The organism is Mesobacterium hydrothermale, assembly GCF_035818635.1.
GTDB classification, from domain to species: domain Bacteria; phylum Pseudomonadota; class Alphaproteobacteria; order Rhodobacterales; family Rhodobacteraceae; genus Mesobacterium_A; species Mesobacterium_A hydrothermale.
On record NZ_JAYLLH010000015.1, the window covers coordinates 1 to 47,835 of the forward strand.

The 47,835-nt window shown below is 65.1% G+C and carries 41 protein-coding genes; 13 read left to right on the plus strand and 28 right to left on the minus strand.

What is annotated here, in order from left to right; genetic code table 11:
* Positions 1–71 precede the first annotated feature (71 nt).
* The gene (locus VK792_RS11605; RefSeq protein ID WP_326297657.1) at positions 72–1,865 is read left to right on the plus strand and encodes an aminopeptidase P family protein; all 1,794 of its coding nucleotides are present in this window, start codon (positions 72–74) and stop codon (positions 1,863–1,865) included.
* 42 nt (positions 1,866–1,907) lie between these two features.
* Positions 1,908–2,252 (plus strand): DUF427 domain-containing protein, encoded by a 345-nt coding sequence (locus tag VK792_RS11610; RefSeq protein WP_326297658.1) that lies wholly within the window; start codon positions 1,908–1,910, stop codon positions 2,250–2,252.
* A 162-nt stretch (positions 2,253–2,414) separates the two neighbouring features.
* On the opposite strand, the gene trxC is transcribed toward VK792_RS11610, so the two are convergent.
* From trxC to parA, 5 genes are all read right to left on the minus strand, one after another.
* On the minus strand, positions 2,415–2,843 hold the full coding sequence (trxC, locus tag VK792_RS11615; RefSeq protein WP_326297659.1) for a thioredoxin TrxC: 429 nt from the start codon (positions 2,841–2,843) through the stop codon (positions 2,415–2,417).
* A 96-nt stretch (positions 2,844–2,939) separates the two neighbouring features.
* On the minus strand, positions 2,940–3,347 hold the full coding sequence (locus tag VK792_RS11620; protein ID WP_326297660.1) for a universal stress protein: 408 nt from the start codon (positions 3,345–3,347) through the stop codon (positions 2,940–2,942).
* 75 nt (positions 3,348–3,422) lie between these two features.
* A complete protein-coding gene (locus VK792_RS11625) occupies positions 3,423–3,740 on the minus strand; it encodes an antibiotic biosynthesis monooxygenase family protein (RefSeq protein WP_326297661.1) in 318 nt (105 codons plus the stop codon).
* 98 nt (positions 3,741–3,838) lie between these two features.
* Entirely contained in the window at positions 3,839–4,681 is an 843-nt protein-coding gene (locus VK792_RS11630) for a DUF6206 family protein (RefSeq protein WP_326297662.1), read from the minus strand.
* 21 nt (positions 4,682–4,702) lie between these two features.
* On the minus strand, positions 4,703–5,344 hold the full coding sequence (gene parA, locus VK792_RS11635) for a ParA family partition ATPase (RefSeq protein ID WP_326297663.1): 642 nt from the start codon (positions 5,342–5,344) through the stop codon (positions 4,703–4,705).
* Positions 5,345–5,495: 151 nt separating this feature from the next.
* Here parA and VK792_RS11640 point away from each other — a divergent pair, with 151 nt between their 5' ends.
* Together VK792_RS11640 and VK792_RS11645 are read left to right on the plus strand one after the other, a co-directional pair.
* Positions 5,496–6,152 (plus strand): hypothetical protein, encoded by a 657-nt coding sequence (locus VK792_RS11640; RefSeq protein ID WP_326297664.1) that lies wholly within the window; start codon positions 5,496–5,498, stop codon positions 6,150–6,152.
* A gap of 9 nt (positions 6,153–6,161) precedes the next feature.
* Entirely contained in the window at positions 6,162–6,644 is a 483-nt protein-coding gene (locus tag VK792_RS11645) for a HugZ family pyridoxamine 5'-phosphate oxidase (RefSeq protein WP_326297665.1), read from the plus strand.
* A 39-nt stretch (positions 6,645–6,683) separates the two neighbouring features.
* On the opposite strand, the gene VK792_RS11650 is transcribed toward VK792_RS11645, so the two are convergent.
* Together VK792_RS11650 and VK792_RS11655 are read right to left on the minus strand one after the other, a co-directional pair.
* On the minus strand, positions 6,684–8,969 hold the full coding sequence (locus VK792_RS11650) for a glycosyl hydrolase family 28-related protein (protein ID WP_326297666.1): 2,286 nt from the start codon (positions 8,967–8,969) through the stop codon (positions 6,684–6,686).
* A 144-nt stretch (positions 8,970–9,113) separates the two neighbouring features.
* Positions 9,114–9,515, minus strand: a complete 402-nt coding sequence (locus VK792_RS11655) for a DUF4864 domain-containing protein (protein WP_326297667.1) — start codon at positions 9,513–9,515, stop codon at positions 9,114–9,116.
* A 488-nt stretch (positions 9,516–10,003) separates the two neighbouring features.
* Between VK792_RS11655 and ettA the strand changes: the two genes are divergently transcribed.
* Entirely contained in the window at positions 10,004–11,659 is a 1,656-nt protein-coding gene (gene ettA / locus VK792_RS11660; protein WP_326297668.1) for an energy-dependent translational throttle protein EttA, read from the plus strand.
* Between the two features lie 80 nt (positions 11,660–11,739).
* On the opposite strand, the gene VK792_RS11665 is transcribed toward ettA, so the two are convergent.
* Entirely contained in the window at positions 11,740–12,213 is a 474-nt protein-coding gene (locus VK792_RS11665; protein WP_326297669.1) for a DUF2938 domain-containing protein, read from the minus strand.
* A gap of 205 nt (positions 12,214–12,418) precedes the next feature.
* Here VK792_RS11665 and VK792_RS11670 point away from each other — a divergent pair, with 205 nt between their 5' ends.
* Positions 12,419–12,625 (plus strand): cold-shock protein, encoded by a 207-nt coding sequence (locus tag VK792_RS11670; protein WP_326297670.1) that lies wholly within the window; start codon positions 12,419–12,421, stop codon positions 12,623–12,625.
* A gap of 71 nt (positions 12,626–12,696) precedes the next feature.
* Here VK792_RS11670 and VK792_RS11675 read toward each other — a convergent pair whose 3' ends face one another.
* Positions 12,697–12,900 carry a YgaP family membrane protein gene (locus tag VK792_RS11675; RefSeq protein ID WP_326297671.1) on the minus strand — a complete coding sequence of 68 codons (204 nt, stop codon included), beginning with the start codon at positions 12,898–12,900 and terminating at the stop codon, positions 12,697–12,699.
* Between the two features lie 147 nt (positions 12,901–13,047).
* Here VK792_RS11675 and VK792_RS11680 point away from each other — a divergent pair, with 147 nt between their 5' ends.
* On the plus strand, positions 13,048–14,001 hold the full coding sequence (locus VK792_RS11680) for a 1-phosphofructokinase family hexose kinase (RefSeq protein ID WP_326297672.1): 954 nt from the start codon (positions 13,048–13,050) through the stop codon (positions 13,999–14,001).
* Between the two features lie 6 nt (positions 14,002–14,007).
* Here VK792_RS11680 and VK792_RS11685 read toward each other — a convergent pair whose 3' ends face one another.
* Together VK792_RS11685 and VK792_RS11690 are read right to left on the minus strand one after the other, a co-directional pair.
* A complete protein-coding gene (locus tag VK792_RS11685; RefSeq protein ID WP_326297674.1) occupies positions 14,008–15,540 on the minus strand; it encodes a hypothetical protein in 1,533 nt (510 codons plus the stop codon).
* A 48-nt stretch (positions 15,541–15,588) separates the two neighbouring features.
* Complete coding sequence (locus tag VK792_RS11690) at positions 15,589–17,277, minus strand: chloride channel protein (protein ID WP_435404844.1); 1,689 nt, start codon at positions 17,275–17,277, stop codon at positions 15,589–15,591.
* Between the two features lie 79 nt (positions 17,278–17,356).
* Here VK792_RS11690 and VK792_RS11695 point away from each other — a divergent pair, with 79 nt between their 5' ends.
* Positions 17,357–18,730, plus strand: a complete 1,374-nt coding sequence (locus VK792_RS11695; protein WP_326297676.1) for an FAD-binding oxidoreductase — start codon at positions 17,357–17,359, stop codon at positions 18,728–18,730.
* 126 nt (positions 18,731–18,856) lie between these two features.
* On the opposite strand, the gene recN is transcribed toward VK792_RS11695, so the two are convergent.
* The 11 genes from recN to ftsY form a co-directional block, all read right to left on the minus strand.
* Complete coding sequence (gene recN, locus VK792_RS11700; protein WP_326297677.1) at positions 18,857–20,515, minus strand: DNA repair protein RecN; 1,659 nt, start codon at positions 20,513–20,515, stop codon at positions 18,857–18,859.
* A 39-nt stretch (positions 20,516–20,554) separates the two neighbouring features.
* On the minus strand, positions 20,555–21,415 hold the full coding sequence (locus VK792_RS11705; RefSeq protein ID WP_326297678.1) for an outer membrane protein assembly factor BamD: 861 nt from the start codon (positions 21,413–21,415) through the stop codon (positions 20,555–20,557).
* Between the two features lie 119 nt (positions 21,416–21,534).
* The gene (gene lpxC / locus VK792_RS11710; protein ID WP_326297679.1) at positions 21,535–22,458 is read right to left on the minus strand and encodes a UDP-3-O-acyl-N-acetylglucosamine deacetylase; all 924 of its coding nucleotides are present in this window, start codon (positions 22,456–22,458) and stop codon (positions 21,535–21,537) included.
* A gap of 225 nt (positions 22,459–22,683) precedes the next feature.
* On the minus strand, positions 22,684–24,273 hold the full coding sequence (gene ftsZ / locus VK792_RS11715) for a cell division protein FtsZ (RefSeq protein ID WP_326297680.1): 1,590 nt from the start codon (positions 24,271–24,273) through the stop codon (positions 22,684–22,686).
* A gap of 176 nt (positions 24,274–24,449) precedes the next feature.
* On the minus strand, positions 24,450–25,781 hold the full coding sequence (ftsA, locus tag VK792_RS11720) for a cell division protein FtsA (RefSeq protein ID WP_326297681.1): 1,332 nt from the start codon (positions 25,779–25,781) through the stop codon (positions 24,450–24,452).
* Positions 25,778–26,770, minus strand: coding sequence for a cell division protein FtsQ/DivIB (locus tag VK792_RS11725; RefSeq protein WP_326297702.1), 993 nt, complete (start codon positions 26,768–26,770; stop codon positions 25,778–25,780). The genes ftsA and VK792_RS11725 overlap by 4 nt, the downstream gene beginning before the upstream one ends.
* Positions 26,767–27,645, minus strand: a complete 879-nt coding sequence (locus tag VK792_RS11730; RefSeq protein ID WP_435404845.1) for a D-alanine--D-alanine ligase — start codon at positions 27,643–27,645, stop codon at positions 26,767–26,769. The genes VK792_RS11725 and VK792_RS11730 overlap by 4 nt, the downstream gene beginning before the upstream one ends.
* 124 nt (positions 27,646–27,769) lie before the next feature.
* Positions 27,770–28,693 carry a UDP-N-acetylmuramate dehydrogenase gene (gene murB, locus VK792_RS11735; protein WP_326297683.1) on the minus strand — a complete coding sequence of 308 codons (924 nt, stop codon included), beginning with the start codon at positions 28,691–28,693 and terminating at the stop codon, positions 27,770–27,772.
* Between the two features lie 132 nt (positions 28,694–28,825).
* The gene (locus VK792_RS11740; RefSeq protein WP_326297684.1) at positions 28,826–29,428 is read right to left on the minus strand and encodes an inner membrane-spanning protein YciB; all 603 of its coding nucleotides are present in this window, start codon (positions 29,426–29,428) and stop codon (positions 28,826–28,828) included.
* A gap of 28 nt (positions 29,429–29,456) precedes the next feature.
* A complete protein-coding gene (locus tag VK792_RS11745) occupies positions 29,457–30,362 on the minus strand; it encodes an EamA family transporter (protein ID WP_326297685.1) in 906 nt (301 codons plus the stop codon).
* An 18-nt stretch (positions 30,363–30,380) separates the two neighbouring features.
* Entirely contained in the window at positions 30,381–31,544 is a 1,164-nt protein-coding gene (gene ftsY / locus VK792_RS11750; RefSeq protein WP_326297686.1) for a signal recognition particle-docking protein FtsY, read from the minus strand.
* Positions 31,545–31,642: 98 nt separating this feature from the next.
* Here ftsY and VK792_RS11755 point away from each other — a divergent pair, with 98 nt between their 5' ends.
* Positions 31,643–32,542 carry a lytic transglycosylase domain-containing protein gene (locus VK792_RS11755; protein ID WP_326297688.1) on the plus strand — a complete coding sequence of 300 codons (900 nt, stop codon included), beginning with the start codon at positions 31,643–31,645 and terminating at the stop codon, positions 32,540–32,542.
* A gap of 6 nt (positions 32,543–32,548) precedes the next feature.
* On the opposite strand, the gene VK792_RS11760 is transcribed toward VK792_RS11755, so the two are convergent.
* On the minus strand, positions 32,549–33,622 hold the full coding sequence (locus VK792_RS11760) for an Mrp/NBP35 family ATP-binding protein (RefSeq protein WP_326297689.1): 1,074 nt from the start codon (positions 33,620–33,622) through the stop codon (positions 32,549–32,551).
* Positions 33,623–33,850: 228 nt separating this feature from the next.
* On the opposite strand from VK792_RS11760, the gene VK792_RS11765 reads away from it, so the two are divergent.
* The gene (locus VK792_RS11765; protein WP_326297690.1) at positions 33,851–34,066 is read left to right on the plus strand and encodes a DUF1127 domain-containing protein; all 216 of its coding nucleotides are present in this window, start codon (positions 33,851–33,853) and stop codon (positions 34,064–34,066) included.
* A 422-nt stretch (positions 34,067–34,488) separates the two neighbouring features.
* On the plus strand, positions 34,489–37,650 hold the full coding sequence (locus VK792_RS11770) for a valine--tRNA ligase (RefSeq protein WP_326297691.1): 3,162 nt from the start codon (positions 34,489–34,491) through the stop codon (positions 37,648–37,650).
* An 85-nt stretch (positions 37,651–37,735) separates the two neighbouring features.
* Here the strand turns inward: VK792_RS11770 and VK792_RS11775 are convergent, their stop codons facing one another.
* The 4 genes from VK792_RS11775 to metZ all read right to left on the minus strand — a co-directional run bounded on the left by VK792_RS11775 (position 37,736) and on the right by metZ (position 43,296).
* Complete coding sequence (locus tag VK792_RS11775) at positions 37,736–39,331, minus strand: 5-guanidino-2-oxopentanoate decarboxylase (RefSeq protein WP_326297692.1); 1,596 nt, start codon at positions 39,329–39,331, stop codon at positions 37,736–37,738.
* Between the two features lies 1 nt (position 39,332).
* Positions 39,333–40,781, minus strand: coding sequence for a TrkH family potassium uptake protein (locus VK792_RS11780; RefSeq protein ID WP_326297693.1), 1,449 nt, complete (start codon positions 40,779–40,781; stop codon positions 39,333–39,335).
* Between the two features lie 121 nt (positions 40,782–40,902).
* Positions 40,903–41,994 carry a GTP cyclohydrolase FolE2 gene (gene folE2, locus VK792_RS11785; RefSeq protein ID WP_326297695.1) on the minus strand — a complete coding sequence of 364 codons (1,092 nt, stop codon included), beginning with the start codon at positions 41,992–41,994 and terminating at the stop codon, positions 40,903–40,905.
* Between the two features lie 123 nt (positions 41,995–42,117).
* Positions 42,118–43,296, minus strand: a complete 1,179-nt coding sequence (gene metZ, locus VK792_RS11790; RefSeq protein ID WP_326297697.1) for an O-succinylhomoserine sulfhydrylase — start codon at positions 43,294–43,296, stop codon at positions 42,118–42,120.
* 271 nt (positions 43,297–43,567) lie between these two features.
* Between metZ and VK792_RS11795 the strand changes: the two genes are divergently transcribed.
* The gene (locus VK792_RS11795) at positions 43,568–44,491 is read left to right on the plus strand and encodes an alpha/beta fold hydrolase (RefSeq protein WP_326297698.1); all 924 of its coding nucleotides are present in this window, start codon (positions 43,568–43,570) and stop codon (positions 44,489–44,491) included.
* Positions 44,492–44,520: 29 nt separating this feature from the next.
* Complete coding sequence (locus tag VK792_RS11800; RefSeq protein WP_326297699.1) at positions 44,521–45,195, plus strand: glutathione S-transferase N-terminal domain-containing protein; 675 nt, start codon at positions 44,521–44,523, stop codon at positions 45,193–45,195.
* A 78-nt stretch (positions 45,196–45,273) separates the two neighbouring features.
* Here VK792_RS11800 and VK792_RS11805 read toward each other — a convergent pair whose 3' ends face one another.
* The gene (locus VK792_RS11805) at positions 45,274–47,628 is read right to left on the minus strand and encodes an ATP-dependent helicase (RefSeq protein ID WP_326297700.1); all 2,355 of its coding nucleotides are present in this window, start codon (positions 47,626–47,628) and stop codon (positions 45,274–45,276) included.
* Positions 47,629–47,835: the final 207 nt, after the last annotated feature.

Below are 47,835 nucleotides of genomic sequence, written 5' to 3' on the forward strand. Positions count from 1 at the left end.
CCCGGCTGGGGGGCGCTGCCCCCCAGACCCCCCGAGGTATTTTCAAAACCAATGACAAGGGAGCGCGCGCGATGTTCCAGACATTCGATGAGACGGCCAACCCCGCGCAGGGGCCGGCGCGGCTGGCCGCGCTGCGCGACGAGATGGCGCGCGAGGCGCTGGACGGGTTCGTGGTGCCGCGGGCCGATGCCCACCAGGGCGAATACGTGGCCCCCTGTGACGACCGCCTGGCGTGGCTGACCGGGTTCACCGGGTCGGCCGGGTGGTGCGTGGCGCTTGCCGACCGGGCCGGGGTGTTCGTCGACGGGCGGTACCGGGTGCAGGTGCGCGCGCAGGTGGCCGACGACTTTACCCCGGTGGATTGGCCCGAAGTGTCGCTGGGCGGATGGCTGGCGGGTGCGTTGGCGGAGGGCCGGCGCGTCGGGTTCGATCCGTGGCTGATCACGCCGCGCCAGCTGCGCGAAATCCAGGCCCAGGCCCCGGGGCTGTTGTTCGCACGGGTGCCGAACCTGGTGGACCGGATCTGGCAAGACCGGCCCGCGCCGCCGTTGGGCGCGGTGTTCGAGCAGCCGGTGGAGCTGACCGGCGAGGCCCGCGAATCGAAGATCGCCCGGCTGGCCGAGGGGCTGGGCGGGGCCCGCCATGCGGTTCTTACCCTGCCCGATTCGATTGCCTGGCTGCTGAACATCCGGGGCGCCGACATTCCGCGCAATCCGGTGGCCCACGGGTTTGCCCTGTTGTCGGACGGGGGCACGGTGACGCTGTTCATGGAGCCCGCCAAGCTGGTGGGCGTCGATCTTGGGCCGCGGGTGACGGTGGCTGCGCCGGACGGGTTCCTGCCTGCGCTCGCCCGGCTGGAGGGGCCGGTTCAGGTTGATCCGGCCAGCGTGCCGGTGGCGGTGGTCGACGCGCTGGACGCTGCGGGTATTGCTGTGATCGACGGCGATGACCCCTGCGCCCTGCCGAAGTCCTGCAAGACCGCGGTCGAGATCGAGGGGACGCGCGCGGCGCATCTGCGCGATGCGGCGGCGATGGTGCGGTTCCTGGCCTGGCTGGATGCGCAGCCCGCCGGCAGCCTGACCGAGATCGACGTGGTCACCCGGCTGGAAGCGGAGCGCCGCGCCACCAATGCGCTGCGCGACATCAGTTTCGAGACCATCAGCGGGACCGGCGCCAATGGGGCCATCGTGCATTATCGCGTCACCGAAAAGACCAACGCCCGGGTCGAGGATGGCCAGTTGCTGCTGGTGGATTCGGGCGGCCAATATGTCGATGGCACCACCGACATCACCCGCACCGTCGCGGTGGGCACGGTCGGCGACGAAGAGCGCACATGCTTTACCCGGGTGTTGCAGGGCATGATCGCGATCTCGCGGTTGCGCTGGCCCGCGGGGCTGGCCGGGCGTGACATGGACGTGCTGGCACGGACCGAGCTGTGGCGCGCCGGGCTGGACTATGGCCATGGCACCGGGCATGGTGTGGGCAGCTATCTGTGCGTGCACGAAGGGCCGCAGCGGCTGGCGCGGACGGGCACGGTGCCGTTTCAGCGTGGGATGATCCTGTCGAATGAACCGGGGTTCTACCGCGAGGGGCGTTTCGGGATCCGGATCGAAAACCTGATCGTGGTGCAGGAGGCGCCGCCGCTTCCGGGCCAGACGGTCGCGAACATGCTGGAATTTGAAACCCTGACCTGGGTTCCGATTGACCGCCGCCTGATCGTCACCGGACTGCTGACCGCTGCGGAACGGGACTGGATCGACAGCTATCACGCCGAGGTCGAGGCCCGCGTTGGACCTCTGGTCGAGGGTGCGGCAAGAGAGTGGCTTGCGCAGGCCTGTGCAGCTTTGCAAAAAGAACAGCGATGACACGTGCCGGACGACTGGCCCGGAACCAAGGGAAGGACCGACATGCCGAAACATCTGAAGATCCGGCCAGCTGCCGGAAAATGGGTTGTGCGTGCTGGTGGCGCCGTGATGGGCGAAAGCGCTGCCGCACTGGAACTGATCGAAGGCGACCGCACACCGGTGATCTATTTCCCGCGTGAAGACATGGGGATGGCGTTCCTGGAACCCAGCGAGCAGACCACCAATTGTCCGCACAAGGGCGTGGCGACGTATTTTTCCATCGTGACCAAGTCGAAGACGCTGGAAAACGCCGCCTGGTCTTATGAAGCGCCGACAGAGGACGCCTCTGAAATCAAGGGCTACCTGGCGTTTTATACCGGCCCGGACGTGACGGTGGAGCAGCTGTAAAAGGCCGACGACCGGAAAATCCGGCGACCCATACGCAGCCCCGGTTCGGAACCGGGGCTGTTTTTTCGTGACCTCTACGGGTTGATGCGGGCCCCCGCAGACCCCGCGCGACAGGCGCAAGGCCCATCTGCAAAGCCTTCATACCCGGCCCGGGCGCGGGCCTTAGCCGCGGGTCGAGAATTCGACGATCTTGGCGGCGGGCATAGCACCGGACTGGCGCGCGGCTTCGCGGCCGCCCTTGAAACGGATCATCGTCGGAATTCCGCGAATGCCATAGGCCTGACCGGCGGCAGGCTGATCTTCGGTGTTGAGCTTGGCCAGGCGCACGCGGCCCTTCAGTTCCCCGGCGGCCTTGGAAAATTCCGGTGCCATCATCCGGCAGGGGCCGCACCACGGCGCCCAGAAATCCACGACCAGCGGAATATCGTCGGACCGGGCGGCCTTTTGCAGGGTCGCAAGGTCGATTTCCATCGCCTTGCCGGGCATCAGCGCTGCGCCGCATGTGCCGCATTTGGGACCGGCGTCCAGCTTGTCGCTGGGCACGCGGTTGACCTGACCACAGGACAGGCACGTGAGTTTGGAACCGGACATCGGGTCCTCCATCATATCACAATTTTGGCATATGTAGGATGCGGGCCAGCGCGCCGCAAGGGGCGCCGCCCCGGCAACGGGACGGCGCAAGACCTGTCAGCGCAGGACGTGGACCGCGCAATTGGCATGGCGAACCACCTTGGCCGCGGTCGACCCCAACAGCAGGTCGCCCATGCCCGGGCGGTGCGACGCGATCACGATGCAGTCGATGCCGTTTTCCTCGGCATAGTCCAGAATGGTACGCCCGGAATGGCCTTCCACCAGCACACCGGTGCCGTGGTCCAGCCGCGCGGCCAGCTTGTCGAGTTCTTCCTGAACCGCCTTGCGTGACTGTTCGCGGAAATCCGGCGGAACATAGGAAATCGCGTAGCCGGGGACATGTTCCATAACGTGCAGCAAAGTGATCTGCCCGTCGGAATCGGCCAGCTTGCGGGCCACGTTCATGGCGGCTTCGGCCTTGGCGTCGTCGTCGAACGCGATCGGAACCAGAACATTCTTATACATGAGGTTCTCCTTTTCCTCTCCTGACCCGAAGTCTGCGCCTGTTGGCGGCCCCGCGCCTTGATCCCTGTCAGATCGTCAGAAAACCGCCGCCACGTCGTACATCACCGGCTCGAAGCTGCGGCACATGCCGTTGATTACACGGTTGCGTTCGCGCATCACATCAGACCGCAGCATGGCCTGGTAATCTTCGCGCTTTTCCCACTGGGAATAGTTTGCGATGCGGGTCTGGGCATCGTTCACATGCAGCCCGGCCGAAATGAATCCCGGCTGTTTTGAAATGAACACCTCGTAGGCGTCGGTTAGCAGGTCCAGCAAGTCCTGACACGTGCCGGGGGTGGTTTCAAAGGTGGTCAGAACGGTCTGGCACTTGGCGGGATGGGTGATGGTCGGCATCTGACGGGTCCTCCTGTATCTGGCGCCAGCATGGCACGAATTTCCCGCCTGTCCAAAGGTTTGTAACCGCGCAGGCCAAGGCCGGCCCGCAATCGGGATCAGACGTTGGGTTCACCTTGCAGGCCCAGGATCTTGCGAAACCCGGTCCAGTAGCCCGGCAGCCGCGGCGGGGCGGACATGCCGGCCAGCGCCTCGTCCGCCCAGCGCGGCATCGACGTTTCGGCAAAGCCCCGACCCCAGTCAAGATAGGCCTGCGCATCGTCGGGCCGCAACCGACAGGCAGAGCCCACCAACCCAACCAGCGTTTCCGGCGCCGAATACCATTCGTCCTGAATGCCGGTGACCTTCTTTTGCAGGAACGGGCCGACCACGCGCATCAGGCGTTTTTCGGAAAATTGCAGCAGCATCCGGCCCATTTCGTCGCGGCTGTAATGGATCAGCGGCGGAAAGCTGTCGAAAAACACCGCGCGCCCGTCGACGATGGCAAAGTTGCGGATCGACGGGTGAAAGCCGATCCGGGTTTCGAACTGGTCGGCATTGTTCCAGAAGGTGGCGATGACATCGCCCGCCGCCTGCATATAGGCCAGCGTTTCGTCCAGCGTGCCGCGCTGCATCAGCGGGCGCATCATGGTGTCGGCCGGCAACGCCTGTTGCACGATGACAGGAATGCGGCTGCCGCCGATATCCAGCAGGGTGATTTCCGTTTCCGGCATCGGCACACCGGTCTTGACCAGCGCGGCGACGTATTCGTCATGGTATCGCACCAGCCGGTCCAGCGCCTGCGCGTCGGGCAAGCCGCGATAGACCTTGATCACCCTGTCGGAAAACGGGCCGGACGTCGGGCGGAACGGGGCGCAGAAATAGCCCAGTTTCGAAATCGGCGCGCCGCGGGTGGCGGCATCGGATTGGATCAAAGCGCGCAGAGCGTCGTGGTCAAGCATGGCGGGACTCCTTGGCCCCCTTTAGCCTGCCTGAAGATGCTGCGCTACCTCTGCCGTCAAGGCGGCGACCTCGTCGCGTGCCGGCGTCCGCGCGCCTTCGGACGCACCGCGCCCCTTGCCCAGCGCTTCGGCATAGATCACGCGGTTGGCAAATTGCGCGGTGGCGACCATCGCGTCCAGCTTGGCGGCGGCCTCGGCCACCTCTTGCGACAAACGGGTGCCGGGACGGCCCCGGTTCAGCACGATCAGCGCCGGCTTGCCTTCGCGTTCGGCCAGATCCAGCACGCCTTCGGTGGCCCAAAGGTCCACCTGGCTGGTGGCAACCGGCACGACAACCAGATCGGCCACCCGCAGCGCCGGGCGCAGGTCGCTGTCGGCCTTGGGCGGCGTGTCGACGATCACCACGTCGAACCGATCCGAAAGCTTGCGGCATTCATAGGAAATCCCCCAGGCCGAGGAGGTGGTGAATTCCAGCCCGTCGACCAGCAGCGGGTCGGCTTCCGCCCGCGTCATGAACCAGCGGCCAAGGCTGCCCTGCGGGTCGATGTCCACCAACGCGACGGATTTGCCGGCTTGCAGAAAGCCAACAGCCAGATTGGCAGCCAACGTTGTCTTGCCCGAACCGCCCTTTTGCTGGGCCACGGTGATGACGGAACCTGTCATGGTACTCTCCCTGAGTCGCCCCACCTTACCACGTCATTTTGCAGGTGCAGCATGACTTGCATCAGAACCGGGCACCATACGCGATTAAGCCCGGTTAACGCCGCGTTTACCATCTTTTGCCACGGTTTTCGGGGCAAACGCGGAGGCCGAGGTGTTCAGACTGATCGGGATGTTGTGCCTGTTGGCGGGATCGTTGCAGGCCGGGGCCTGGCCACGCGACCGCGGAACCGGATTTGCCAGCTTGGCCGGACGGCTGACATGGCCCGGCGATCTGTCCTCGGCGCGGCCGGAACTGGGCTATCAGACGGCCTATGCCGAATATGGCCTGACGGATCGGCTGACCGGCGGGCTGGATCTGGGGCGCTCTGTTTCGGGAGATCTGAAATTGATCGGGTTCCTGCGCTATCCCCTGCGCGAGCGGGGCAACTGGCGGTCGGCGGTGGAACTGGGGGTCGGCCAGATCGACGGCGAACCGGTGCTCCGCCCGGGGCTGTCGCTGGGGCGCGGCACGCGGAACGCCCATGGCTATGGCTGGCTGTCGGTCGATACCGTCGCTGAATACGGGCTGCGCAGCAAGGCAATCGACTGGAAACTGGACGCGACCCATGGCTTTGCCCTGCCCCGCGACCGCAAGCTGATCGTGCAGATCCAGACCGGATTGCCCGCCGGGCGCAGCGCCTTTGCCCGCCTGGCACCATCGTTGGTGTTTCCCTTGGGAAAACGGTTCAGCGCAGAGGCCGGGCTGACCATCGGGCTTGCCGGGGACAGCGGGATCGGCATGATGATCGGACTGTGGAGCGATTTCTGAAAGACCGCGATGACCAAAGACCCGTTTCAGCCCGCAGATGACGACGCCCGGGCATTGGCGCGCGGCCTGATCGCGGCTGCCCGCTTTGCCGCACTGGGGGTGATCGACCCGGAAACCGGTGGCCCGATGGTCAGCCGCATTGCCGTGGCCCCCGACTGGACGGGCGGCTTGTTGGGGCTGGTGTCGGACCTGTCGCACCACACCGCGGCGCTGAAATCCAACCCGGCGTTTTCGCTGCTGGTGGGGGAACCGGGCGACAAGGGCGACCCGCTGACCCACCCGCGCCTGACGGTAACGGGTCGGGTTGAGTTTGTCCGCCACGGCGCACCAGACCACGCCGCGCTGGCGCAGATGATCACGACGCACCAACCCAAGACCAAGCTTTACATCGGCTTTGCCGATTTCTCGATCCTGCGGTTCGTGGCGGACAGGGCCTTGCTGAACGGTGGGTTCGGCAAGGCGTATCGGCTGTCCGCCACGGATCTGGCATGAAACGCCCGGCGCGTCCGGCGCGCCGGGACACCGACGGACCTACAGGTCGCAGCGCACCGTCACGTTGACATCGCCGCGCACAGCCGTCGGCCAGATCAGGTGGACAAGGTTGTTGCCCGGCCCTTCTCCGGTCAGCGTGTAGGGCATGTCGTATTTGCCCACGTTCGCACTGTTCTTGATCTTGCCCCGTGCAACCACGGCTTCGACGTTCAGCGACCGGCTGTTGAACGGCAACCGGCTGTCGGTATCGACCACCCAGGTCGTCGCCTCCGAGTTCTGATCATGCGCCACCAGCAGCGGGTTCTTGGCGGCATATTCAATGTTGTGGAACGTGTTGCCGACAAAGTCGATCTTGCGCATCTTCGTCATGTCGAGATTGGCAAAACTGGTGTCGACCCGTTCGACCCGGTTGATCGTGCCTTGCGTGCAACGAAACGAATTGCCCGACACGTTCAACCCGTTGACAAAGTGACCGGTGCCGTAGGGCTTGATCGCCAGAAAGGCGAACCAAGGCGCGGTGTTCGAACACAGGAAAACGTTGCCGGTGATCGTCAGCCCGGCAAACCCGAAGCCGCCGGTATAATCGGGCTCGGGCTCGCGTTCGTTGGTCCATTCGATGTGGCAATTGTCGATGTAGTTGCCCGAGATGGTCGAGTTGCACGCCCGCAGCGTCAATACGATCCCCGCTGAGCGCACCCCGTTGGTGGCCGAATCCCCCTGGAAAAAATGGTTGCCCGTGATCATCTGGAACGCCCCGCTCAGCACCGCGAAGTGGCGGAACTGGGTGGCGCGGTTGTCGCGGATCTTCACGTCGTTGGAATTGGCGGTGATCGCGACGCTCTGACGGTTCTGGGTCAGATCGCCGTTTTCGGCGCTGATGAACTTGCATCGGTCCACCAGCATCCCCTGACAACCTTCGCCGTGCGAGGTCAGGCCGCGATGACCGGGCCGGTTGATGACACTGTCGCGCAAGTGAAAAATGCCGCCATTGGGGGCCAGCAGAATGCCCGATGCCAGCCCGTTGCACTGCAACTCGATATCGGCGATCTCGAAATCCTGAAGCGAGTCGAAGCCGCTGAAATCCAGCATGAACTTGAACCGGGTGAAGGTGTAGTTCTGCGTGCCGATGGCATCCGACAGCGGCTGCGACAGTGTTACCGTCTGCGCGGCCACGTTCTTGTCTTTGACATATATCTCGCGCCCCACACCCGAGGCCTGCACCAACGACCCGATCTGGATATTGGCGACGTTGGCGACATTTGTCAGCCGGGTGGAATTGCTGGCCGAATAGCTGGCCTGGCTGGTCACCGTCACCGGCGCCCAGTTTCCGCTGTCCTCGGCCCGCAACTGGCCGTTGCGCAGCACGCGCCGCTGGGCATAGCTGGTGCGGTTCGGCACCGCCGCCTGCAGGTCGATCGGGCCATGGATCGACACCCGCCGCCCCGACAGATCCAGCCCTTCATGGTCGGAATTGTTCAGCAACGCCTGGAACGCCTTGCGAAAGGCCAGTTCTTCATTCTTGAACGCATCGATATAGGTCGCCAGTTCGAAATCCTGCGCCGCGATCAGGATGGCGCTGTCGGGCATCGTCACTGTGCCCTCGAACCGGACATGGTTGTCAAAGGTCACATCCTGGTTCAGCCGATAGGTGCCCTTGGACACCAGGACCGTGCGGCCGTTGGCGGCCGAGTCGGCGGCATTGAACGCGCCGCTGTCATCGGTCACCCCGTCGCCCACAGCGCCAAAATCGCGCACATCGACAATGTCCATCATGTTGCGCAGGAACACGCTGGTGATGTCCTCGATCACGATGTCGTCGATCCGCACGACACCCCCGTTGGCCCCGGTCAGATCCAGCCCGAAATGGCCGAAATCCGGTTCGCGCCCCCAGAACATGTCAACCCCGGTGCGCTTGCCCGGCCCGATGATCGCGGCGATCTCGACCACCTCGCCATAGCTGGTCAGCGCCACCGAGGGTCCGACCTCGGCCAGCCCGTTGACATGGCCGCCCCCCGCACGCCCGGCCCAACCGGCAATGCGGACCGAAGGCAGCGCCCCGGACACCGCCTTGATCCGTGCGCGCACCCGCAGGTAACAGCCCTCCAGCATCGGGGTTTCGACCATGTAGCGTAGCCTTTGCACACTGTCGGTCTTTTGCAGTTCAAGGCAACCGCCGAAGTCCTGATCGGACGGCACGAAAGCCGCCGTCGCCAGCCCGGCATAGGTGTCCGACCCGGGCGTTCCGTCCTGTCGCGACCAGACGGACAGGCCGGCGGAAAACGGTGTGGGCATCAGGACCACGCCATCGGTGATTTCTTTGTTCATCGGTATTCCCCTTTGCGCCAAGGCCGGCCAGATCGGCCCAGCCTTCTGGCAAGACACGCGTTTCTTGGGCCAGACCCAGCCGGCCCCTGCGCAAGGAGAGTGAGGAGGATTTGGTTAAGAACCGGTCAGACCACCGCGCGGTGGTCAGGCGGACAGATCCGGCGCGGGCAACATCTGCACCGCATCTATGCGCCAATCGCCATCGGTCTGGATCATCCGGTAATCCAGGGCGTGCAACGCGCCGTCGGCATCCTGCACGATCACTTTCTGCCACAGGACACCGTTGATTTCGCGCAACTCGCCAAAGGTGAATGACTTGGGCCGCCAAACCATCGGATAGCCTTCGCGCACCATCGAACCAAATCGGTCCGGCGTTCGGAAAAACCCGCGAATCCCGGGGCTTGCATAGGTAAACGCCCGATCGACATCGTCCGCCAGAAAGGCCTCCATCTGGTTGGAAATCGTCGCCTCGATGCCGGGTGCGGCGCTGTCTTGCGCCCAGACGGGACGGGCAAGAAGCATCAGAACGATCAAGATCACGCGCATGGCATATCCTCCGGCTGCATATGCAAAAGATAGCGCGGCACGCCAGACTGTCAAAATCGCGGGATCAGACGAACGAAAACCGGGGCGCGCACGCCCCGGTTCCCAAAAGCAAGGACACACGGTCCTGGGGAAGCACTCGTTAACTCACCGTGATGCCCGGGCGGTTGGGAAAAGCGGGACGGTGGGGACCGACCTTTGCAACCCGGGCAGGGCAACGGAAACCTTCGAACGACACCTGGTCGGGGACCGACCATGCGCACGATTTTGTTCACCTCACCTGACGCTTAAGTGCATCATGCGTCACCATCGGTCAACAGAATTGTTTCGAATTCCGGCAAAATACCCAGTCGCCCCGGTGCATTACCCCACCTCGTGGAAAATGCCGCGGGCCGGTGACTGCGGTCGCTGTCACCGCCATTTGGGGTTTGCGCACCGACGCTCAGATCAGTATGTCAGCCCAGACAGTCAACACCGCACAGGGAAAGACCATGGCTTCTTATCAGTATGTCTATCACATGCAGGGCGTCTCCAAGACCTACCCCGGTGGCAAGAAGTGTTTCGAGAACATCCACCTGTCGTTCCTGCCCGGCGTCAAGATCGGTGTCGTCGGTGTCAACGGCGCCGGTAAATCGACCCTGATGAAGATCATGGCCGGGATCGACAAGGATTTTACCGGCGAAGCCTGGGCGGCAGAGGGGGCCAAGGTCGGCTACCTGCCGCAGGAACCGAAGCTGGATGAAACGCTCAATGTCCGGGACAATGTGATGCTGGGCGTGGCCGAGAAAAAGGCCATCCTCGACAAGTACAACGAACTGGCGATGAACTATTCCGACGAAACCGCCGACGAGATGGCCAAGCTGCAAGACCAGATCGACGCCGAGAACCTGTGGGACCTCGACAGCCAGATCGACGTCGCGATGGAAGCCCTGCGCTGCCCGCCCGACGACGCCGAAGTCAGCACCCTGTCCGGCGGGGAACGCCGCCGCGTCGCGCTGTGCAAGCTGCTGCTGGAAGCGCCCGACATGCTGCTTCTGGACGAACCGACCAACCACCTCGACGCCGAAACCATCGCCTGGCTGCAAAACCATCTGATCGACTACAAGGGCACGATCCTTGTCGTCACCCACGACCGCTACTTCCTCGATGACATCACCGGCTGGATCCTCGAACTCGACCGGGGTCGCGGCATCCCCTACGAAGGCAACTATTCCAGCTGGCTGGAACAGAAGGCCAAGCGGCTGGAACAGGAAGCCCGCGAAGACAAGGCCAAGCAAAAGACGCTGGAACGCGAACTGGAATGGATGCGGCAAGGCCAAAAGGCGCGTCAGGCCAAATCCAAGGCCCGGATCGCAGCCTACGAGGAAATGGCAGGCCAGTCCGAACGCGAAAAGGTCGGTCGCGCCCAGATCATCATCCCCAACGGCCCGCGCCTTGGCGGCAAGGTGATCGAGGTCGAGGGCCTGAAAAAGGCCATGGGCGACAAGCTCTTGATTGAAAACCTCGATTTCGCCCTGCCCCCGGGCGGCATCGTCGGTGTGATCGGCCCGAACGGCGCCGGTAAATCCACTCTGTTCAAGATGCTGACCGGCCAGGAACAGCCCGACGAAGGCGCCATCACCTATGGCGATACCGTACAGCTGTCCTATGTCGATCAGTCGCGCGACGACTTGAACGCTGATGACACCGTGTGGGAGGCCATCACCGGCGGCGCCGAGATCATCCAGTTGGGTGACGCGCAGGTCAACAGCCGTGCCTATTGCTCGTCGTTCAACTTCAAGGGCGGCGACCAGCAGAAAAAGGTGGGCCTTCTGTCAGGCGGTGAACGCAACCGCGTGCACATGGCCCGCCTGCTGAAATCCGGCGGCAACGTGCTGCTGCTCGACGAACCGACCAACGATCTTGACGTCGAAACCCTGCGCGCCCTGGAAGACGCGCTGGTCGATTTCGCCGGCTGCGCCGTGGTCATCTCGCACGATCGTTTCTTCCTCGACCGGATTTGTACCCATATCCTGGCCTTCGAGGGCGAGGCGCATGTCGAATGGTTCGAAGGCAACTTCGAAGACTATGAAGAAGACAAGAAACGCCGCCTGGGTGCCGACGCGCTGGAACCAAAGCGGGTGAAGTTCAAGAAATTCGTGCGCTAAGCGCAGCCGCTGCAACGCAGGACAAGGAAAGGCCGGTCCCCCTTTGGGCACCGGCCTTTTTCATGGCGCTACGCCCGGGGTCACACCACCAGCGCCGTCAGCCACATCCCCAGCGCAAACACCGTGTGCGCGATCAGCCCCATTGCCCGGCCCGTCCAGGGGCGCTCGACACGTGACAAGGCCCAGCCCAGCCCCATCCCGGGGTGCAGCAGGAACCAGCCGCCGGCTATCGTGACAATCCCCCAGATCCAGACCTTCCAGAACACCGGGTCGGAAAACCACCCGATGCCCACGATCAGCGCGAACATCGCGCCATAGATCACGCCCACGCCGTAGTGCAGCAGCCATCCCAGCGCGACTTCGCCAGTCACCGGCGCGGCCTGGGCGATGTCATCGTGAAACACGCGACCGCGGAACAGGTGCCCCAGCCATCGCCCCGGATTGCCCCAGTTCGGCAGCGGCTGTCCGCCCAGCCGGTTCAGAATCACCGCCCAGAGATCCATCGCCAAAGTCCCCCCGGCACCGATCACCGCACCCAACCAGATCAGAGTCATTGTGGTCCTCCTGCGCCACGCACCATGGCCGAAAGACTTCAGTTTCGCAAACAGACGCTTGCCTCGACTCAGCAAATCTGCGATACGGCCCGCGCTACGTTACCACTATCGCCTACCTGTCTCCCTTACGGCTACAGCGCACGATCTTGCTGACTTCGCCGGGCCGCTGCACTTCCGCGAGCGGCAAAACCAAGGAGATACGGATATGGCCACTGGCACCGTGAAATGGTTCAACACCACCAAAGGCTTCGGCTTCATCGCACCTGACGAAGGCGGCAAGGACGTTTTCGTCCACATTTCGGCAGTCGAGCGTTCGGGCCTGACCGGCCTGCAGGACAACCAGAAGGTGACCTACGAGCTGCAAGCCGGCCGTGACGGCCGCGAAAGCGCCGTGAACCTGGAACTGGCCTGAGCCACCCGCCCGCATCTGCGGGCACAGGATTGAACACACAGCCGGCGGATCGCTCCGCCGGCTGTTTCCGTTCAGTTGAACGCGCAGCCGGCCTTGATGCCGAACAGGCGGAAAATGCTGGCTGCCGGGCAGAAACCGGTGATCGACGACTGGATCATGTTGAACCCGATAAAGACGGTGAACCACACGAAATAGGGCGACACCCACACGGTCAGCACCACCGACAGCAGCGTCATCACGCCTGCGAACATCATCACGGCACGGTCGAGAGTCATTTTGGCATTCCTTGGTTGCGGGAACACGCCCTCTGCGCGTTCCATTCGAAAACAAGAATATAACACCTTTGCCCCCTTCGCAAATGCGCGCCTTGCCGCTGGCGCGCCGATCTGCAACTTTCGGGCGTCCGCAACAAAGATGCTGCCATGCCCCGGATTCTGACCGTTACGCTGAACCCCGCGATCGACATTTCGACCAGCGCCGAGACTGTCCGGCCAGAGGACAAGCTGCGCTGCGCCCCCCCGGTGCTGGATGCAGGTGGCGGCGGCACCAACGTGGCCCGCGCCATTGCGCACCTTGGCGGACAGGCACAGGCCTTTGTGGCCGTGGCAGGGTTTCATGGGGCGCAATTCGTCGAACTGCTGCGCAATGACGGGGTCGACCCGGTGATTTTCGAAACCCACGGGGAAACCCGGCAAAGCCTCGCGGTGATCGACCGCGCGACCGGTCAGCAATACCGGTTCGTCATGCCGGGCCCGGACTGGACGCAGGACACCGCCGACGCCGCGCTTGATGCAATCGACGCCGCCACGCCCCATGGCGGGGTGGTGGTGCTGTCCGGCAGCCAGCCCCCCGGCGTGCCAGAGGATTTCCCGCCACGGCTTGCCGGGCGGGTCGAGGCGCGCAACGCCACGCTCGTACTGGACACCTCTGGCCCGGCCATGCAGGCGCTGATGCAAAGCGGGGCGCTGACGCGCCATGTGCTGCGGCTGGACCAGGCAGAAAGCGAGGAACTGGCCGGCAAGCCCCTGAGAACGATGGACGAGCTGGCCTCTTTCGCTCGCCATCTTGTCACCCGCAACGTCGCCGGAACCGTGATCCTTGCGCTGGGGGCCGAAGGCTCGGTTCTGGCCAATTCGGCAGGCTGCTGGCACGCCGTGACGCCGCCGGTTCCGGTGCGCAGCAAGGTGGGGGCGGGCGACAGTTTCGTCGGGGCCTTCACGCTGGCCCTGTCACAAGGCCTGCCCCCCGAACAGGCGCTGCGCCACGGCGTTGCCGCCGCCAGCGCCGCAGTGATGAGCGACGCCACCGACCTCTGCGTCAAGGCCGATGTCGACCGGCTTCTTGACAGTTGCGCCTTGCAACACCTGCCCTGCTGACCCTCGTCACTTGTAACACCCAAGGTGCACGCCATTGAAATCGACGCTGCAGGCGATGGTCGAAATCGCGTCCTTTTGCGCCTGCGTCAGCCGGTCAGAGCTGACCGGCGCCTCGATCCGTACGGTCGCGGCCCGGTTTCCGTACAAAAAGCCCAGCCAGTAGTAACTGCTGCCATTGCTGCGGTCGTCGCCGGTGCGGACGAACTTTTCGGGCTTGGTATAGGCATAGCCGACCTCGGTACCGCCGGCCCCGGCCAGCAGCGCATCGAACAGGGCGCGGTTGCCCACCCGTTCGACCACCCGCAGGCCCTGCCCTTCGTAGCTGCGGCTGCGGTCGGTTTCGACCGACAGGCGCACCGGCCAGGGTGTGGTGTGCGTCGGCAGGCTCGTCCCCGGCAGGTCGCCCCGTTCGCGCCGGATCTCGGGCAGCAGCCCGGTCAGGCTGTCCAGCGGCAAGCCCCCGGGCATCAGCACATGGTTCAGCGCCCCGGTGCCCAGTGACACGAAATTATCCGTCGCCCGCCCGCCGCGATAGCCCAGCGACGACCAGCCGCCATCCACCGGATTCTTGAACGTCAGCAACGGGATGTGCCGGTCCGACACGGCCTCCCACCGATAAAGCGCCACGCTTTGCACCGGCGCGCGCGCCCCGGACACCGGCACGCCGCAGCCCGATACGTTCAGCGGGCGATCGTCGGACGGCAGCAGGTAAACCTCGGTGCCATCCTCTGCCGTGACCCGGCCCAGATCGGACGGCCCGACGGGATCGGGGTCCGACACCGCCACGCCGTAGTGCAGCGCGTAAAGCCGGGCACAGACCTGCGCCAGTTGCGCGGTCCAGTCGCCGCCCACCCGCGCGGGCGCAAAATCCGGCAGCCGGGTGCGGGTCGCGAACAGCTCTGCCGGGGTATCGACCAGGTAAAGCTCTTCCGCGCCCATCCGAATGATCCGGTCCAGCACCAACTTGTCCACGTTGAACCGCGTCAGGTTTTCCACGATATCGGCAATCGACAGGCGCAGCCCGGTCAACAGCGCTTCAAGCTTGCCCCGCTGAATCGCCTGTTCCACCACTGCTGGCGGAAAATAGGGTGAATGGAACCCCAGCCGCGCGCCGGGCTCGATGCTGCGGTCGATATAGCGGCCGATGCCGCCAGTGGGCCAGAACGCGGTGCCGCCCAAGAACGCCATCGCGCAGGCCGACAGGCATTCGTCACCGCTTTCCACCACCGTCGCCACGATGTCGCGGCGGAACAGGTCGGCCAGCGCCACGCCTTCGGCATAGCTGCCGCCCGGGCTGTTCAGCGACAGCACGACCGCTGGCCCACCGGTGCCCGCCTCGGTGCAGGCCGGCCCGGCGCAGCGCCCGATATCGGCCCAGACCCGCGCAAATTTTTCAGCGTCGCCCTTGATGATCGGCCCGTCCAGACGCAAGTGCGGCACCGGGCTTTCCGCGCTGTATCGGTATGACACCAGCCGGATCTCTGCCGCGCCCGCCGCCGCCGCGCAAAATGCCAGGATCACTGCCAGCAGTCGTGCCATGTGGTTTCCCCCGTCGATGGCACAGCATGGCACGCCCCGGTGGTCAGGTCAGCTATGTTCTTCCTCTGCCGTCGCTGCAAGCGCCCGGTTATAGGCCTTCAACGCATCCAGGTGGAACAGCGCGCCCTGCAGGACCGGCGCATCGTCCTCCCCGGTCAAGGTGACCACCGGCAGGAACGCCACCCCGGATCTGTCGAACAGTGGCAGCGCCGTTTCCAGCGTTGCGGTGGTCTGCACATACAGCCCCTGCTCGATCATCGCCACGCAGGCCGCCTCGTCCGCCGCGCCGTCGTCGGTGGGCCGGCGCATGACCCCCTGAACCCGGAACATCGCCAGAAGATAGGCCTGCGGCCCGGCGGCAAGGTGGACGTTGCGGCGTTCCAACTGGGTCAGGAACAGCGACCGATCGACCAGACGCGACGCCAGCGCCGTGGACAATGACACCGACACCATCACCGCCAGTCCGGTCTGCCAGTCGCCGGTCAGTTCGAACACGATCAGAGTGGTCGAGATCGGTGCGCCCAGCACCGCCGCCGCCACCGCACCCATCCCCGCCAGCGCATAGAGCGTTTCCGACCCCGAAACCGTAGGCAACAGCCCCGTCGCGATCAGGCCAAAGGCCAGCCCGGTCAACGCGCCCAGCATCAGCGACGGCGAAAACACCCCGCCGCCCATGCGCCCGCCCAGCGTGATCGACACGGCGACGACCTTGAGCACCGCAAAGACCAGCGCCTCGCGCAGCACCAGTTCGCCCGTCAACGCAAGCGAGGTGGTTTCATACCCCACCCCGATGATATGCGGAAAGCCGATCGCCAGCGCCCCCAGCATCAGCCCGGCCACCGCCGGGCGCAGCCAGTGCGGCAGGTTCAAGCGCTTCTGCACCGTGTTGGCAATGTCTTCCGACCAGAACAGCGCCCGCATCATCAGCACGGCCACCAACCCGCAGACCAGACCAAGGATCAGGAAGGCGGGCAGTTCCAGGTAGAACTGCAAGGCGCCGTTTCCGGGCAGCCGAAATTCGGTCACGTCGCCAAAGGTCAGCCGGTTGATCACCGTGCCGGCGGCCGAGGCAACGACGATGGGCGCAAAGGCGTGCAGCGCGAAGTGGCGCAACACCACCTCCAACGCGAACAACGCCCCCGCGATGGGCGCGTTGAAACTGGCCGAAACGGCGGCGGCCACCGCACAGCCCAACAGGTCGCGCCCGGTGATCCCGTCGACCCGCAACAGGTTCGACACCCAACTGGCAATCATCGCGGCGATATGCACCACCGGCCCTTCGCGCCCCGACGACCCGCCGGTCGACAGCGTGATCCACGAACACAGGGCCGAGGCGATGCCGGCCCGTTTCTCGACCCGGCCATCGTTCAGCGCCGCGCCCTCGATCACGTCGGCCACGGTGCGCACCCGGCCATCGGGGGTAAAGAAATGCAGGATCACCCCAACCGCGATGCCGCCGCACACCGGGATCAGCAACACGAAATACCACGGCAGGGTGCCCGCGAAACTGGCCAGCCGGTTGACGTCGGGCGTGCCATAGACGGTGGCCTGCAACCAGGTGATCGCCATGCGAAAGATCACCGCGGCAAAGCCCGCGGCGATGCCCACCGCCAGCGCGATGAACCAGAACTGGATCTGGCTGGGCCCGCGATGGCGCAGCAGATCCCAGCCGCGCAGGAAACTGGCTTTCATCTCCTGCCATTGCTGGCGCAGAACGCTTGGATTGGATTCGGCCATGCCCTCGCCCGAAGATATCTTTCGCCTGCTGCCCCCAGCGGCTAAGTTGCCCGCCGTACCGCCAAGGAGACCCGGCCCAATGTCCATCCCTGCCGCGCTTGAGGCGCTTTCGTCATTGTTAAAGGACCGGCTCGTGCGGTCCAAGTCCGATCTGGACCTGCATGGCCGGTCAGAGACCCATTTCGCGCCCTGCCCGCCCGATGCCGTGGCCTATCCACAAACCACCGAGGAGGTGGCGGCGCTGATGCGCATCTGCACCGAACAGGGCTGCCCGGTGGTGGGCTGGGGCGCGGGCACCTCGCTCGAGGCGCAGGCGCTGGCGATCCGCGGCGGCGTGGTGGTCGATTTCGCCCGCATGAACAAGGTGCTGGAAATCCGGCCCGAGGACATGGATTGCACCGTGCAGCCCGGCATCACCCGCGAGGCGCTGAACGTGGACCTGCGCGCGACGGGGCTGTTCTTTCCGGTCGATCCCGGAGCCAATGCCAGCATCGGCGGCATGGCCATGACCCGTGCCAGCGGCACCACGGCGGTGCGCTATGGCACGATGCGCGACAACGTTCTGGGGCTCGAGGCGGTGCTGGCCGATGGCCGCGTGATCCGCACTGGGACGCGGGCGCGCAAATCCTCGGCCGGCTATGACCTGACGGGGTTGCTGGTCGGCTCGGAAGGCACGCTGGGGCTGATCACCGAACTGACCCTGCGCCTGCAGGGCCAGCCCGAGGCGGTCAGCTCCGGCGTCTGCGCCTTCGACCGGATCGAGGACGCGGTCGCGGCGGTGATGGAAACCATCCAGATGGGCATTCCCATGGCGCGGATCGAATTCGTCGATGCGGCGGCGGCGGCGGCCTTCAACGCCTATGCCGGGGACACGCTGCCCGAATGCCCGCACCTGATGATCGAATTCCACGGCTCTGACGCCGGGGTCGCCGAACAGGCCCGACGGTTCGGAGAGATCGCGGACGAGCACAACGGCAAGGGCTTTCGCTGGTCGTCGCTGGAAGAGGACCGGCGCGCGCTTTGGGCGATGCGGCACAACGGGTATTACGCGATCCTGGCGTCGAAACGCGGGGCACAGGCGCTGGTCACCGATATCTGCGTGCCGATCTCCCGGCTGGCGCAGGCGGTCGAGGAAACCCGCGCCGATATCGCCGCCTCGATCATCCCCGGACCGATCCTGGGCCATGTCGGCGACGGCAATTTCCACGCCATCCTGCTGGTCGACCCGGAACGCCCCGAAGAACTGGACGAAGCGAAACGGCTGTCGCACCGGATGGTGGAACGTGCGCTGACGCTGGGCGGCACCGCGACCGGGGAACATGGCGTGGGCGTTGGAAAGCTGGATTACATGGCGCGCGAACACGGCCAGGCCTGGGACGTGATGGGCGAGATCAAGCGCGCGCTGGACCCGCAAGGCATCCTGAACCCCGGAAAGCTGGTGCGGGGAAACTGAGGGGTTTCGGATCGGCGGTGCCGATCCGACCGGCGCGGCTGCGCCGCGTTTGGGGGCTCTGCCCCCAAACCCCCGAGGTATTTGGAAAACCAAAGACGGGACTGGGGGGCTTTCGGGGCCAGCAGGTCAGGGTTTCGGGGTCACAAGGGCGCGGGCGGCGGCGCGGGCCTCTGGCGTGATCGTGTCGCCGGCAAGCATACGGGCCAGTTCGGTTTCACGGTCTTCGGGATCGAGCGGCGTGACCGTCGAGGTGGTGACATCATCCACGACGCGCTTTTCCACGCGCCAGTGGTGATCGCCCAAAGCGGCCACCTGCGGCGAATGGGTGACGACCAGGACCTGCCCGCCGCTTGCCAGCGCCGACAGGCGACGGCCCACGGCATCGGCGGTGGCACCACCGACGCCGCGGTCGATTTCGTCGAAGATCATCGTCAGCGCAGTATCGCGGGTCTGCGCCAGGCAGACCTTCAGCGCCAGCAGGAAACGGCTGAGTTCGCCGCCCGAGGCGATCTTGTTCAGCGGGCCGGCCGGGGCGCCGGGGTTGGTGGCGACGGTAAAGGCCACCGTGTCGCGGCCCGACGGGCCGGCGGGGCCTTCGGTGACCTGGGTTTCGAACAGCGCGCGGTCCATTTTCAGCGGGGCGAGTTCGGCGGAAACCGCCGCGTCCAGCCGTTTCGCGGCGCCGTGACGCGCGGCGGTCAGCGCTGCGGCCGCGCTGTCATAGGCAGCCTCGGCCCGCGACAGGTCGCTGCGCAGCCGGGCCAGATCGGCATCACCCGCATCGAGCGCGGCGAGCCGGGCGCGCAGCGTGTCGGCCAGCGCCGCCAGTTCGTCCGGGGCGACCTGGTGCTTGCGGGCAAGGCCACGGATCGCGAACAGCCGCTCCTCGGCCAGTTCGAGCGCGCCGGGGTCGAACTGCAGCCCGTCCAGGCAGCGCTCTGCCTCTGACAGGGCCTCTCCGAGTTCGGTCATGGCGCGGTCAAGCGCGGCCAGCGCGCCGTCCAGCTGCCCTTCGGCCCGGTCGGCCACGCCGTCCAGCCAGCGCAGCGCGTCGCCCATGGCGCCCTCGGCGCCTTCGGTGCCCAGGGCCTGGCAGGCGCGGGCGATATCATCCTGGATACGTTCGGCCTGCTGCATCAGCCGACGGCGGGCGTCGAGCTCTTGTTCCTCGCCCGGTTGCGGGTCGAGCGTGTCAAGTTCCCTGACCGCGTGGCGCAGGAAATCTTCCTCGGCGCGCACGGCGTCCAGCCCGGTCTGCGCCGCCTGCAACGCCTTGCGCGCGGCCTGGGCGGTGTCCCAGGCGCTGCGGCAGGCGGCGCGTTCCGCGTCGATGCCGGCATAGGTGTCGAGGATGTCGCGGTGTCCCTTCGGGTCCAGCAGGCCCCGGTCGTCATGCTGCCCGTGCAGTTCGACCAGGACGTCCGACAGAGCGCGCAGCACGTCACCGGAGCAGCGACGGTCGTTGACCCAGGCGGTCTTGCGCCCGTCAGGGGTATTCACCCGGCGCAGGATCAGTTCGTCGCCCGCGGGCAGGCCTGCCTCGGCCAGGACCGCGTGCGCGGGATGGTCGGCCGCCAGTTCGAAGACCGCCGTCACCTCGCCCTGCGTGGCGCCCTTGCGGACCAGTTCGGCCCGGCCGCGCCAGCCCAGAACGAAGCCCAGCGAGTCGAGCAGGATCGACTTGCCCGCCCCGGTTTCCCCGGTCAGCACGTTCAGACCCGGCTGAAACGCAAGGTCCAGCCGGTCGATGATCAGCATGTCATGAATTTCTAGCGCCCGCAGCATGGGTTCACGCAGGGTGGGGGATCGCCCCACCGCCCCCTTTTACAACCACTTGCCCTTGACCATCTGGCGATAGATCTGCGCCAGCCAGTTGTCGCCCGCCGCCTTCAGTTCCAGCCCGCGCCCGGTCAACAGCTTGTAGCTGTCCTGGTACCAGTCGGTGGACTGGTAGTTGTAGCCCAGGATCGCGCCCGCTGTCTGCGCCTCGTCGGTGAGGCCCAGCGAAAGATAGGCTTCGACCAGCCGGTGCAGCGCCTCGGCGGTGTGGGTGGTGGTCTGGAAATCCTCGACCACGACGCGGAACCGGTTGATCGCCGCGCCATAGTGCTGGCGACGCAGGTAGTAGCGCCCGATTTCCATTTCCTTGGCTGCCAGATGGTCGAACGCCAGGTCGAACTTCAGGATCGACGACCGCGCGTATTCACTGTCGGGATATCGTTCGATCACCGTGCGAAGCGCCTGCAACGCCTGAAAGGTCAGACCCTGGTCGCGGCCCACTTCCTCGATCTGGTCGTAGTAGCTGAGCGCCAGAAGATACTGGGCATAGGCCGCGTCATCCTCAGCAGGGTAAAAGTCGATATACCGCTGTGCCGAGCCGCGGCTGTTGTCGTAGTCGCGATCCTGGTGATAGGCGTAGGCCTGCATGATCAGCGCGCGTTTGGCCCAGTCCGAATAGGGGTAAAGGCGTTCGATTTCCGAAAAGAAATACGCCGCCCGATCGGGCTTGCCGCGGTTCAGTTCGTATTCGCCACGTTCGAAGATCTGCTCGGCGGTGAAATTTTCCATCGGGACGCCGCCGGGGCCGAATCCCTCACGTTCACCCAAGGTGCCATTACATCCGGCCAGAAATGCCGTGATCAGAACCGCCCCGATCAGCGCTTTTCGCGATCCGACGCCTGCCATGCTTGCCCACCCTCAAGATTCCGTTGGCCCGAAAACAGGCCGCTTCCCATGGTCCTAGCACAGAAATTTCCGGGGCAAAACGCCTTAACGCTAGATATTGTGTGTCCAGTTCAGCGCAGTCAGGCGACCTGCGGAATCTCGCCACGATGAACGCCCGCTCCGGGCAGGCGCGCGGCCTGCGCCGCGTCGCATTCGGTGATGCGGAAGGCCCCAGGCGTGGCAAAAAGCTTGCGCAGCAAGGTGTTGGTCATGGCATGGCCGGCGCGGTGGCCGTCGTAATGGCCAAGGATCGGCAGGCCGGCCAGCGCCAGATCCCCCAGCGCGTCCAGCATCTTGTGGCGGACGGGTTCGTCATCGTGGCGCAAGCCGCCCGGGCTTGCGATGCGGTCGCCATCGAACACCACGGCGTTTTCGCCGGGTTTGCCGCCCAGAGCAAGGCCATGCGCCTGCATCGTGTCGACATCGGCCTGACGGCAGAACGTGCGGCTGTCACACAATTCGCGGACAAACGCGCCGTTTGACAGGTCCAGCGTCTTTTGCTGGGTGCCAATGGCGGCGTCGGGAAAGCTGATATGGAACGCCATCGTCAGGCCCAGCCCCGGCGACAAGCGGGCAAAGCCGGCATCGGTTTCGACCTCGACCGGCATCAGGATTTCCAGCGCGCGCACGCGGGCGTCCTGCGTGCGCAGGCCGCGTTGCAGAAAACTGCGGACAAAGGGAACGGCGCTGCCGTCGAGGATCGGAACCTCGGGGCCATCGATTTCGATCAGGGCGTTGTGAATGCCACACCCGGCCAGCGCCGCCATCAGGTGTTCAATGGTCGAGACAGAGGCCCCCGCCCCATTGACGATGCGGGTGCAGAGCGGAGAGCGGTCGACCACGTCCCAACGTGCCGGGATCAGGTTGTCCCCGACCAGGATATCGCTGCGTTTGAACCAGATTCCATGATTGTCCGCGGCAGGGTGCACAACCAGGCGCGCGGGCGCGCCGGAATGCAGGCCAATCCCCTGGAAGGTCACCGAAGAACGTAGTGTCGTCTGCAAATTTTCATCCCCAATCGGTTCGGGCACAGCGGCCCGATCCAAGCTAACCTTGCTTACCCAAGCCGGTCCGGGGGCTCAAATCACTCTTTGTAACCATGTGAAACAACCGCTTGGAACGCGTCGGCAGAATATTGCCAGTTTCTTAACGCGTCCCACCAAGGCATTGGTTACAAAAAGAAAAAGCCCCCTTCGAAAAGGGGGCTTCTTGCAACAATTGACGCGTCGTCAGTTCGCTTGGCGCCGCAGGAACGCGGGAATTTCGATGCGCTCCTGATCCGGGTCAGCGGCCTCTTCCGGCATCGGCCTGGGGGCCTGCGGCGCCCCGCCGGCCAGCGGCTGGCGGCGTTGAACCGGGGCTTCCTGGCCGTGACCGGTCATCCGGCCGATCAGCGAGTTGATCCCGAAACGCGGGCGATCGGCCTCGACCTCGGCCGGTTCCGGCTCTGCCTGCGGGGTGGTCCGGGCGCGGGTTGCAGCCGCCTGCAGACGCGCCATGGCCTGCGCCGACGGCGTTCCCGGTGCCGGGGCGCGCGGGGCTACGAAGGCTTCGGGCTCTGCTTCGATCGGGGTTTCCGGCGCGGGCTGATAGGCCGGCGGCGGAAGGTCGTCGTCACGCACGGTCTCGGTGTAGTGATGGGCCGCGGCTTCGCGCTGTGCGGCGATGAACGGCGGCAGGTCTTCGGCCTCGTCCACGGGCGCCGCTTCCATCGCGTCCAGCAGGCTGGGCTCTTCCACCGGGGCCTGGGCAACCGCCGTTTCAGGCTGCACCACTTCGGGTTCTGCCATCACGGGGGCTTTCAGCGGTTCTCGCAACGACCGGCGCGGCACCGGGATTTCCGTGTGCACGTCTGCGGCGTCGATCCCGGTCGCGACCACGCTGACGCGCATCACGCCTTCCATCGCATCATCCATGGTCGAGCCGACGATGATGTTGGCATCCGGGTCAACCTCTTCGCGAATGCGGTTCGCCGCCTCGTCCAGTTCGAACAGGGTCAGGTCACTGCCGCCGGTGATATTGATCAGCACGCCCTTGGCACCGCGCAGGCTGATTTCGTCCAGCAGCGGGTTGGCGATGGCTTTTTCAGCGGCCTGGATGGCACGATCTTCGCCTTCGGCTTCGCCGGTGCCCATCATGGCCTTGCCCATCTCGTCCATCACCGCGCGCACGTCCGCGAAGTCAAGGTTGATCAGACCCGGACGCACCATCAGGTCGGTCACGCCCTTGACGCCCTGGTACAGAACGTCGTCGGCCATGCTGAACGCCTCGGTGAAGGTCGTCTTTTCGTTGGCCAGCCGGAACAGGTTCTGGTTCGGAATGATGATCAGCGTATCGACGACGCGCTGCAGCGCCTCGACGCCGTCCTCGGCCTGACGCATGCGCTTGGCGCCTTCGAACTGGAACGGCTTGGTCACGACACCCACGGTCAGGACACCCAGTTCGCGGGCGGCCTGCGCGATGATCGGGGCCGCGCCGGTGCCGGTACCACCGCCCATCCCGGCGGTGATAAAGCACATGTGCGCGCCGGCCAAGTGATCAACGATCTGTTCGATGCTTTCTTCGGCCGCGGCCGCCCCGACACTGGCACGGGCGCCCGCGCCCAGCCCTTCGGTGACCTTGATGCCAAGCTGAACCTTGTTGGTGGCCTTGCCTTGTTGCAGCGCCTGTGCGTCGGTGTTCGCGACGACGAAATCCACGCCCTCAAGGTTCTTGTCGATCATGTTGTTGACGGCATTGCCGCCTGCACCGCCTACACCAAACACAGTGATACGCGGCTTGAGTTCTTCGTGCCCGGGCACCGAAAGATTCAAAGTCATCGAATACGTCCGCCTGTCGCTATTTCGGCCCGTTATCGGACCTTTCTCCGCCTATTCCCCCAAGTATTACCGATCCAACCCCGCCGCGTCACGCGAAAAAGACCCATTTTGCACCAAATATGGCCGGTTTTTGCCTATTCTTCCGGTTATTTGGCGAATCTTTCGATATGTAGCGGTTACCAGTTATCCTTGAACCAACGAAACGCCCGCTTGAGCGAGCGGACCGGATACTTGTCGTGCGGGATTTCAAAATCCCACCATTCATCTTGCGGGTGTGCCGCAAACAGGCACAGGCCTACGGCGCTGGCAAAACCGGGGCCGGTGGCGGCCTGCGGCAGCCCATGGACACGCATCGGGCGGCCCAGCCGCACCTGCTGGCCCAGCACCTTGCTGGCCAACCCGTCCAGCCCGGGGATCTGGCTTGCGCCGCCGGTCAGAACGATCTGCTGGCTTGGCAGGTGATCGAACCCGGCCGCATCCAGACGCGCACGCACCTCTTCGAGGATTTCCTCGACCCGGGGGCGCATGATGCCGATCAGTTCCGCCCGGCTGACGGTGCGACGGTCGTGTTCCCAATCGCCGGTCTCGCCACCGATCTTGATCATCTCGCTGTCGTCGCGGCCGGTGGCGACCAGCCCGCCATAGAACGTCTTGATCCGCTCTGCCGTTGCCGCGGGCACTTGCAGCCCCATCGAAATATCGCCGGTGACGTGATCGCCCCCCATGCGGACAGAGTCGGTATAGATCATGTGCTTGCGCAAGAAGACCGATACGCTGGTGGCCCCGCCGCCCATGTCGATACAGGCCGCGCCCAGTTCCTGCTCGTCCTCGACCAGCGCCGAAATCCCCGACGCATAGGCAGAGCTGGCAATCCCAGCCAGTTCAAGATCACAACGCTTGACGCAATAGGCCAGATTCTGGATCGCCTGTGCGTCGACGGTGACCATATGCATGTCGGTCGCCAGCACCTGCCCCACCTGCCCGCGCGGATCGGACAGGCCGCTGCGGTGGTCCAGCGCGAAGTTCACCGGCTGTGCGTGCAGCACTTCGCGGCTTGGGCCGAAATCCGGCACATCGCAGGCCGAAAGCACCCGCGCCACGTCCTGTTCCGTGACCGCCGGCGACGAGATGTCCACCTGCCCGGCCAGACCATAGCTGCGCGGCGCCGCGCCCGCGAAACAGGCAATCACATGATCCACCCGGATCTGCGCCATTTTCTGCGCGGCCTGCACCGCGGTGCGGATCGCCCGTTCGGTTTCCGCCATCGTCGAGATCTCGCCGAAGCGCACGCCGCGCGACCGCGTCGTTGCCGCGCCGATCACCCGGAACCCGGACTGCCCCGCCAGCGAACCGACGCCATCGTCTTCGCGCTGGTCGGTGCCGTCGAAACGCAGCACAAGGCAAGCGATTTTCGAACTGCCCACATCCAGAATGGCAATGACACCGCGCTGCATCGCCGCCTTCCGCATGTTGCGCATTGCACGCTGGGACTCGTAAAGCTCGATCATCGCTGCTTCTCTCCAACCTCAATCGCCTTGATCCGCCACATTTCCTGTTGCGCAAAGTCCGTCATACGCAGCGTCGGGCGGTGCGGCAGCCGCAGATCCACGGCCACCAGATCGCGGGACAGCATGTCCAGCGCCTGATCCAGCGCGATGACACGCTCCAATGCCTGAACCGGATTTTCGTCTGGTAGAAGGATGCGCTGATCGCGGTCCAGCACCACATCCCAGCGCCTTGCACCGACCCGCACCAGCCCGCGCAGCCGGTCGCGCAGCGGATGCGCCGCCTCGATCAGCGCCAGCGCCTCGGGCACCGCAGCGGCCACCGTGGCCTGCGCCGCCAGCGCGCGGCTGACCACCTCGGGCGAGGTCTCCTGAAGTTCGGCGCGCGCCTGCTCGCCCTCGGCCTCGGCGGCGCGCAACATCTGAAGCGCCTCGGCCGCGGCCTCGCCGATCACCTCGCCGGCCATCACCGGCAGGTTCGGCCAATCGGTACGGTTGTTGGTCGGCCCGACCAGAACGCCGTCGATGTCAATCAGTTCCAGCCCCTCGCGGCCACGCCAGATGATCACCGGAATCCGTTCTTCCACGTCGACCTGAAGCACCCCGCCGGACTTGATCCGCACAGAGGCAGACTTGACCGCATCCAGTTCGGTGATCGTATCGCGCATTTTATCCAGGTTCAGATCGAAAGAACTCACCGGAAAATACAGCGGCAGGATTTCGCGGATATCTTCCGCCACCCCATCCGACGCGCCGTCAATCGCCATCAGCTTGACCATGAATTCCGGGCGCTGTTCGATCTTGGCGCGCAGGTCGCTGACCATCATGTTCAGCTCGTCGCGATGGCTCTGGTTGGAAAACCACAGCGTGCCGCCACCAAAGGCCAGCGCAAACGGCACGCCCACCCGCAGCACCAGCCGAAACAGCGGCGTCAGCAGCAGCCGCTGCATCCTGTACGCCATCCGCGACGGCGCGGGATCGTGGCGGGTCATCTGTTGCACGATGCGTCCTCCACCATCCAGGCGCAGAACTGGCCGAAGCTCATGCCGATCATTGCCGCCTGTTCCGGCGACAGCGATGTGGGCGTCATCCCCGGCTGGGTGTTGGTTTCCAGCAGGATCAGCCCGTCCAGCCCCTTTGCCTCGTCCCAGCGAAAATCGGTGCGGCTGACACCGCGGCAGCCCAGCGCCTGATGCGCCCTCAGCGCATAGTCAAGGCAGGCGGCGGTGATCTCCTCCGGCAGGTCCGCCGGGCAGACGTGACGCGAGCCGCCCGCCTTGTACTTGGCATCGTAGTCATACCAGCCATCGGTCAGGATATCGGTCACGCCCAGCGCCCGATCGCCCATCACGGTTGCGGTCAGTTCGCGCCCCGGCACGAAGGCTTCGACCATCACCACTTCGGGCATCTGGTCGTCCAGCTGCGGCGGACCGTTGGCCACGTCGTGCACCAGGTACACACCGACCGACGAACCTTCGTTATAGGGTTTCACGACATAGGGCGGGGCCATCAGGTGGCGCGCCGCCACCTCTGCCTTGCACGCCAGAACGCTGTCCACCACCGGCAGCCCGGCGGCGCGATAGACGTTCTTGCTGCGCTCCTTGTCCATCGCCAGGGCAGAGGCCAGCACCCCGGAATGGGTATAGGGCACACCCAACCATTCCAGCAGGCCCTGCACGCAGCCATCTTCGCCCCAGCGGCCATGCAGGGCATTGAACACGACATCGGGGCAAACGGCGCCAAGACGCGCCGCAAGGTCGCGGTCCGCGTCGATTTCGACAACCTCGAATCCTTCTGCCCTCAAAGCGGCGGCGCATTCACGACCGGATACCAGCGACACCTCGCGCTCGGCCGAGGGTCCGCCCATCAGTACCGCCACTTTCGGGAGTGTCCTGCTCGACATCCCAAAACTGCCTCAAATTCCCGGGCCATCGGCCCTTATTGTTATTGATTGCAACCTGCCTGTGGTTGCCGGGCGTTTGCCGCCCTTGTCACGGCGCCGGCTCACCGACGCGGATCACTTCCCACTGTAACTCTATTCCGCTGTGTTGGAAAACCTTTTTTCGCACCTCTTCGCCCAGCCCCTCGAGGTCGGCCGCCGTGGCCCCCCCGGTGTTGACCAGGAAATTGGAATGCTTCGGGCTCATCTGTGCCCCGCCCCGTACGGCCCCCCGCATCCCGGCCTCGTCGATCACCTTCCAGGCCTTCAGCTCGTGAGTGTCGCCGGCCTGGCCGGTCGACGAAAACCCCGCCGGGTTGCGGAACGTGCTGCCCGCGGTGCGCTCCCTGGTCGGCTGGGTTTCGTCGCGCTTGCGCAACTGGTCCTCCATCCGCGCATGCAACGCGTCCGGCACGCCCCCGGGCGCCTCGAACACCGCCTCGACGAGCACCCAACCCTCGGGCAATGCGCTCTGGCGATAGGCCAGGGCCAGATCCGCCGCGGGCAACGTCACCAGATCGCCTGTCCGCGTCACCGCCGTGACCTCGACCAGCACATCGGCGACATACGATCCGTAACAGCCCGCATTCATCCGCACCGCGCCGCCGATGGCCCCGGGGATCGTGCGCAGGAAGGTCAGGTCCAGCCCCGCATCCGCCGCCTTGCGCGCCACATGCGCATCCAGCGCCGCCACGCCCGCGCGCACCCGCCCCCCCTCGACAGAGATCCCGTTGAACCCGCGCCCCATGCGGATCACCACACCGCGAATGCCGCCATCGCGCACGATCAGGTTCGACCCGACCCCCATCGGGAACACCGGCACCGACGGCTCAAGCCAGGCCAGGAAGCCCTGCAAATCCGCCACGTCCGCCGGCTGGAACAGCCAGTCCGCCGGCCCGCCCACGCGCAGCCAGGTCAGCCCGGCAAGCTCCCGGTCCGGCGTCAGTACCCCGCGCACCTCCGGCATCTCGGTCATCACAGCCCCCATTCTTCCGCAGGCCGGTCCCGAAGCCCCCCCTGCCCCATCATCTTGCTCCAAATATCCTCGGGGGAGCGCGAGGGGGCAGACAGCCCCCTCGCTTCCCGCCCAGGACACAAGGCGCGGCGCTCAGTCCGCGGGATCGTCGATCCCGTAATCTCGAAACAACCGCGCCTGCGTCAGGAAGAACGCGAAGATTGCCGCGGTCAGCCCGAAGGTCTTGAAATAGACCCAGGTCTCGGTGCTCATCGTACGCCAGATCGCCTCGTTCAGCACCGCCAGCAGGAAAAAGAAGCCCGTCAGCCGGCGGGTCAGGATCATCCAGCCTTCCTGCTTCAGCGGCATCAGCCCTTCCATGACATAGGCCAGATAGCTTTGCCCGCGCAAAAGCCCCCAGCCCAGCGTCGCCCCGAACAGCAGATAGATCATCGTCGGCTTCATCTTGAAGAACCGGTCGTCGTTCAGCCAGACCGACAGCCCGCCGAAAATCACGACCAGCACCACCGTCACCACCTGCATCCGGTTCAGGTGGCCGGTCAGCTTCCACAGGATCCCCGTCGCGATCAGCATCACCGGGATGAACCCGGCGGTGACGACGATGAACCCTTCGTAGTCGGTTCCGCCGATGGTAAAGACCCGCTCCTTGAGCCAGATATAGGCCACCAGGAAGCCCACCACCGGACCCATCTCCAGCGCGGTCTTCACAAGCGGGTTGATCGGTTTGCCTGCCATGTCGTCCTCCGTTTGCGCCTATATGGCCCTATCGCCCGCCAAGCTCAACGATGACCGCGCCTGCCGCGATCAACGCCATCAGGGCAATCCGTCGCGGCCCCACGGTTTCCTTCAGCACCAGCCAGCCGATCAGCGCGGCAAAAACGGTCGAGGTTTCGCGCAGCACCGCCGCTTCGCCGACCTTGTCCAGCCGCGTCGCCAGCATCACCGCGCCAAAGCTGGAAAACGCCACCAGCCCGCCGATCACCCCGCGCAGCATCAACGGCCCCGGCGCCGGGCGCACCGCCATGTTGCGCCAGCGCAGCGCTGCGATCACCGGCATCACCAGGCCGTCGAGCATGAAAAACCAGGCAAGAAAGGTGAACGGATCGGCGGTGGCGCGGATGCCGTAGGCGTCGATCGTGGTGTAAAGCGCCACGAACAGCCCCGTCGCCACCGCCAGCGCCAGCGCGATGCCCAGCGTGTCCCGCGCGGCTTCAAGGAACACCATGTTATAGACCGCAAGCCCGAAAATCCCCGCCAGCAGCACACCGACCCCGACCCATTGCAGCGGGGCAAAGACCTCTCCGAACAGGAAATAGGACCCGATCACGGTGAACAGCGGCCCGGTGCCGCGCACCACCGGATAGACGACGGTATAGGCCCCCTTGGAATAGGCCTGCGCCTGCAACAGCTTGTAGGCAATGTGGATCACGAAGACGACTCCGAAGATCGGCCACATGTGCGGCTCGGGGAACGGCACGACGAAAAGCGCGAAAGGCGCGGCCATCACCGCATAGCTGATGTCGATCGCGCCCCGGCTGAGCCAGGGATCGTGCCGTCCTTTCTGCAACGCGCCGAACACCGCGTGCAGGAAGGCCGCCATCAGCGCCAGCCAAAGCGCCACCTCGCGCCCCGCCTCGGTCCCTTCGAGCGAGATCAGCCACGCTGTCATGGCAAGCGCGGCGTCCGGTCAGCCGTCATGATCCAGCCCGGTCAGGGCGGCGGCGAATTCCTCGGGGTCGAACGGGGCAAGATCGTCGATCTGCTCGCCCACGCCGATGGCATGGATCGGCAGGCCAAAACGGTCGGCCAGCGACACCAGGATCCCGCCCTTGGCGGTGCCGTCAAGCTTGGTCATCACAAGGCCCGACACGTCCGCCAGCTTGCGGAAGGTTTCGACCTGGTTGATCGCGTTCTGCCCGGTGGTCGCGTCCAGCACCAGCAGGGTGTTGTGCGGCGCTTCGGGGTCTTTCTTGCGGATCACGCGCACGATCTTGGCCAGTTCCTCCATAAGGTCCTGACGGTTCTGCAACCGGCCCGCGGTGTCGATCATCAGCAGGTCCGCGCCGTCGGCCTGCGCCTTGGTCATGGCAACAAACGCCAGCGACGCCGGGTCCGATCCTTCCGGCGCGGTCAGCACCGGCACCCCGGCGCGGTCGCCCCAGACCTGCAACTGTTGCACGGCGGCGGCGCGGAACGTGTCGCCCGCGGCGATCACCACCTTCTTGCCCGCGCCACGGAACTGGCTGGCCAGCTTGCCGATGGTCGTGGTCTTGCCCGACCCGTTCACACCCACCACCAGGATCACCTGTGGCGTCTTGGGATACAGCGGCAGCGGTCGCGCCACCGGCTCCATGATCCGGGCGATTTCGCTGGCCAGCAACTGCTTGATCTCGCGGGCCGACAGTTTCCGGCCCATCCGCCCCTCGGCCATGTTGGCGGTCACCCGCAGCGCGGTATCCACGCCCATGTCCGCCGCGATCAGCAATTCCTCGAGGCTTTCCAGCATCTCGTCGTCAAGCGTGCGGCGCAGCACCGGCCCGTCTTCGCGCCGGCCCAGCAGACGGCCAAGCAGGCCGGGCCTGGCGGTTTGCTGCGCAGGGGAAGCTGCCGGCGCAGGTTCAGGAACGGGCGTCGCGGCGCTTTCGGGCTTGGGCACGGGCGCGGGCTCTGCCGCCTTCGGCGCGGGCTCCGCAACAGTCGCAGCCTCAGGCACACCCCCTGGCGCGGCCTCTAGGACCTCCGGGTCCGCCGCCGTTTCCTCACCGCCCTCTTCGACGATGGCCTCCAGCCCCTCTTCCAGCTTGGACGAGGATTTGAACAAACGGGTCTTCAGTTTGCCGAAGAAGGACATGGGCAGGCTCTTTCATGGCTGTCATGTTCACCTAATACGCAAGCCAGGAAGATGAAAGAGTGAGTTGACCCATGCCCGCCACGCGGTATCACCGGGATATGCGTGTTCTGGCCCTTTTCCTGTTCCTATGGCCGCTTCTTGTGCCGATGGCCGCAACGGCCGAACCGGACCCTGCCTGCAGCAGCGGCAAATGGGGCCAGGTCCAGTGCATCCGCGCCGATCATTTCGTCTTTGACACCTGCCAGGCGCTGGAAACCTTCGCCACGCGCCACGCGCTTGACCCCGGGTTTTTCGCCCGGCTGATCTGGCAGGAAAGCCGGTTCGACCGCAACGCGCTCAGCCACGCCGACGCGATGGGGATCGCACAGTTCATCGCCTCGACGGCCGCACGGCGGGGGCTGACGGACCCGTGGAACCCGGCACTGGCGCTGGAACATTCCGCCGAATACCTGGGGGACCTGACCCGGCGGTTCGGGAACATGGGGTTGGCGGCGGTGGCCTATAACGGGGGCGAACGCCGGGCCGAAGGGCTGGTGGCCAAGACCGGCGGGCTGGCCAGGGAAACCGTCAACTATGTCCAGATCATCACCGGGCTCAGCGCCGAAACCTGGCGCGATTCACCGCCCGAAGCCCACGATTTCCGCCTGCAACCCGACAAGCCGTTTCGGCAGGCCTGTTACGACCTGGCCCGCGACCGCCGCATCACCGCCTTCCCGACGCCGAAACCGCCCAAGCCCCGCGTCAAGCCCTGGGGCGTGCAGCTGGCCTTTGGCACCAGCAAGGACAAGGCGCGCGCCGCCTATGCCCGCAAGACGCAAAGCTGCAAGGCGCTGCTGAAAGGGGAAAAGCCCGACCTGATCCATGTGCAGAACCGCGTGTCGGGGCGCGCCGGGTTCTACATGGCACGGATCGGGCGGGACAATCGCAAGGCCGCAGGCAACCTGTGCAGCCGGCTGAAAGCCGCCGGCTGCGTCTGCACGGTGTACCAGAACGACTGAGCGTGGCTATGCCAGCCCGTCCTTGATCATCCGGTCGGCCAGTTGGGCATAGGCCATCGCCACCGGGCTGTTGGTCGCGGCAATCGGCGTGCCGCCATCCCCGGCCAGCCGGGTGTCCAGGTCGATCGGCAGGCTGGCCAGCAGCGGCACGCCCATCTTCTGCGCCTCGGCGGCCACGCCACCATGGCCGAAGATGTGCGATTCATGCCCGCAGTTGGGGCAGGTAAAGCTCGACATGTTCTCGATCAGGCCAAGGATCGGGGTTTTCAGCGTTCCGAACATGTCGATCGCCTTGCGCGCGTCCAGCAGCGCCACGTCCTGTGGCGTCGACACGACGATGGCGCCATTGATGTCGGATTTCTGGCACAGTGTCAGCTGCACGTCCCCGGTGCCCGGCGGCAGATCGACGATCAGCACGTCCAGTTCGCCCCATTGCACCTGAGTCAGCATCTGCTGCAACGCCCCCATCAGCATCGGGCCGCGCCAGATCAGCGCCTTTTCCTCGGGCAGCATCAGCCCGATCGACATCAGCGTCACGCCATGCGCGGTCAACGGGATGATCGTCTTGCCATCCGGGCTGGCGGGGCGTTTGGTCTGACCCATCATGCGGGGTTGGCTGGGGCCGTATATATCTGCGTCCAGCAGCCCCACCTTGCGGCCCGCCCGCGCAAGCGCCACGGCAAGGTTCGACGACACGGTGGATTTGCCCACCCCGCCCTTGCCGGAACCGACCGCGATGATGTGCTTGACCCCCGCCGGGCGCATCGCGCCTTCCTGCGGCTTGGGATGGCCCCCGACCTTGAGCGACGGCGGCTGTTGCGGTCGCTTTGCCGGTCCATGCGCCGTCAGCACCGCCGACACGCTGGAAACGCCCGGCACCTCGGACACGATCTTTTCCGCCGCCTGGCGCAGCGGTTCCATCTGGCGCGCGATATCGGGCGACGGTGCCTCGATCACGAATTTCACCGCGCCACCTTCGACTGTGAGCGCTCGAATCATGTCGCGGGCGACCAAATCGCTTCCGTCGGGTAAAGCGAGGCGTTTGAGGGCAGCGGTGATGTCATCGCGCGAAACGGCCATGCCGGGTCTCCTTTTATTTTCTGCTGCAATAGGTGGCACGAAGCACGGGGAACGCAAGCCCAGTAGCACAATGCAAAGAGTTTTGACCGAAAAGTCTAAATATTAAGCAGCATTGCCATGCACTTGCTGCATGGCAGAATTGCGAGCGCGGGCATTGTACAGTCGCAGCATTTGATACATCTTAAACCCAACACAGCACAACGCGGCTTCGAACACAGGACGATAACCATGGCATACGCCACCCATACCACGATTTACCAAAGCGGTTTGGTTGCCCGCTTCGCGGCGCTGACCGCATGCTGGCGCGCCGAAAGCGCGCGCCGCAAGGTCTATCGCACCACCCTGCGCGAACTGCGCAGCCTGACATCCCGCGATCTGGCCGACCTTGGCCTCAGTCGCTCCATGCTGTCCTCGCTCGCATACGAGGCAGCTTACGGAAAGTAAGATTTACGGTTTCGGTTGACCCTCTCCTCCTCCCTTGGGTCAGCCGGATAAGGCGGCGGCGCTCTCCTCCTCCCTGCGCCCCGCCTCAAGTTCCGGAACCTTCCGGTTCCCAACATGTCCAGGCGCCTCTCCTCCTCCCAATGGCGTCCGGCATGAAATGGCGGCGGTGCTCTCCTCCTCCCTGCACCGCCGCCCCGAATTCCGGGGCATCTGCCCCACCACAGATCGGGCCTCCCTCTCCTCCTCCCTGGGATGGTTCGTGACTTGAGACGGCGGTGCCCACTCCTCCTCCCGGGCACCGCCGTTTTTTCGTTTTCAGCCCCCCCAAGACCCCGAAAACCCGCGCAGAGGGGGTTTTCCCCATGCCCCCCATTGGGTACAGCGATGCGGACAGAACCCATCCCGCGTGCGAGACAGCCCCGATGACCATGGACAAGACCTTTGACGCCACATCCGCCGAGGCGCGGATCTATGAAAAATGGGAAAACAGCGGGGCCTTCGCCGCCGGGGCCAATGCCAAGCCCGGCGCCGACAGCTATTGCATCATGATCCCGCCGCCGAACGTGACCGGCAGCCTGCACATGGGCCACGCCTTCAACAACACGTTGCAGGACATCCTGATCCGCTGGAAACGGATGCAGGGCTTTGACGTGCTGTGGCAGCCCGGCACCGACCACGCGGGCATCGCCACGCAGATGGTGACCGAACGCGAAATGGCCGCCAATGGCGAACCCAGCCGCCGCGAAATGGGGCGCGAGAAATTCCTGACCCGCGTCTGGCAGCAAAAGGTCAAGTCGCGCGGCACGATCATCGGCCAGCTGAAACGCATCGGTGCCTCCTGCGACTGGTCGCGCGAGGCGTTCACCATGGGCGGCGCCGACGGCGACCCGGACGCCGGCACCGGCGCGCCCAATTTCCACGACGCCGTGATCAAGGTCTTCGTGGACATGTACAACAAGGGGCTGATCTATCGCGGCAAGCGGCTGGTCAACTGGGACCCGCATTTCGAAACCGCGATTTCCGATCTCGAGGTCGAGAACATCGAGGTCGCCGGCCACATGTGGCATTTCAAGTACCCGCTGGCGGGCGGCGCGACCTATACCTATGTCGAAAAGGACGAAGACGGGAACGTCGTGCTGTCGGAAGAGCGCGACTACATCTCGATCGCCACGACCCGGCCGGAAACCATGCTGGGCGACGGCGCGGTCGCGGTGCACCCGTCGGACGAACGCTATGCGCCCATCGTCGGCCAGCTGTGCGAAATCCCCGTGGGGCCCAAGGAACACCGCCGCCTGATCCCGATCATCACCGACGAATACCCCGATCCGACCTTCGGTTCGGGCGCGGTCAAGATCACCGGCGCGCATGACTTCAACGACTATGGCGTCGCCAAGCGCGGCGGCATCCCCTGCTATCGCCTGATGGACACCAAGGCGCAGATGCGTGCCGACGGCGCGCCCTATGCCGACGCCGCCGCCATCGCCATGGCCGTCGCCAAGGGGGAACAGACCCTGACCGAAACCGAGGTTGACGCGATCAACCTGGTCCCCGACCACCTGCGCGGGCTGGACCGGATGGAAGCGCGCACCAGGGTTGTCGCGGAAATCACCGCCGAAGGTCTGGCAGTGATGACCCGCGCCGACGATCCGCGGCTGGGCACCAAGCTGGGCGAGGACGACGACCCAGCCGCCCCGGTGCCGCTGGTCGAGGCCAAGGCGATCATGCAGCCCTTCGGCGACCGGTCCAAGGTCGTCATCGAACCGATGCTGACCGACCAGTGGTTCGTCGACGCCGCCAAGGTCGTCGGCCCGGCACTGGACGCGGTGCGCGACGGCACGGTGAAAATCCTGCCCGAGTCGGGCGAGAAAACCTATTACCACTGGCTGGAAAACATCGAGCCCTGGTGCATCAGCCGCCAACTGTGGTGGGGCCACCAGATCCCGGTCTGGTATGGCTTTGACCTGTCCGGCGAAGGCTTTACCGATGACGAAGGCGACGGCGCGCTCGACATGGTCGAAATGAACCGACTGCTGGATGCGCAACGCCTGCTGGTGGGCGACGAACGTCACCACTCTGCGGCCGATTTCGACGCGGTAACCGCCCAGTTCAACGATGTTCTGGCCACCCTGCCGACGCCCCTGAACCACGCCCGCGTGGTCGAGGTCGCGGATCGCCAGACCGCGGTGCAGATACTGGCCGAAAGTCTGGCCACCTACGAATCCACGCAAGACCCGACCACGCTGGTCTACCCGGTCTGGCGCGACCCCGACGTTCTGGACACCTGGTTCTCATCGGGCCTGTGGCCGATCGGCACGCTGGGCTGGCCGGAACAGACGCCGGAGCTTGCGAAATATTTCCCAACCAGCGTGCTGGTGACCGGGTTCGACATCCTGTTCTTCTGGGTCGCCCGGATGATGATGATGCAGCTGGCCGTGGTGAAGGAAGTGCCCTTCGACACCGTTTACCTGCACGGCCTTGTCCGCGACGCCAAGGGCAAGAAGATGTCCAAGTCGCTGGGCAACGTGGTCGACCCGCTCGAGGTGATCGACGAATACGGCGCCGATGCGCTGCGCTTCTCCTCGGCCGCGATGGCGGCGCTGGGGGGCACGCTCAAGCTCGACATGAGCCGCATCGCGGGCTATCGCAACTTTGGCACCAAGCTGTGGAACGCCGCCCGCTTTGCCGAGATGAACCATGTCTTCGATGCGCATACGATGTGCATGGATTGTGCATATGTTGTGCCTGCCAAACAGACCGTGAACAAATGGATCCTCGGCGAAACCGCGCGGGTGCGCGAAACCGTCGATGCGGCGCTTGCCGAGTTCCGGTTCAATGACGCCGCCAGCGCGCTTTACGCCTTTGTCTGGGGCAAGGTCTGCGACTGGTACCTGGAATTCTCCAAGCCGCTGTTTGACTCGGAAGATGCTGACATCGTTCAGGAAACCCGCGCCACGATGGCCTGGGTCATCGACCAGTGCCTGATCCTGTTGCACCCGATCATGCCGTTCATCACCGAAGAGCTGTGGGAAACCTTGGGCTCGCGCGAAAAGATGCTGATCCACGCTGACTGGCCCACCTATCAAGCAACTGATATCGTTGACGAAAATGCAGATCGCGAGATGAACTGGGTGATTTCGGTGATCGAAGGCGTCCGTTCCGCCCGTGCCCAGATGCACGTGCCGGCGGGGCTTTACCTGCCGATGCTGGCGACCGAAATGGACGCCGCGTCCGACGCGGCCTGGGCCAATAACGAAGCGATGATCCTGCGCCTTGCCCGGCTGGAAGGCGTCACGAAAGTCGACGCCTTTCCAAAGGGTTGCGTGACCGTCGCCGTGGGCGGCGCGACCTTTGGCCTGCCGCTGGCCGACATCATCGACGTGGGCGAGGAAAAGACCCGGCTGGAGAAGACCCTGCAAAAACTGGGCAAGGAAATCGGCGGGCTGCGCGGCCGTCTGGGCAACCCGAAGTTCGCCGAAAGCGCGCCGGAAGAGGTGGTCGAGGAAACCCGCGCCAACCTGGCCGCCCGCGAAGAGGAAGAGGCCAAGCTGAAGGAAGCCCTGGCGCGCCTGGCGGAGCTGGGCTGAGCGAGAGCCGCGGAGAGAGGGGGCGCTGCCCCCTCTTGCCCGTTCCGGGCAATTCACCCCCGGGATATTTTCGGCAAGATGATGATCAGGGGCGTATCAGCGCCGGGGTGACGCGGATGACCGTGGGCGCAGGGGAGGTGAAGGCGGTCGTGATCGCCTTGACCAGGGAGTCGAGCGTTGCCGGTTCTGCCGCGTGGGCGCCGTAGGCGCGGGCCAGCGCAAGGAAGTCGGGATTGCGGGCGACCACGGCGTTGGGCGCGATCTGGCTGGCGACCATGCTGTCTTCGATTTCGCCCAGTTTTTCGTTGTTCCACAGCAGGATCGGCAGCGGCAGGCCAAGTTCGACCGCGGTGCCCAGTTCCTGGACCGTGTACTGAAACCCGTAGTCGCCGGCGATGGCGAGCGTCGGCTTTCCCGGGCGCGCCACCGCGCCGCCGATGGCCGCGGGCAACGCGTAGCCCAGCGTGCCGAAGCCGTAGGGGTGGTGCCAGTGGCCGGGGCGCGGCATGTCCCAGACCTCTTTCGCGGCATAGGCGAACTGGGTCATGTCCGAGAAGATCATCGTGTCTTCGGGCAGTGCGGCCTGCAGCGCCTTGGCGATGGGGACGATGCCCGGACGTTCAGCATCGGTTTCGGCCTGCCAGCGGGCGCGCGTGGCGGCGATGCCCTCGGGCGGCCAGCACGGCGGGCGATCGCCGGTGCGGGCGGCGATGGCGATGGCCAGAGCGTGCAGGAAGGTCGCGGCGTCACCGTGAATACTCATGTCCCCGTCGCGCAGCGCGGCCAGGTTTTCGGGGTCGATATCGACGCGGATCATCGGGCAGTCATGGCCCGGCGCATTGCGCCAGAGATCGACCTGGGACAGTTCGGTTCCCACCGCGACAACCAGGTCGGCCTGGGCCAGAACCGCCGCGCTGTCGGGACGCGCGAGATAGGCGCCAAAGTTCTGCGGATGGTCCGGGGGCACGATGCCCCGGCCGGCGTAAGTGGTGAAGGTGGCCGCACCGGTCTGTTCTAGCAGGCGTGGCAGCGCCCCGGCCCCGCCCCTCGCACCGCCCCCCAGCAGGAAGAGCGGCCTTTCGGCGGCCAGGATCGCGGTTGCGGCAGCGGTGATCTGGTCGTGGGTGGGGTGCGGCACGCCGGTCCGGACGGGGGGCGCGGGTGCGGGATCCGCAGGCTGGCCCAGCAGGGCGATCGGCACCTGGATGTGGCAGGGGCGCGCGCGGCGCGCGGTGAAATCGCCCAGGGCGCGGTCCACCAGCGCGTAGGCGGCTTTGGCGGTGCGGGCCTCTTCCGACCAGGCGCAGACGGTTCCGGCGGCGGCGCGCTGATCGCGCATCTGGTGCAGCTGGCCGCGATGGCTGGCGGTTTCATCAAGGCAGGAGGACAGCGCCAGCACCGGCACGCTGTCGGACCAGGCCTGCCCCAATGCCGTCAGCGCATTGCACACCCCCGGCCCGGTGATCAGGTAGCAGATGCCGGGCTTGCCCGAGGCGCGGGCATAGCCATCGGCCATGAACCCCGCCCCCTGTTCATGCCGGGCCAGGACATGGGTGATGCCGGCCTCTTCGATGCCACGGTAGAGTTCGACATTGTGAACGCCGGGAATGCCGAAGATGACCTCGGTCCCGCGCTCCTTCAGCATGTGCGAGATTTGCGCGCCCAGCGGTCTTTGTGTCATCTCAGGCCCTCCAGAATCGGATCGAGAACAGTGCCAGCACCGCCAGCAATTCCAGCCGCCCCATCAGCATCGCAAAGGACATCAGCCATTTGGCCGTGTCGTTCAGCCCGGCAAAGTTGCCCGACGGGCCAACCTGATCGCCCAGGCCCGGGCCGATGTTGGCCAGCGCGGTGGCGGCGCTGGACAGGGAGGTGATGAAATCGAGACCGGTCATCGCCAGCGCCACGGAAAACAGGCCCAGAAGCACCACGAAGAAGACGAAGAACGAGATCACCGACGACATGACATCGTCGCCAATGGGGCGGCCGTCGTAGCGGGGAATGAACACGCCATGCGGGGAACGGATACGTTTCAACTGGGTGCGGATCGAGGCGAACAGCAGCTGGTAGCGGAAGATCTTGACCGAACAGGCCGTCGATCCGGCGCAGCCACCAATCAGCCCGATGAAGAAAAAGACCGAAATCAGGAACGCGCCCCATTCCATGTAGTCGACGCTGGCATAGCCGGTGCCCGAGATGATCGAGGTGATGTTGAACAGCGCCTCGCGTACCGCCTGTTCGGGATGGTGCGGGAAAATCCACAAAAGCGTGACCGTGGTGCCCACGACCAGCACCGCGATGGTCCACAGGAACCCGCGCACCTGCACGTCCTGGAACAGCGCGGTGTGATGCCCGTTCAGCATCTGAACATACCGCACGAACGGCATCGCGGCGAGCAGCATGAAAACAGAGGCCACATATTCCGCCGGACCGGAGAAGGTGCCGAAAGAGGCATCGTAATTCGAGAACCCGCCGGTCGACACCGTGGTAAACGCATGCACCGTCGCGTCGAACAGGTTCATCCCGCACAGCACGTAGGACAGCACGCAAAGCAGCGTGATGGCGACGTAGATCGTCGAGATCGACGAGGCGATCTGCGTTGCGCGGGGCAGGATCTTGCCCATGGTTTCAAAGGCTTCCGAGCGGAAAATCTGCATCCCGCCGACCCGCAGTTCAGGCAGGAACACCATGGCGACGACGATGATCCCGATGCCGCCCAGCCATTGCAGCAACCCGCGCCACAGCAGAATGCCCTTGGGCAGGTCGTCGAGTCCGGAAAACACGGTGGAGCCTGTGGTGGTCATGCCCGACATCGCCTCGAAATAGGCGTCGGTAAAGCTCGCCTCGGTCGCGCCCAGCATGAAGGGGATGGCGCCGAACACCGGCAGCGCCGCCCAGACGCCTGTGGTCAGCAGAAAGGTCTGCTGCAACGATAGCCGATCTGTCAGGCTGCTGGAGGCGGCCAGCGCGGCAAGCCCGCCGATGAACATCGTCAGGATCGAGGCTTGCAGGAAGACGTGCCATTCGCCACGCCCCTCAGCCAGGTCGACAAGGAACGGCAACAGCATGGTCGCGCCCAGCACGGCGACCAGAAGGCCGATCACATAAATGACGGGTCGCAAATCGAACATGGCCGCAGCGTTGGCCCGTCACGCGAGGCAAGTCAAGCGCCCCCTGACCGAACCCGGCCCGGCCGCCCATTGGTGCGACCCGCCGTGCCCGGCCAGGGGGCTTTGCGTGGTGCGACGAGCCTTATCCGACGTGGAACAGCGACGCGAAAAGCCGTGGATCAAGGCTGTCGTTGGCGAAGGTCGGGCCTTCGGTCAGCACCGACACCGCATCGTGGCTGTGCAGGCTTTCCTGGTGGCTGGCCAGCACGCGAAAGTCGCCGACGCGGGGATCATTGGTCAGTTGCTCGGCAAACAGCCGGGCCGCGTCCTCGACAAAAATCGGGTTGGCGGCGTTCAGTTCGGCAAAGGCCTGTTCGTCCTCGCGCTTGACCATGACCTGGGTTTCGGTCGGCACCGCGCGGCGGCACATGTCGATCACATCCTCGAACCACAGGCAGGCGCCGTCCTTCACCTCGACCGAGACGCGCGCGACGGACCGCTGCGAATGCGGCGTGGCCAGTTGCCCCCGGGTGCGGCGCGCGTGTTCGGACAGTTCCAGCGAACAGGGGCAGGTCGAGCTGTAGACGAAATCGAGATGCAGGATCTTGCGGCGTACGCCGTCGGTTTCGACCAGTTCCAGCGCGATGTCGTAATACTGATACCCCGACAAGCCAGAGCGCAGGCTGTCCACCTTGACCGGGAAGGAAAACCGCATCGCGATCCGCGCGTCGAAACTGCCAAGATCGGACTTGTAGTCGTCCAGCGCCGCCTCGATCACGCCAAAGCTGAAGGTCTTGTCGGCATGGGCATAAAAGCTACGCATGATGCGCGACATGTTGATGCCCTTCTTGTCCGCCTCAAGGCTGACGGTACCGGTCACGCTGGTTTCCAGCGTCAGATCGCCATTGTCGCGGGTGCGATACCGCACCGGCAGACGGAAGTTGGAAATGCCCACGTGCTGGATCGCGCGGTTTTCCCCCCGGATCAGCGATGACGGGCCGTTCTGCAAATCCGGCAAACCGGCCTTGTAGGCCGCATCGACGGAAAACCCGTGCGGATAGTCGCGCGACAGCAGCGGGTACCCGTCCGCCGACAACAGCCGCGCCACCGCCGGGTCAAGCGCGGCAATCTCTGAATCCTGCGCCTTGCCGGCCCACTGGCGCAGCAGCGCCAGCGCGGCCTCGGCCTCTTCCTGGCTGGGTTTGCGGTCGATCTCGGGCGTGTGCATGTTCATGTCATTGGCCCCCTTGGCCGTCTTCGTCCTACCGTACTTAGGAAACTCCGCGGGGAATTTCCATTTCTCGTAAGGTAGTACGCCAAGAACGGCATGTCGGATGACTTTTTCCCAAACGACCTGTCAGAGTCGGTCCAGCGCCTGCACAACGTCTGCCACCAGATCATCGGTGTCTTCAATCCCGACCGACAAGCGGATCAGCCCGTCCGAAATCCCCAGCCCCGCCCGCTGCTCTGGTGTCAGGCGCTGGTGCGTGGTGGTGGCCGGATGGGTCGCAATGGATTTTGCGTCGCCCAGGTTGTTGGAAATCAGGATGATCTCCAGCGCGTTGCAGAAGGCAAAGGCCGCGTCCTTGCCGCCCTTCAGTTCAAAGGCCACCATGGTGCCGCCCGCCCCAAGTTGCCGTCGCGCCAGGTCATATTGCCCAAAGCTTGGCAGCCCCGGATAGCTGACCCGCACAACCTGCGGATGGCCTTCGATCGCTGTCGCAATCGCGCCGGCACTGGCTGCCTGCGCCCTTACCCGCAGGTCCATGGTTTCCAGCCCCTTCAGCATGATCCAGGCGGTAAACGGGCTCATCGAGCCGCCCGTGTGTTTCATGTAGGGTTCGACCGTGCCGCGGATGAAATCGCGCGTTCCAAGGATCACACCGCCCAGCGCGCGCCCCTGCCCGTCGATATGCTTGGTGGCAGAGTAGACCACGACATCGGCCCCCTGCGCGATGGCATCGGAAAAGACCGGGGTCGAAAACGCATGATCGACGACCACCAGCGCGCCCGCCGCGTGCGCAATTTCGGCAACACCTGCGATATCCACCAGTTGCAGCGTCGGGTTGGCCATGGATTCGAAGAATACCGCCTTGGTTCCCGGTTTGACCGCCGCGCGCCAGGCCTCCAGATCGGTGCCGTCGACGAAATCGACCTGCACCCCGAACCGCGGCAGGATGTCCTCCAGGATATACAGACACGACCCGAACAGCGCCCGTGCGGCGACGACATGATCGCCTGCGCGCAGCACCGAAGTCAGCGCCCCGTTCACCGCCGCCATGCCCGACGCGGTGGCAAACGCATCCTCTGCCCCTTCGTAAAGCGCGATACGTTGTTCGAACATCGCCACGGTCGGGTTGCCGTAGCGGGCATAGATGTATTCATCCGGCCCCGATTTCAGGAACCGCGCCTCGGCCTGCTCTGCGCTGTCATAGGCAAAGCCCTGCGTCAGGAAAATCGCTTCGCTCAGTTCACCCCACTGGCTGCGCTTGGTGCCGCCGTGGACAAGGTTCGTGCGCTTGCCGCGTTTCGTCATGGTCGTACCCTCCGGGCCGCCCCTTTCGGCCCATCAAAAAAGCCCCGTCCGGCCAAGCGAAAGGGGCTTTCGTCTGACCTCTTTAGCGGCATGTTTTCCGACAGGTTCCCCTGCCGAGTGGCCCGCAATCCGGTAACAAATCGCCACGTGCGCCTGCGATAAGCCGTCGCAGGCAACAGGTCAAGCCGTCATCGTCGCGTCACCTTGGCGTCACCTGTTCGCAGAATTGCCGGTGTAGGCAGTCCCCAATCACAGGCCAGCGGGGGCGAAAATGGCAGTGATCCAGGTCTCAAGCGGGCCGGACGGCCCGATGCCGTTCACGACGTCAGAGCGCCTTTCGCACACGCTGCAACGGGGGCTCGCACCGACACGCGGTCCGGTCACGGTGATGATTCATGGTTACCGCTACGGCCCCGGGGCGGGGGGGGATTGTCCCCATCGTGCCCTGTTCGACCCGACAGGCACGCTGGCGCCTGTCCGCGGCCAAAGCTGGGCACGCAAGCTCGGGCTCGATGCCCCTGATCGCCTCGGGATCGGCTTTGGCTGGAACGGGCTGTCGACGCTGCCACAGGCGTTCGTGCAGGCAGGCCAGGCGGGCGCCAATCTTGCACGGCTGGTGCGCCTGATCCGCCAGTTGGCCCCGGACCGGCAAATCCAGCTGATCGGCCATTCCATGGGCGCGCGCGTTGCACTGGCCGCGCTGCCGGCACTCGGCCCCGAGGATGTCGGCCGGATCGTCCTGCTGACCGGCGCAGAGTTCACCCAAACCGCCCGCGCCGCGCTGACAAGCCCGGCCGGACGCAGCGCGACGGTTCTCAACGTCACCAGCCGCGAAAACGACCTGTTCGATTTTCTGACCGAATGCCTGTTGCCCGCGCCGGCGCGCGGCGACCGGGTCATCGGGGCGGGTCTGGCAGCGCCAAACGTCATTGACCTGCAACTCGACCATCGCGACGCGCTCCACGCCCTCAGGCGCCTGGGCTTTGCCATCCCGGCCGAACCGAAACGCATCTGCCACTGGTCGACCTATCTGCGCGACGGGGTTTTCCCGCTCTACCGCGCGTTCCTGGACGATGACCTGCCGGCGGCGCTGCTGCGGGCGGCGCTGCCGGACAGCCACGACCCGCGCTGGTCACGCCTGTTGCCACACCTGCCCGCCCCGCCAGCCTTGCCGTTTCGTCCGAAACCGACATGATGGGCGAAAAGTCCAGCAAGGCGCAGCCCATGACCCAACCCATCGATCTGTATTACTGGCCCACGCCGAACGGCTGGAAAATCTCCATCGCGCTCGAGGAAATGGGCCTGCCCTACACGCTGCATCCGGTTGCCATCGGCAAGGACGAACAGTTTGCACCCGATTTCCTCAAGGTTTCCCCGAACAACAAGATCCCCGCGATCATCGATCCCGACGGCCCCGGCGGCCAGCCGATCTCGATCTTCGAATCCGGCGCCATCCTGAACTACCTTGCCCGCAAAACCGGACAATTCGGTGCCAGCGATGCCCGCCACCAGGTCGAGATTGACCAATGGCTGATGTGGCAGATGGGCGGCGTCGGCCCGATGGCGGGGCAAGCCCACCACTTCCTGAAATACGCCCCCGAAGACCTGCCCTACGCCAGGCAGCGCTACGTCAACGAAGTCGCGCGGCTCTACCGGGTCCTCGACAACCGCCTCTCCGACCGCCGCTTCATTGCCGGCGACGCCTTCACCATCGCTGACATGGCGACCTGGCCCTGGGCCTCGCTTTGGGAAGGGCAGAACCAGACCCTGGACGACAAGCCCCACCTCGCCCGCTGGCTGGAAGAGGTCTTTGCCCGCCCCGGCGTTCAACGCGGCCGCGCGGTGATGAAAGATCGCCGCAACGACCCGAAACCGGACCGTTACGGCAAACGCCTCTGACCCTTTCATCTTTCCCGAAATACTCCGGGGGTCCGGGGGCAGCGCCCCCGCAGCCGCCGCAGGCGGCTCACGCAGCTGTCAGAACGGCACGTCATCCGCCCCGACAAGGAACCGCGCGACAACCTTCTTGGTGCCGGCCTTTTCGAATGCGACTTCCAGCTTGTCGCCCTCGATCCCGATGATGACGCCATAGCCGAATTTCTGGTGGAACACGCGCTCGCCCATCTCGAAGGCCGAGGCGGCGGTGATGTCGATCACCGACCCCTTGCTTTCGCGCGGCTGACTGACCGGGCGGTCGGCGACCCGCGCCTGCATCCGTTTCCAGCCCGGCGAGTTGTAGACATTGGCCTCGGCCACCCGCGCCTCGATCCCGCTGGCCACCCCACCGCCCATGCCCGCCGCGCCATAGCCGCCGCCATAAAGCCCCGGGGGCGTCAGCACCTCGACGTGCTCGGCGGGCAGTTCGTCGATGAACCGTGACGGCAAAGACGATTGCCACTGGCCGAACACCCGGCGGTTGGCGGCGAAGGAAATCGTGCAGACCTCCTCGGCCCGCGTGATACCGACATAGGCCAACCGCCGCTCTTCCTCCAACCCCTTGACGCCGCTTTCATCCATGCTGCGCTGCGACGGGAACAGGCCGTCCTCCCAACCCGGCAGGAAGACGGCGGGAAATTCCAGCCCCTTGGCCGCGTGCAGGGTCATGATGCTGACCTTGGCGCCGCCGTCGTCGGTTTCATTGTCCATGACCAGACTGACATGTTCCAGGAAGCCTTGCAGGTTCTCGAAATTCTCCAGCGCCTTGACCAGTTCCTTGAGGTTTTCCAGCCGGCCCGGTGCCTCGGGCGTCTTGTCGTTCTGCCACATCTCGGTATAGCCGGATTCGTCCAGGACGATCTCGGCCAGGTCCATGTGGCTGGTCCCGGCATCGCCGGTCATCCGGCCCCAGCGGGCCAGATCGACGATCAGCTTGCCCAGCTCCTTGGCCCCCTTGCCCTTGATCAGCCCCTGTTCGACAGCCAGCGCCGCCCCGTCGACAAGGCTGACGCCATTGGCGCGGGCCACGGTCTGGATGGTCTGCTGCGCCTTGTCGCCCAGCCCGCGTTTCGGGGTATTGACGATGCGTTCGAACGCCAGGTCGTCGCTCGGCGACACCACCAGCCGGAAATAGGCCATGGCATCGCGGATCTCCATCCGCTCGTAAAACCGAGGACCGCCGATCACCTTGTAAGGCAGGCCGATGGTCAGGAACCGGTCTTCGAAGGCGCGCATCTGGTGTGACGCACGGACAAGGATCGCCATGTCATCCAGCGACATCGGGCGCAGACCGCGGCTGCCCGATTGCATCGCCTCGATCTCGTCGCCGATCCAGCGCGCTTCTTCCTCGCCATCCCAATGGCCGATCAAGCGGACCTTCTCGCCCTCTTCCGCCTCGGTCCAGAGCGTCTTGCCAAGGCGCCCCTTGTTGCCCGCGATCACGCCGGACGCAGCCGCAAGGATATGCGGGGTCGAGCGGTAATTCTGTTCCAGCCGCACCACATGGGCGCCTTCGAAATCCTTTTCGAACCGCAGGATGTTGCCGACCTCGGCGCCGCGCCAGCCATAGATCGACTGGTCGTCGTCGCCGACGCAACAGATGTTGCGGTGCCCGCCCGCAAGCAGCCGCAGCCACAGGTACTGCGCCACGTTGGTGTCCTGGTATTCGTCGACCAGGATATACCGGAACCAGCGCTGGTAATTCTGCAAGATGTCCGGGTGGGTCTGGAAGATCGTGACCACATGCAGCAGCAGGTCGCCGAAATCAGCGGCATTCAGGTCTTTCAGCCGCTGCTGGTATTCGGCGTAAAGCTTCGGCGCCTGGTGGTTATAGGCGCTGGCATCGGCGGTGGGCACGCGGTCGGGCGTGATAGCGCGGTTCTTCCAGCCGTCGATCAGGCTGGCCAGTTGCCGCGCGGGCCAGCGCTTGTCGTCGATCCCCGCCGCCTGCACCAGTTGTTTCAGCAGGCGCAGCTGGTCATCGGTGTCGAGGATGGTGAAATTCGATTTCAGCCCCACCAGTTCGGCATGGCGGCGCAGCAGTTTCACGCAGATCGAATGGAAGGTGCCGAGCCAGGGCATGCCTTCGACGGTTTCGCCCAGCATCCGGCCGACGCGCATCTTCATTTCGCGTGCAGCCTTGTTGGTGAAGGTCACGGCCAGGATTTCGTTGGGCCGCGCCCGGCCGGTGTTCAGCAGGTGCACGATCCGCGCGGTCAGCGCCTTGGTCTTGCCCGTCCCCGCCCCCGCCAGCATCAGCACCGGGCCGTCGAGCGTTTCGACCGCCTGTCGCTGCGCCGGGTTCAGCTCGTCCAGATAGGGGGCGGGCCGCGCGGCCATGGCGCGGGCGGAGAGGGAGGCGGACTCGAAGGCGTCCATTTCGTCGAAGGTGCTCATGGCGTCAGACTAGCCTGTTTGGGACCCGAGTTAAAGAATTGTTCACACTCTGTTCCGTTTGGCCCGGTATCGGATCGCTTGCGCGGTCCGACCGGTGGGGGGGGGGGGGGGCCACCCCCCCCCCCCCCCCCGTGCGCCCTCGTCACAAATGAAACGTGAGGCCTCTGACATGACCATCAAACTTCATTGCTTCGGGGAATCCGGAAA

What these genes read in the sequence shown, in the direction of transcription:
- metZ (WP_326297697.1), bottom strand. Translation starts at nt 43,296, where the DNA reads ATGACGAAACGCGGCAAGCGCACGAACCTTGTCCACGGCGGCACCAAG.
- VK792_RS11650 (WP_326297666.1), bottom strand. Translation starts at nt 8,969, where the DNA reads ATGAACAAAGAAATCACCGATGGCGTGGTCCTGATGCCCACACCGTTT.
- VK792_RS11655 (WP_326297667.1), bottom strand. Translation starts at nt 9,515, where the DNA reads ATGCGCGTGATCTTGATCGTTCTGATGCTTCTTGCCCGTCCCGTCTGG.
- VK792_RS11630 (WP_326297662.1), bottom strand. Translation starts at nt 4,681, where the DNA reads ATGCTTGACCACGACGCTCTGCGCGCTTTGATCCAATCCGATGCCGCC.
- VK792_RS11745 (WP_326297685.1), bottom strand. Translation starts at nt 30,362, where the DNA reads ATGACAGCGTGGCTGATCTCGCTCGAAGGGACCGAGGCGGGGCGCGAG.
- VK792_RS11780 (WP_326297693.1), bottom strand. Translation starts at nt 40,781, where the DNA reads ATGTTCGATTTGCGACCCGTCATTTATGTGATCGGCCTTCTGGTCGCC.
- VK792_RS11765 (WP_326297690.1), top strand. Translation starts at nt 33,851, where the DNA reads ATGGCATACGCCACCCATACCACGATTTACCAAAGCGGTTTGGTTGCC.
- VK792_RS11760 (WP_326297689.1), bottom strand. Translation starts at nt 33,622, where the DNA reads ATGGCCGTTTCGCGCGATGACATCACCGCTGCCCTCAAACGCCTCGCT.
- VK792_RS11665 (WP_326297669.1), bottom strand. Translation starts at nt 12,213, where the DNA reads ATGACTCTGATCTGGTTGGGTGCGGTGATCGGTGCCGGGGGGACTTTG.
- VK792_RS11620 (WP_326297660.1), bottom strand. Translation starts at nt 3,347, where the DNA reads ATGTATAAGAATGTTCTGGTTCCGATCGCGTTCGACGACGACGCCAAG.
- VK792_RS11805 (WP_326297700.1), bottom strand. Translation starts at nt 47,628, where the DNA reads ATGAGCACCTTCGACGAAATGGACGCCTTCGAGTCCGCCTCCCTCTCC.
- VK792_RS11670 (WP_326297670.1), top strand. Translation starts at nt 12,419, where the DNA reads ATGGCCACTGGCACCGTGAAATGGTTCAACACCACCAAAGGCTTCGGC.
- ftsA (WP_326297681.1), bottom strand. Translation starts at nt 25,781, where the DNA reads ATGATCGAGCTTTACGAGTCCCAGCGTGCAATGCGCAACATGCGGAAG.
- VK792_RS11675 (WP_326297671.1), bottom strand. Translation starts at nt 12,900, where the DNA reads ATGACTCTCGACCGTGCCGTGATGATGTTCGCAGGCGTGATGACGCTG.
- VK792_RS11800 (WP_326297699.1), top strand. Translation starts at nt 44,521, where the DNA reads ATGACCCAACCCATCGATCTGTATTACTGGCCCACGCCGAACGGCTGG.
- murB (WP_326297683.1), bottom strand. Translation starts at nt 28,693, where the DNA reads ATGACCGAGATGCCGGAGGTGCGCGGGGTACTGACGCCGGACCGGGAG.
- ftsZ (WP_326297680.1), bottom strand. Translation starts at nt 24,273, where the DNA reads ATGACTTTGAATCTTTCGGTGCCCGGGCACGAAGAACTCAAGCCGCGT.
- VK792_RS11690 (WP_435404844.1), bottom strand. Translation starts at nt 17,277, where the DNA reads ATGGCCGAATCCAATCCAAGCGTTCTGCGCCAGCAATGGCAGGAGATG.
- VK792_RS11770 (WP_326297691.1), top strand. Translation starts at nt 34,489, where the DNA reads ATGACCATGGACAAGACCTTTGACGCCACATCCGCCGAGGCGCGGATC.
- VK792_RS11705 (WP_326297678.1), bottom strand. Translation starts at nt 21,415, where the DNA reads ATGGCAGGCGTCGGATCGCGAAAAGCGCTGATCGGGGCGGTTCTGATC.
- ftsY (WP_326297686.1), bottom strand. Translation starts at nt 31,544, where the DNA reads ATGTCCTTCTTCGGCAAACTGAAGACCCGTTTGTTCAAATCCTCGTCC.
- VK792_RS11730 (WP_435404845.1), bottom strand. Translation starts at nt 27,645, where the DNA reads ATGGGCGGACCCTCGGCCGAGCGCGAGGTGTCGCTGGTATCCGGTCGT.
- VK792_RS11740 (WP_326297684.1), bottom strand. Translation starts at nt 29,428, where the DNA reads ATGGCAGGCAAACCGATCAACCCGCTTGTGAAGACCGCGCTGGAGATG.
- VK792_RS11725 (WP_326297702.1), bottom strand. Translation starts at nt 26,770, where the DNA reads ATGACCCGCCACGATCCCGCGCCGTCGCGGATGGCGTACAGGATGCAG.
- parA (WP_326297663.1), bottom strand. Translation starts at nt 5,344, where the DNA reads ATGACAGGTTCCGTCATCACCGTGGCCCAGCAAAAGGGCGGTTCGGGC.
- VK792_RS11775 (WP_326297692.1), bottom strand. Translation starts at nt 39,331, where the DNA reads ATGACACAAAGACCGCTGGGCGCGCAAATCTCGCACATGCTGAAGGAG.
- VK792_RS11685 (WP_326297674.1), bottom strand. Translation starts at nt 15,540, where the DNA reads ATGGCACGACTGCTGGCAGTGATCCTGGCATTTTGCGCGGCGGCGGCG.
- recN (WP_326297677.1), bottom strand. Translation starts at nt 20,515, where the DNA reads ATGCTGCGGGCGCTAGAAATTCATGACATGCTGATCATCGACCGGCTG.
- VK792_RS11680 (WP_326297672.1), top strand. Translation starts at nt 13,048, where the DNA reads ATGCCCCGGATTCTGACCGTTACGCTGAACCCCGCGATCGACATTTCG.
- VK792_RS11625 (WP_326297661.1), bottom strand. Translation starts at nt 3,740, where the DNA reads ATGCCGACCATCACCCATCCCGCCAAGTGCCAGACCGTTCTGACCACC.
- VK792_RS11755 (WP_326297688.1), top strand. Translation starts at nt 31,643, where the DNA reads ATGCGTGTTCTGGCCCTTTTCCTGTTCCTATGGCCGCTTCTTGTGCCG.
- VK792_RS11695 (WP_326297676.1), top strand. Translation starts at nt 17,357, where the DNA reads ATGTCCATCCCTGCCGCGCTTGAGGCGCTTTCGTCATTGTTAAAGGAC.
- VK792_RS11795 (WP_326297698.1), top strand. Translation starts at nt 43,568, where the DNA reads ATGGCAGTGATCCAGGTCTCAAGCGGGCCGGACGGCCCGATGCCGTTC.
- VK792_RS11605 (WP_326297657.1), top strand. Translation starts at nt 72, where the DNA reads ATGTTCCAGACATTCGATGAGACGGCCAACCCCGCGCAGGGGCCGGCG.
- trxC (WP_326297659.1), bottom strand. Translation starts at nt 2,843, where the DNA reads ATGTCCGGTTCCAAACTCACGTGCCTGTCCTGTGGTCAGGTCAACCGC.
- VK792_RS11645 (WP_326297665.1), top strand. Translation starts at nt 6,162, where the DNA reads ATGACCAAAGACCCGTTTCAGCCCGCAGATGACGACGCCCGGGCATTG.
- folE2 (WP_326297695.1), bottom strand. Translation starts at nt 41,994, where the DNA reads ATGAACATGCACACGCCCGAGATCGACCGCAAACCCAGCCAGGAAGAG.
- VK792_RS11610 (WP_326297658.1), top strand. Translation starts at nt 1,908, where the DNA reads ATGCCGAAACATCTGAAGATCCGGCCAGCTGCCGGAAAATGGGTTGTG.
- ettA (WP_326297668.1), top strand. Translation starts at nt 10,004, where the DNA reads ATGGCTTCTTATCAGTATGTCTATCACATGCAGGGCGTCTCCAAGACC.